This is a genomic window from Methanohalophilus portucalensis (genome assembly GCF_002761295.1).
In the GTDB taxonomy this organism is placed as follows: Archaea; Halobacteriota; Methanosarcinia; order Methanosarcinales; family Methanosarcinaceae; genus Methanohalophilus; species Methanohalophilus portucalensis.
Genome location: NZ_CP017881.1, coordinates 1,552,427 through 1,609,789 on the forward strand (window position 1 = coordinate 1,552,427; position 57,363 = coordinate 1,609,789).

Consider the following 57,363-nt stretch of genomic DNA (forward strand, 5'->3'; position numbering starts at 1 on the left):
TACATAATGCTGTAAACATATATTCCGTCTGGAATATATTTTTTATTTACCGGGAATATCCTGTTGTGGAATTGTAAATATAAACGTGCTACCTTTTCCTTCTTCACTTTCAACCCGCACGTTTCCTCCATGCATTTCCACGTAATTTCTTACAAGAGCCAAACCCAGGCCTGTACCTTCATATCTTCTGTTTTTTGCAGAATAAATTTGCTTGAATGGTTCAAAGATCATTTCTTTTTTATCTTCAGGTATGCCAATTCCATTATCTTTTACCGATATACTTGCCTTTTTTTCTTCGGATTTGGCTGTGACAGATATTTTTCCTTTTTCTGCAGTGAATTTGATTGCATTGTTGAGAAGATTGTACATGACTTGTTTGAACATAATTATGTCTGCGTAGAGTAAATTATTTGCATTTTCACAATCAACAATGACTTCTATGTTTTTCTTTGAGGCGAGGGGTTTTATTAGCATTTTCACGTCATTGAGTGCTTTTTGCATGTCAAAATATTCTGCTTCAACTTCTTTTTTACCTGCTTCAACTCTTGAAATATCCAATATGTCATTGATGAGGTGTAATAGATTTTCTCCACTTTTTAAGATGTTCGATGCATATTTGTTTTGGGCATTGGTAAGTTCACTACCGGGAACTTCAAGAAGCATTTGAGAAAAACCGATAATTGAATTCAGGGGAGTTCTTAGTTCATGGCTCATGGTAGTCATAAACTCGGATTTAGTGCGGTCTGATTCTTCTGCTTTCATTTTTGCCTGTACGAGGACATTTTCGTTTTCTTTCCTTTCAGTAATATCCCTGGCTGAGCCAAGTGCTGCACACTGGCTTTCATATTTGATACTGCTTATTGCAATTTCTACCTGTCTTTTTTCACCGTTTTTAGTAACTATACAGGTTTCAAGAGTTGCAGGTGCATCCTTGCAGTCAGCTCTTCTTTGCATGATTTCCCTGATTTTTTCCTTTTCCTCAGGGTGCACCAGGTCAAGCACTTTCATATTGTCGATTTCCTCTCTTGTATAACCTGTAATTTCGCAGATTCTATCATTTACAAACAGAAACCGTTCTCCGCAATAGATGTAGACCATCTCATGGGTATTGTTTACAATTGCACGATATTTTTCCTCACTTTCACGCAGTATTTCTTCTGTTTTTTTCAGTTCCGAAATATTGTGTAACAGAATAAGTTTACCGAAAGGGTTTCCCTGTTTGTCGTCAAGTGGAGTAATATTGATATTATAGGTGCTTTTCAATCCATTTCTCCATATCTCCTGCTCTCTGGATACATTCCCGAAAAGATCATTTCTCTTTATTGTGTTGTTCGGGTCGGGAAACAGTTGTCCTATATCTTTGCCGAGAAAATTTTCTGTTTTGTTGCTGAATATCTTTTTTGCTGCAGGATTTATGTCCACTATACGTTCTTTATTGTCAACAACTATGATTCCGTCATTCATCTTTTCCATTAACTGGTCACGAGCCATAGGAACCAGGTCGAGGAATTTGAATTGGTGAAGGTTGAATGAAAGAATAAGTCCTGTAAGGGTAAATCCTATTATTGTAAGGTCCTGTCCAGGGAAAGGGCCTATGTCTAATAGGTATAATATGTTTCCTGCCCACGGAAATACAAGTGCAATGATAATCAATTCTAACTGCTGACGATATATTTTTCTGGAAGATTTTCCTGAAAACAATAATATCAGTGTGGCAACGAGCAATATCAGGTAGTTGTATGCTATCATTATCCAGAATCCCGGTCCATGACCATAAATAATAGTATTGAATGCAGGTGCCGGTGCAGGTGTATAACTTGTCCATATCAGGTTATGCCACTCGTTAGTTAATGTAAGGATGAATATGAAAGCTGGTATCGTACAAAGCAAAGCAATATTTTTTCTGGTAAGCCATTTTTCCATTTTTGTATATTGAATTGCAAAAACAAAAAGTAATAATGGTGCTGTCAGTGATCCTATGTAACAAACCTTTGACCAGAAGATTTTTGCAGGTAAACTTGTAACAATTGATTCAAATGCTCCGCAAAGCTGCCATTCTATAATTGCAAGCATCAGAAGAAAAAGGGTGTTTCCTCCTGTGGAGGTACGTCTATACCATACTGTCAATGCTACAAAAGCGGATATAATCGTTGATACTAATAATATTAGAGCATAGGGAGTCATTTGTAAAGTGATAAGTACACCTCATTGAAAGGCAATATAAGCAGCCTGTAATGTATCAATTATTGAAAAAGAATCATTCATTATACTTATATATTTCTACTAATATATATAAAAATTATATAGTAGGCAAGAAAAGATATGAACCTCATTCTACAGGCACAATTACCCTGTAGCCATTGACTTCTCCAATAGTCACTTTGACCCCATACACCGCTTCTATATTTTCGGGTGTGATTACTTCTTCCTTTCCGTGTGCAAAAACTTCCCCATCTTTAATAAGGACATAACGATCGGAATATCTAATTGCCAGATTTATATCATGCATTGTTATTACTGCTGAAACGTGTTCTTTCCTGGCAACTTCTACAACAGTATTCAGGATACCCAGCTGGTTTTTCAGGTCCAGGCTGCTTGTGGGTTCATCCAGCAGGAGTATTCGGGGCTGTTGCACCAATGCACGGGCAAGGCTTACTTTTTGCAATTCACCACCGCTCATCTCATCAATGTAGCGCAATGCAAGCTCTTCCATCCCCATATCCGATATTACCTGACGGGTAATTTTCATGTCTTTTTCTTTCATACCCCATTCGATGTGAGGTTTCCTCCCCAGTAATATCGCATCAAATGCTGTCAGACGACTGGGTTCTGTATTCTGGGGAACATAGCCGAGCCTTTTTGCGATTTCTATTCGGGGAAGTTCCAGAACATTTTCCCCTTCTACAATTATATTTCCGGATTTTGGAGCAAGAATTGTGTTGATACAGCGAAGCAATGTGGTTTTCCCTACACCATTAGGTCCCAGAATTGTCAGTACTTCTCCGGGGTTGAGGTCAAATTCAATTTCCTTGAGTACTTCTCTTTTTTTATAGTCAAACTGAAGTTCTCTTATTTTTAGCATTAGTGGCTATACCCCCGAATAAGCAGATACAGGAACAACGGTGCTCCCATGAATGCAGTAATTATTCCTACAGGGAGTACATAGGGTGCAATTATCAGGCGTGCTGCAACGTCAGAAGCAAGCAGAAGAACTGCGCCTACAATACAGGCAGAAGGTATCAGGAAGCGCTGGTCATCTCCTACAAACCGGCGGGCGATATGCGGGCACACCAGTCCGACAAATCCTATTATTCCAAGAAAAGACACAGCTGCTGCAGTTGCCAGTGATGCCACAAGCATACCTGTCAGGCGCACTCTGTCAACATTCACTCCCAGTCCCCTGGCGACCTCATCTCCTGCATCAATCGCATTATAGTTCCAGCGATTATAGAGAAAATAGGCTGAAGATATCAGTGTGATAAATCCCATTATGTAGATACTTTCCCAGTAAGCCCTTCCAAGGTCCCCGAAGGTCCAGAAAACGATTTCCGGTAGTTCCGAGTCATCTGCAAAAAACTGTAACAACATAGTGGCAGCCGTAAGTAATGAACTCAATGCCACTCCAACAAGTATAAGCACTTCCGGTGTTGCATTTTTGTATTTTGCAATTGCCAGGATTGTTAAAGTTGATATCAGGGAAAAGGCAAAAGCTGAAATTGTTGTCATATAAGGAAGGTCAACTATAGGCAGCCAGTTGCGTGTACCTGCCAGGATTGAAAGGGTGGCTCCAAAAGCTGCTGCATGGGAAATTCCCAGTGTGTAGGGTGATCCAAGAGGGTTGCGCAGAATGGATTGTAAGACGACCCCTGATATCGAAAGGGCGACACCTGCAATTATTGCAGCAATAGCACGGGGTATTCTCAGATTCCAGATAATTGATTTGGAATGTGTTAATTCAGTTGGCATTCCAAGTATCGTTCGGGTTATTTCAAAGATTGTAAGGTCGGCATTCCCTACTGAAAGGGAATACAGGAATATTCCTCCGGTCAACAATATTGAAATGAGAATAAAGGAGACCTTCCTGCCAATGTAACTTCTGTACTTTTCAGGAAGTGTCCCCACTTCATCCTCATATTTTTTGCAGTAATATTCCATGTAATCCCCTGATTGTATTATTCAAATGAAATCTGTCCAAACTCATGGCCGAAATTGTCGGTCATAGTTTCGTAGATATCCTCATTTACAGACGATTCGGCATAGAGGAATGAATATATCTCATTTGCTTTTTCCTGTGGATTTACGTCCTGGAATTCTGAAGGATAGACAACTTTTCCTACATACCATGCATCTGCAAGTACATTTCCATGGTTTGTTGTGTACCAGTTGTAAGGCATGACTCCATAAATTTCATCATTTTTCGCCGCCTCCAGTTCAGCATAAACCCCGCCGGTTGCAAAAGAATCAATACCGTACTTTTCGTTTGTATGGGTGTTCCCATTCTCCGAAAATTCATGGGTAGCCAGATCAATGAAAATATAATCGATACCTGGATTTGAATCCCAGTTAAAAAGGGCATCATCTCCTACCTGATAGCCTTCCCAATCCCCGGTTTTTGAAACGCCGGAAGCTACATTGTTGACATTAACATATTCAAAAGGTGGATAGTCCGGCTGTGTGGAAAGAATGCCGTGTGAGCCCCGGTAACTAATTCCTGCTATGTATGCAGTGGGAGTTTCTTTTTCCTTAGTTCTTTCATTGAGTTCTGTAATTTCTTCTTCAAAGAAAGTTATTACTTCGTTGGCTCTTTGTTCCCTGTCCATTACCTTGCCCATAATCTGGAGGGATTGCTTCATGTTTTCATCTCCGGTATTGCCATAATTCAGACCAACTACCGGTATTCCGACATCAGAAGATAATTTATCCGCATCCTCAGCATTGGAATATGTATAGAATATAACATCAGGAGCCGGGTTAAGAGTCAGAATGGATTCTGCATCATATTTACCCCTGAATGCGCCAATATAGGGATATTTTTCAGAATCTCCGAATTGGGGGTTTGCGATCCTGTATGGTCTTTGAGGCGATTCGATGGATTCTTTCCATTGTTCTATATCTTCAACTCCGACAACTGTGTCCTGTTCCTCAAGATAACAGAGGTATCGTAATGCTCCAGGTCCCACACAAATAGTATGGTCGATTTTGTCGGGAATTACTACTTCTCTTCCATAAGAATCTGTTATGGTTAACGCTCTATTATTTTCCTCATTTCCTTTATTTTGTGTTTCTGAGGAATCCATGCATCCACAGGATGCTAGAAAAATTCCTAATATTGCCATTGTGAGTAATATTCTTATTTTATTCATATAATCATCTTCAAATTTATGGTATACAATAAATGTTCATAATGTCATATTAAGTGCTATTATTATTCAATTTCGTAGCAGTTAATTCTATAAATATTTGTTGCGTATTATTAATGAGTATTTTTTGTATCTTCTTAATACTACAGAACAAGAAACGAAACATAGGTTTTGTATGGTATGCCCACAACCATTATATACCATGTTCACTTTATATAGTATTTAGTTCATAATTATCAATGGAGGGTATTTATGTCACAACAAGTCTTTGAGTTTTCAGAACAGCAGAAAAAGGAACTTTCCAATCTTTTCGGGGAACGGGTCAACTTAAGTCGCAGGGAACGTCATTTCTATAATCATGATGTAGGAGCTTTGCCTTCCATGGCAAAGAAACTCCTTGGAAAAGCGGAACCTGCTGCTATTGTTAAACTCAGGGATGAGGATGATGTTGTTAATTTAATGGATTTTGCTTCTCGCTATTCAGTACCTGTAGTACCTAGGGCTGGAGCTACATCCGGATATGGGGGTGTGATTCCTACAAAGGGAGGAATCATTGCTGATGTCGGACGGTTAAACCATATATATGATATAGACAGGGAAAAACTGACAGCAACAGTCGGGGCCGGAATAGTCTGGGAAAAACTGGAATCCAAACTGAATCATGTTGATCTTTCTGTCTGTGCCCTGCCTTCAAGTGCACCGGCAGCAACAGTTGGAGGTTGGCTTGGGCAGAACGGTCTGGGTTACGGAAGTTATGAGTACGGCTGGTCCCAGGATACAATGGTTTCCGCACGACTGGTAACTCCTGAAGGTGAGGTGCGTGAGTTCGAAGGAAATGATCTGCAAAAGATTGCAGGCAATCTGGGTGCGCTTGGTATTATTACACAGGTCACGCTCAAGATCCGACCGCACAGGCAAACAAAAGCAGTTTCTGCAAGCTTTGATAATGCTGCTGCTCTACAAAAGGCTCTGCAGTTGATTGATAAACGCAATATTGCGCTCTGGTCCATATCATTTATTAATCCGGGTTTTGCTGACATGAAAAATCGTGCTCCTCAAAAAATGCACCACGGTGAACCCATAGTACTGGAAAATACCGATTTACCTGAAGCCTATATATGCAACTTTTTCTATCCGGATAACAGGGATGTGACCGGTCTTGAAGATGCCATCAAAGAAGCAGGTGGTTCCATCCTTCCTGAGCAAATTTCAAAACATGAAACCGGTGAATGGTTCAGGACGATGAAAGTCAAAAGGCTTGGGCCTTCTTTTATTCCAGCAGAGGTAGTAGTGCCCCAGGACAAGGTCAGTACGGTAATCAATGAGATTAACGAAAAAATTTCGCTGCCTGTATTGATCGAAGGGATGGTTTCGCGGGATGGCGAAGTAGTACTCCTCTGTTTTATTCCTCATTCGGAGAGGTCTTTTAAGTTCAATATGGCATTCTCCCTGGGTCTTAGTATTATCAAGATTGCTGAAGATAGCGGAGGCAGGATGTATGCTTCTGGTCTCTACTTTGCTAATCAGGCCGAGAAAGTTTACGGTGAAAGGCTCAAGCAATTGATGGATGTCAAAAAAGAGATTGACCCCTCAGATATCATGAATCCTGAGACATTTACCGGCAGAGGATTATTCACTTCTGCGCTTTCCATGGCAGGTAAAATGGAACCTATGATGCGTCTTGTGGGTAACATGTCAGGGGTGGATAAGACTGAATTCAAAGATCAGAAAAACATTCCAGGTGACATAATTTCCCATGCTTATACCTGTGCACAGTGTGGCTATTGTGTAAATGAATGCGATCAGTATTACGGGCGTGGATGGGAATCCCAATCCCCCCGGGGTAAATGGTTCTTTATCAAGGAATACCTCGCCGGAAGGGATGAGATTAATCAGGAACAAACGGATACTTTCCTTGCATGTACTACCTGTGAATTGTGTGATGTACGTTGCCAGCTGGATCTTCCCATTGAGAATTCATGGTTGCGCCTGAGGGAAAATCTTGTGCAGCAGCGTGGTAAGATGACTTTCCCGCCATTTGAGATAATGGCTCAGAGTCTGAATAAGGAACGCAATATCTGGGCGGAATACCGTCAGGGCAGGGACGAATGGGTTCCTGATGACCTCAAACCCAAAATCAAGGAAAAGGCCGATTATGCCTATTTTGCTGGCTGTACGGCTTCTTTTGTGGAAAAAGATATCGCAGAAGCGTCTGCTCGCATGCTTTCAGATGCCGGAATTGATTTTACCATTCTGGGCAAGGAAGAATCCTGCTGTGGTATTCCTATGCTTGCAGCCGGGAAGTGGGATGTTTTCGAAAACATCATGAAAATGAATGTAGGCAACATGAAGAAAAAAGGTGTCAAGACCGTCATTACTTCCTGTCCTGCATGCTGGTTTGTGTGGCATACCTATTACCGACAGTGGGCTGAAAAACTGGGAATTGATTATGATTTTGAAGTCAAGCACTATTCCGAAGTACTTGCTGAAAGGATGGATGTACTTGAACCCAAACTGAAGGTTCCACTTGAAAAGACCGTTACTATCCATGATGCCTGTCACATGGGGCGTGCCGGAGGTATCTATGAGCCACCCAGAAAGCTTGCAAAAGCCATTCCCGGTGTTGACTTCCGTGAGATGGAGCACAACAGGGAAAACGGACACTGCTGTGGTTCAGTATTGACCCTGGTGGACGAGCCTGAAGTTGCCAATGTAATCGGTGGTGTGCGGCTGAAAGAAGCCGAAGCCGTGGGTGCGGATATTATGCTTGCTGCCTGTCCATGTTGTCAGGTGCAGTTGCGTGTGTCTGCACAGAAGAGCAATATTCCAGTGGATGTGCAGGATCTGGGTGCAACCGTGGCCCGTAGTATGGGATATGATATTGCGGATACTACAAATGATGCTCTGGCGGGATGGGCTGTCTTTGAGCAGATGATCTATCTTATGAAACCTGAGAACATGACCAATCTGATGATGGAACTGATGCCACAGATGTTGGCCGCCATGCCTTCGTATATGAGGGGAATGATGAAAACGGTTAAGTATGTACCGGGTATGGATAAACTAATGGCACCGATGATGCCCAAAATGATGCCGATGCTTCTGCCTTCCCTGATGCCGAAGGTCATGCCGGATATGCTTGAAGCAGTTACCCGTCATGTCCAGATGCCCGATTACATGGAAGAACAGCTCCCGGACCTGATGCCAAAAGCGATGGAGAATCTGATGCCCAACATGCTCCCACAGATTGCACCGCTTTTGACACCCCGGATGATAGAATACATCAAGCAGAACTAAGATTTGACACACCCCTATAAAGGGGTGTCATTTTTCTATTTTCATACCTGCAGTTTCCAGTGCATAAAAAGCTGCCTTGCAATTTTTTTGTTTTACAAAGATGTAATCCGTATCATAGGTTGACATTACAAAAATACTGATTTCATTCTCATAAAGTGTATTGCTGATCTTTGAAAGGATGCCTATCTGGTCAAAATCCAGCGGCCCCTTTACTTTGAAGCAGTTCCAGTTTATTTCACATTCAATATTTTCCGGAATAACATTAACCGGGCAGATGACGGAAAGTTCTTCTCTGGTTCTGGTTATGGAAAAGATGCTGGAAGATATTACCCATTCAGGTAACTTTTCATTTGCTTTCAGTCTGCATATCCCAAATTTCTCGTCTATCAATACGAGACCTATTGAATTTTGTGTTATTTTTTCCATTTTCCTGCTTCCATTGTGATGCTACCTGTGTTTCCTTATATTATTTATAAAATGAACACTTCTCTTTTATGGGGGCTGGAAGTTGTTATCGGAAATTCCTGCAATACTTGAAGAACTAGATTCAGAAGATATAGATAAAGAGGTGTTAAGGGCAGCTATAATCGCAGAATTCGATGCGGTCAATATCTATGAACAGATGGCTGGCCTGACAAATGATGATAATCTACGTACAGTGCTTCTGGATATTGCCAAGGAAGAAAAACTTCATATTGCAATGTTCCAATCTGTACTTCTTGAATATGATCAGGAATATCTGGAAATAATGGCAGATTATTCCCTTGCCCGCAAATGATACTTTGCCAGATAAATTTATATATTTGCGGTAGTTTATTTTGATTTGAGAGGTGGGTAGGGGACCTTGTGATCAATTATGAATCTAAAAAATAATCGTATTCTGATAGTTTCAATTGTCGTTTTTGTAATATTTGCGCTATTTCTGGCATTTGTGGATGCAGGCGCTTCTACTTCAAATACAGGAGTCGATCAAAAGATAAGTGGTTATTCATTTTCCCGTCCCAATTCATCCGATCCAGCTCCAACAGGTGTTGTTTACCTTGATTTAAAAGGTGAGGATGGATTTTCTGTAATTCTTGAAGATGAGATTGCAGACCTTATTGAAGAAAAAGGATTTAAAGTGGAAACAGTTTCAATGCAACCGGTTATTTATGACAGTACTGCACTTGCTGTTGTTGTAAATAAACCAGATATTTTCTACAATCCTTTTTACTCAACTGCAACTATGGATGTGGAATTTGTTTATTCCCGCACAGGCAACATGGAATACCTGGATATGCTGATTGATGATTTTGATAAACCGGTTGTCTTTTCTTCTATGGATGGTTATCAGCTATTGCGACATGGGCAACTCAACTTAAGCGATACTACAAAGGGTCTTGTAACCTATCCATACTATAAACGCCATCTTGCTGAAAATATAGCAGCAGGAGTAGTTGATAAAGCATTCAGCGATGATTTGTGAGTTGATAATGGAGGAAACTGTATGCAATTGTCTACCAGCAAACGTGTTGAAATTGTGGATATTACCGATAAGGTGTCCGGTGTGGTGAGAAGCAGTAATATTGATGAAGGGATGTGTACGATTAGTACTTCCCACACAACGTGTGCGATCATCGTCAATGAACACGAGTCGGGCCTGGTTTCTGATATTATGGAATTGCTGGAAAGACTGGTTCCTTCAAATGCAGACTACTATCATGATCGGATAGATAACAATGCAGATGCCCACTTAAGAGCAGTTCTCCTGGGAAACAGCGAAACAATGCCTGTGAGAAAAGGGGACCTTGAGCTTGGTACATGGCAGAGTATATTTTTTGTGGAACTGGATGGGCCGCGCAAAAGGGATGTAGGTATAGTGGTATCATCTTATGGCTTTAGGGGATGAGTTTTCAAGCCTCTACTATCTTTAATCAGTGCTAATTATGTATAGGTGGTCTATTATGGTGGAAAAAGAGAATAAGCAAGAAAAAGAAACTGAAGGCAAAGATAAGAAAAAGAAAGTGGCACATGTGGAGCCGGTGCATCCTGGAGATGAGCGTGTAGGAAAAAGCCGACATCTGCTGGATACAGGTGAATAATACTTTTTCTTTTTTACGAAAAATCATCCATAAAGGATTAATGTACAGTATCAAGTTTGAATACTGTACTTTTTGAAAGATTGATACTTATTCACTACCAGTATTGTAGTGCATCTCGTTACCCTCTGCATCAATAATGGTTGTATCCCCATTGATGCTGGTCATTTCGTACACAGTTTTGCCGCTGCTGTCATACATTTTCATAATAAAGGCATTATCATCCTCTGACCACAAGTATTCCCCTGAAGCTATTTCTGTATCCGGGACGTTGGTTTCATAGACGGCTTTGCACATTTCGATGCCGTCAATTGTTTCGGTCCCCACAACCTCGAATTTCATGGATTCTCCTGTTTGTGGATTATTTAAAGTCATGACTGTGCCTATAGGGCAATCTTCATTCCCTGCACCTGTGGTGTGAACTTCGACTTCCCCTTCTTCATCACTGTACTGGTATGTTTGGTCATTCTCACTGTCATCCCCCGAACAACCCGCCAGCAAAACCAGAGAGGCGATGGCCAAAACCACGAATAATTTTCTCATATTCAATTTATCACCCTGTCTATTTTGTACTTTTTAAGTTAATTAATAATCTGATATTTATTCTATATAGTATTATTTGGTGCGCTTGCTATCAGGGATTCGAAAATAAACTACGTAACATTATTTCGTAATCTATATGCCTCATTGTGACCCTGGTTACAAATAGGGCTATTATTTTCCCTTAATTAATGGGGTGGTAAAATATGATATTCATGGATATAATAAAGTGGGATCCGAAGGACAATGAAAAAGTAATCAAAAACTATGTCGAATGGGAGTGGCCTGAAGGTGTGAAAGTCATCAATGAATGGACAGACCTCTCAGCATGTCGGTATGTAGCTGTAGTGGATGTAGAGGATTCTAAAAGTTTTGCCGCTGCTGCAGTACCATGGAAAGGGCTTTGCCAGATTGAGACTTTCCCGGTAATGGAAACAGGTAAGTTTATGCAAATGATGTCTGAATATATGTGAATAGATGGTATTTTTGAATTGATGCAATTTTGTTTTTGTATCAATTTCATTTTAATCTGAAGTTTCAAATAAATACAGGTTTCTGGAGAAACAGCCCGTTTTGACTCTTTTTTCCATCCTTATTTTTTCCATATCTTTGCCCGGGTAGCCTTTGAGTTCAGCGATTCTGTAAATCACTTCAAGAATATCTGCCAATTTTTCTATATCCCTGTCTGCCATGTATTCATTGATCTCTTCGTACAGTTTCTTTTCCAACTCTGCCAGAAAATCCATGTCATCCAATTGCTTTATGGTGCAGGTTTTGCCGGATTTTTTAATGATATCCGGAATATTGTCCCGGACTGCTTTATTGTGTGTCCTGACCAAAATTTCACCCTGTTTATGTGTAATCTTTCTTTTTGCTATAACATTTCTCAAATCTGGCACGTGAGAATGGTTTCCCGTGTCCGGGATAGAAGATATTACATCCTGTAGAGAGTAGTTTTTTCCAGCTTTTAATTAATGCTTTCTCATCATTTGCAAAAGGAGGGTAAACCGATTCTGGCATGAAACTGAAAAGAGTATCTCCTACAATTGCACTTTCATTGTCGATTATCACGCATATGGAGCCTGAGGTATGGCCGGTTACAGGAAGGATTTGAATTGTGGTATCTGACAGTAGTATTTCACACTCACCATCAATGATTATATCAGGGTCTACGGGGGTATACTTGCCCATATTCGGAAGGAATTTATTGGCAAAACCGGAAATCAGTCGGGAAAATAACATGGTGCCTTCAGGAAATGGAGTATAACCCCTTTTTAGATATTCAACTTCTTCCCTGTGGGCAATAACCTTTGCTTTGCTTCTCTTCTTGATTTCTTCCAGACATCCCACATGATCGTGATGTGAATGTGTAAGGATGATATAATCGATATCCGCAAAATTCAATCCTTTGTTCTTCAATACTGTCTCAAATTTGTGGGTGTTGCCCCGATTTCCGGAATCAACCAGTATCGTTACACTATTTTCGGTAACCAGGTAAGCATTTGATGCACCTGCCTGTATAGGAGTAATGTTATAAGAGTGAGGTTGTGACATATTTATCCTGAATCTGGCAGTATTAATTATTTCAGCAACTGGTATGTTACTTATACATTTTAATTTTGCCTGTTCAGTTATGTAAGTAAGATATTATCTTTGAGAGTAGAGTTAACCTAACTATTTTAAATAACACAGCAAAAAAGATTGTGGTGCGAGGGAAGGGATTCGAACCCTCGAACTCCTACGAGAATAGGCCCTGAACCTATCGCCTTTGGCCTGGCTGGGCAACCCTCGCACACGATTTCTGGCTATAGATGGGGCTTTTGATTCATAAGGGTTTTGGTCTTGGATAAACAGTAGGTCAGGGATATTTCACCCTGACATCTAAATATAGGAGTCTGTTTTTGGAGGTTGTAAGCCGGAAGTTTTTAACCTCCGGCAAGGGTTAGAATTTGCATTTCTCCCCTATCAACAGAATGCATGGGCGGTATATAGCCTCTTTTGCCTGTTTTTTCCAAAGAGGGGTGACTATGAGTATGGCATTAAAAAATATAAAGGGCCATTAAATGAAAAAAAGAACAAACGGATGAGCTACTTCTCATCCGATAAGTTTCAAAATCAGGGCTTTCTGTGCATGCAACCGGTTTTCTGCCTGATCGAAAACCACTGAATGGGTTCCGTCCATAACTTCGGCTGATATCTCCTCTCCCCTGTGGGCCGGCAGACAATGCATAATAATTACATCATTCTTTGCTACATCAAGCAAATTACTGTTAATCTGGTAATCCGCCAGGTCACTCAGTCTTTTATCCCTTTCCTCTTCGTCTCCCATGGAGATCCAGACATCGGTATAGAGAACGTCAGCATCAGTAGAGGCCTCAATCGGGTCCCTGAGGATCTCAACCTTACCTCCCATTTCACGTGCCATACTTACGATATAATCGTCCGGATCATATCCATCAGGACAGGCCACAGCAATCTCCATTCCTACCATGACACAACCAAGTATCATTGAATTGCACACATTGTTGCCATCGCCTACCCAGGTTAGTTTCCGCCCTTCTAATGTGCTTTTGTACTCCTTGATCGTCAGCAGGTCTGCCAGGATCTGGCAGGGGTGTTCCTTATCTGAGAGGGCATTGATCACAGGCACGGTAGCATGTTCTGCGAGTTCTTCCACGGTCGAATGTTTATTCACCCTGGCAGTAATAGCCGCCACATACCTGGAAAGGACCTTTGCGGTGTCTGCAACCGTTTCACCCCTGCCTATCTGCATGTCTCTCTGGTTAAGATAGAGGGAATGGCCGCCCATATCACTCATGGCCACCTCAAAGGAAACCCGGGTTCTGGTAGATGATTTTTCAAAGATCATTGCAAGGCTTTTGTTTTTCAGCAGATCAGTGACCTTGCCCTTAATTCTTTTTTCTTTCAGATCCTCTCCCGTCTCCAATATATCCAGTATATCTTCTTTGGAAAGGTCCGTCATTGACAGGACATGTTTCATTATATCAGCTCTGTTTTTGCTCTCTTATTTTATTCATATGTGTGACTTTCTTTCGTACAAGAGCCCGGGTACCGATATCCCGGCGTGAATGCAAATCGCCGATGATATTCTCAAGTGCATCCTGTGCTATTCTTTCAGCCTTGCTTATGGAATCAGCGATACCGACAACAGCTGCGGCGCGAGATGTGCTGGTATAGATTTTCCCATCCTTTTCATATACGCTGGAATAGAACAAAATTGCATCGCCCATGTCCCCGAAAACGATTTCTTTGTCTGAATCAGGGTTATCCGGATATCCTGCAGGAACCACGTACTTACACACAGTAGCCCTCTTGCTAAACACCACATCAAGGTCTTCCAGCCGCTCCTCCACGATAGCTTCCATGACGTCAAGCATATCGGTCTCAAGCAGAGGCATTATGTTCATAGCTTCGGGGTCTCCGAAACGCGCATTGAACTCTATGACCTTTGGTCCTTTCCTGGTAAGAATGAACTGGCCGTAAAGGATGCCTCGATACGGTATTCCTGTAACCTCACAGAGTTTTTCTACGGTTTTTTGCATTATGGCTTTGGCCTTTTCCAGGTCATCTACCATCATGAAAGGCAGGATTACATCGGTGTTGGAGTAGGCTCCCATTCCGCCGGTATTTGGTCCCAAATCATTTTCAAATGCTCTCTTGTGGTCCTGTACGCAAGGGGTAAAGGCAAGAGTACTTCCATCCACAAATGCCTGCAGGGTGAATTCCTCTCCTTTCAGTTTCTCCTCAACAACCACACTATCGTTTTCGAGAATGCTAAGTGCATATTCATAGGCATCTGTGGTATCCGGCAGTTGGTCGCCCATAACCCTGACGCCTTTACCCCCGGTAAGCCCGGCGGGTTTTATGGCGACATCCCCCAGTTCTTCAATATACTCTTTCAATCCTTTTTTATCACTGAAGACTTTAAATGCAGGACATCCCTCGATATTTTCTTCCTTCATGAAAGTCCTTGCCCACGATTTATCGAATTCAATCTGGGCAACATTCTTTTTAGGACCCACTGAAGGAATTTTGACTTTTTCAAGAGCATCTACAAGACCGACTGCTAGAGGTGCTTCCGGACCTATGAATACAATGTCTATTTTTTGTGAAGTGGCATATTCAACCACTTTTTCCACATCTGTTTCTTTTTCAAGTAAGAAATCCCTGCAAAGCTTTGCTATACCGGGATTTTTTTTGCTCATTACTGCATAAAGTTGTGGCTCTCTCTTACTTCTGGAGATGGCTTCAGCAATGGCATGCTCCCTGCCGCCTCCACCGATAAGCAAAACATTCATGTGTAGACCTCTCTGATTAAAAATCCTATAAAAACACGTTGCTAAATATTCATTTATATTACGCAAATTTGTGTTGTAACTGTTATTATTAGAATAGAGCATTCCGGATAATTAAATAAATACTTTCCGCTTTGGCCGTTTATTCTTCTTTGAGCAGATCGGATGCTTTCACAAGCGGATTCAATGTCACATTTTCATTCCACAAATTTGCTTCTGCTCCTTCTTCCCTATCAACAACGGTAATCACTTCATCGACATTGGCACCGAATTCCCTGAGAAGATTGATCGCTTCAAGAACAGATCCACCACTTGTGGTAACGTCTTCTATCAGTATAACTTTATCTCCTTCTTCCAGATCACCTACAAACCTTCCTCCGGTTCCATAGGCCTTTGCATCCTTGCGTACGAGTAAAAGGGGAATCTCTGTTTTCAGGGAGACAGCCGTTGCAAGAGGAACTCCTCCAAGGGCCACTCCGCCAATACGACTTGTTGCAGTAATATCAATTCTGGCTGAAGCAATGTCTGATATTTTTTTGAGGGTTACAGGATCTGAAATTGCCTTTTTTATGTCGACGTAATATTTGCTGGTTTTTCCCGAGGCAAGGGTAAACTGGCCGAATTTGACGGCTTCACACTTCTTGAGAGCTTCTATGAGTTCATCTTTCTCATTGTTTTCCTGCATGGCATTTGTCTCCTGAGGTTACCAGGGTTCTTTCTTGATTCCAAGTACGTAACCTATTATATTGGTCCCTATGTGTAAAAGGGGTGTTAGTATAAGTAACACTATAATGATATTCAGTGTGAAATTTGCAACAAACCATTGTGTAGCTACAAGGTAGGTCAATAGCCACGCACCTGCTACAAAATCAAGCTGATCTGCAACTGGCAAAGGAGCTCCTCTTTTCAGATTGATCCTCCTTTTAACAAAACTCATTGCCATATCACCAAGAAGCGAGCCAATCGAAAGAGCAGCAATCGTAATTATTACATCCGGGATTGTAAACCCAAAAGGAGGTAATCTAATCCCCATAAACTCTCTTTGGGTAAAGGCAATCCACGTTTGTAGAATCCCGGCAAGGATTCCAATTAAACTTCCGGCGACAAATCCCCTTATCGTTTTTCCGTCACCAAGTATCCTTCTTCCGTCACCCATGGTCCTTTTGCCATCAATGGGTCTTCCTCCTCCCAAAAGAGCTGCAAAAGGACTTGGAATGTAGGCAGGTACCATTAACCATATAGCGAGAATAATTGTATCAAGCGTCTTGATCAGCCCCTTTTGACCTCAGTTATTTTCGTTTTTATATAAGGGTTTGCTGTTTTATTCCTGTATGGAGGGGTGAAATTTGAACAAATCCCTGAACTTTATTCATTTGAGTAGAATCACTATCAGTTTAAATAATTAACAGCGTGAACTAAACTAGGCAAATCCCTTTATACCCGAAAAACTTTCCCTTTGCTAATATAATTCTTACAGGACAGGCTTGTTTAAATGGATCCCAAAAACCTCATTTCCAGAAAAAACCTTATTTTCGTGACAGTGACAGCATTCGGGATACTTGCAGCTTTGATAACTATTGGAATGTTGACACCCCTTGTGGTTCAGTTCTTAAGTGGTATGCAAATAGGTATGGATGCAACATATTTCAATAACAGGGCAGCACCGATTGCCGGTTTACTTGTAATCCTGCTCTGTGCCTGTCTGCTTGTCACCCATATATCCAGCCGGTATATCGGTCTCCTGCTTGGAGGTATAGTTCTATTGTCTGCGTTTATGGCAATGTTTTCTCCGACCGGGAAACTGCTTGTGGATATTTCTATAATCCCCATGCTTGCTGTTTTTGCGGCATCGCTGTACCGGTTGGTTCATGTTATCAGAAAACGCAGTGGCAAATCCCGTTTCAAGGGAATAGGTGCCCACATTATCCATATTGGGATTTTGCTGGTAATATTCGGTACTATTTTCAGTTCAGCAATGAAAGTAGAAGATTCAGCTGTAGTTAGCATTGGTGAAGAAACGACATTTGAAGGGATTCCTTATTCTGTAAGTGTGATGGGTATGGATTCAAATTTTGAAGGAACTCCCTATGACAATTATCCCGGTTCATCCTATGCAACGGATGTTGGCCTTATAATTTCCAAAAACGGGAATGAGTTTGACAGGGGTATAGTTCGGTATATAACCGATATAAAATGGAGGCAGACCTATACTTCTACATATATTAACCGCGGAATCATGGAAGAGGTTTTTATTGCCCCCAAAGCCCTCGATGAAAAATCCGGAGAAGTTGACCTGTATCTGCGTGTAGTACCATTTATCAGCTTTCTCTGGGCTGGTATTTACATAATGCTTGGGGGTATGTTCATACTACTCCTTGGAAGTATAGTGCTACCAGACAATGAAAATGAGGTTACCACATGAATTTCGGAATGATTATTATCTGGGTGGCATTTCTGTTTGGTTTGCTTGCCATTGTCTATTCATACCTGGGTTTTCGCAGGGAAGATGAGAAGTACCGGATACTTTCATCAAGACTTGAAATTGCCTGTGCTGTTTTGGTCACAGTTGCCTCTGTCATGCTGATGTACTATCTTTATGATGTTGCTGCATTCTTTGAGTATGTTTATAATCATTCCAGTCTTGATCTTTCCACGTACTATCGCCTTTCAGCTTTCTGGGCAGGTCAGGAAGGTTCACTTTTGTTGTGGGCCTGGGCCATTTCGGTTATGCTTCTGGTTCTCAGGTATTCTTTCCGTTTTACCGAAGGCAATGTATTCATGATCACAAGGACACTGTCCCTAGGTATTCTTTCGGTATTCCTCATGCTGCTTGTACTTGATAATCCGTTTGCAGTATACTACTCAAAAGCCGGCTCCATTCTGGTAAGCAACTGGAATCCGTTTGTCCATCCCTATCATCTAACAGATGGGCAGGGCATGAATCCGCTGCTTCGCAATCCCTGGATGGCCGTCCATCCTCCCATCCTCTTTTTGGGCTATGCAGCTTTTACTATTCCTTTTGCATCTGCTATTGCGGGTTTGCTCCTTAATGACAGCAACTGGCACAAAATAGCCAATAACTGGATGCGGGTTTCCTGGTTATTCCTGACTGCAGGGATCGGTCTGGGTGGTTTCTGGGCTTATGAGGTACTTGGCTGGGGTGCATGGTACTGGAGCTGGGATCCGGTTGAGACCTCGTCGTTGATTCCCTGGATAACCGCGACAGCTTATCTGCATACAATATACGGCAGACAGGGACAGTTCAGGTTCCTGGCGCCAGCAATGGCTATTTTCTCATTTATACTTGTAATTTTTGCAACTTTTGTTACGAGAAGTGGTATGTGGGCTTCAGTCCATTCCTGGCAGGATTTCAATGCAGAAAGCCTCTTAATAGGTATATTCCTGGCCACAATTACGATTGTGGGTACATCGCTGCTTGCAAAAAGGTATTTTGAAGAACAGGATTGAAACTGTTCTTTGCTTTTTATTTTAATGGGCAAAAGCCAGGTTTTCAGTAGTGGTATGATCCGGTCGGGTGTGAATCGGGAGTTGAATTGTGAACTCACTACCCTTTCCTTCTACGCTTTCCACCAGGATTTGACCGTTGTGACCTTCAATGATTTTCTTGCAGATGTAGAGGCCAATGCCAGTCCCTCCATATTTTCTTCTGGTGGAGCCATCTACCTGATAAAAGCTTTTAAAAATGTTTTCTAATTTGTCTTTGGCTATCCCAATTCCGGAATCCCTTATTTTCATCTCGACGTATTTGCCTGTTCTACTGGTGGAAACTTTTATTTTACCATTTGCAGGAGTAAACTTGATTGCATTATCGAGTATATGGAATATAGCATTTTTCAGATATATTTCATCAACATTTATATGTGGAATATTTTCCAGGCTTCTTTCAAGTGTCAGGTTGTATTTTGTAAAATTAATTGGCAGGTCATTCAGGACCTTGTCGAGAAGGGAATTTATATCTGTATCTTCAAAATTGTATGTCACATTATGGCTACAGTCCTCACTGGCATAGAGAAGAGCATTGACATGTTGCTGTAGCCTGTCACAATTCCTGATTATTGTAACAAGGGCGTCATTTTGCTTGTTATTAATTACGCCTAACTCGCCTTTAATGAGCAAATCGCTGAAACCTTTGATGGATGCAAGAGGTATTTGCAACTCCCTGCTTATATTGGCAAGAAATTCATTTCTCATGCCGTCCAGTTCCTGAAGTTCTTTATTTGCCTCTACAAGGGCCATTTCTGCCTGTTTTTTTTCAGTGATATCTTCACCGGAACTGATGGTACCCATGATGCCTCCCTGATCGTCTTTGAGTACAACATCATGCCAGAAAACCAATCGTTCTTCACCTGTACGTGTAAGAATAGGTTTTTCCGAGAATTCGGGAGGTTCAATTTCCCCCTCCAGGACCATTTTATAGCCGGCTTTTATCATATCCCTGATTCTTTCCGGCAAAAAGACATCGAACCATTTCTGTCCTATAATTTCTTCCTGGGAATACCCCAGAATTTCAGAAGCTTTCTTATTGGCAAGTACTACTTTCAGGTCTCTGTCAACTACGCCTATTATTGTTTGGGCAACGTCGATGTAAGTCTGTGCCTGGTCTCTTTCTTTTGCAAGTTTATCATAGAGGTTCTTTATTTGTAACAGGGAATTGATTCTTGTTAGAATTTCCAGATCATCTGACTGGTCGGTTATGAAATCATCTGCCCCCTCTTTCAGAGCTGCCCTTATCTCTTTTTTGTCTGTTTTGGTGACCATAATTATGGGAAGATACTGATTACCTGTATTTTCTTTAAGTTCCCTGCAAATGCGGTAGTTAACCTCTTCAGGCATAGTATTGTCAATTATAACTATAGTCGGTGTACTTTTTTTGATAAAAGAAATAGTATCTTTTTTGGGTTCTGCTTGTAGCACACTGTATGCTGACAGATACCCCAGCAATTCATCATTATTTTTGCTGCTTATAAGGGCAATTGAGGCTATTTTATCATCGAGCATGTCACCGCATCCAGATACTATTAATATATTGTATATTCATACTTATATATTAATTCATTCTTTAAAAAGCCCTATGTTATCCTTGTTTAAAACATTGTCATAATTCTTATATCCCAGGATATTTGTTATCATATTGGTATGTTTTCCCTTTATTTTCTGCAATTCATCTGAGGTATAATCCGTAATTCCTTTCCCGAATACCTGCCCGTTGCACTCGAGTTTTACTATATCTCCGCGATCAAACTCGCCCTCTAAACCAATTACGCCCGATGGCAGGAGACTCATGCGGTTTCTTACCGCATCTCTGGCTCCTTCATCTACCATGATTGTGCCTGAGGAATGAGCCAGTAAAATCCATCGAATGCGGTTCTTATGGACTTCTCCCTCAGCTAAAAAGAGGGTGCCGATTTCTTCACCCTCCATTATTTTGAGGATTGCGTTTTGGATAGAGCTGTTTGCAATAACCATATGGCAGCCTGCTATATTGCATATCTTTGCAGCATCTATCTTTGTTCTCATGCCACCGGTTCCTTTTGTACTTGATGGGCTCCCTCCATAACTTTCTATAGTTGGTGTAATTTCAGGCACAGTTTTCAGTAATACAGCATCCGTGTGCCTTTTAGGATTTTTATCATATAAACCATCAATATCCGATAGGAGTATCAGCAGGTCGGCTTCCATTTTGCTGGCAACCATTGCGGAAAGCCTGTCATTATCTCCAAGGGTAGCTTCTATCTCGTGCACGCAGGTACTGTCATTCTCATTGATAATCGGGATTACCCCATATTCCAGTAATGTGGATATGCTGTTTCTCAGGTTGAGATATGTTAACCTGCTGGTGAAGGATTCGTAGGTCAAAAGAATCTGGGCAACATTGAGATCATAAGTACTAAAAGCCTCCATCCATTTTTGCATCAATATATTTTGACCAACAGCTGCTGCTGCCTGTCTAACCGGAATTTCCCGCGGCTTACAGCCAAGTTGCATCAGGTCAATTCCCACTCCTATGGAGCCAGAGCTGACAAGGATGACTTCTTTTTCCAGGCTGTGAAGGTATGCGACCTGGGAGGCCACATGTTTCATGAATTCCTCATTCAATCCTCCACAATCATTACTTATCGAAGTTGTTCCTATTTTGATAATAACTTTTTTTGCGTTGTCAAGAATAACTTTTCTCTTGCTCAAAATCACAATCCCCGGATATTATTTCAAATGATGTCGCTTATCTGTTTATCCAGTTTCCTGTGGGTAAATTGTTTTGCATTATCTCCTGCATAATCGGATACCCTGTCACCATTACCCAGAAGAATATACTTGTATATCAAAAGACCTTCCATTCCTACAGGTCCCCGTGCGTGTATTTTGTTTGTGCTGATGCCAACCTCTGCACCTTTACCATACCTGAAACCGTCGGCAAATCTTGTAGAGGCATTTACCATGACGCTTGAGGAATCCACAAGCTCGGTAAATGTGCGGCGCTTGTCCTTGTCCTTGGTGACAATGCAATCCGTATGGTGGGAACCGTACCTGTTAATATGACCAATTGCTGCATCTATTGAATCAACCATTTTCACAGACAGTATTAAATCATTATATTCAGTGCTCCAGTCTTCATCGGATGCTTTTTTCACACCCTGGATTCCGGTGTTTTCTGCAACAGTGTATGATTTTTCATCCAGGCGGATCTCGACACCTGCTTTGAAGAATTTTTCGATCATGCCGGGCAGGAACTTGCCTGCAATATCACTGTTTACAAGCAATGTTTCCATTGCGTTGCACACTGCCGGATACTGTACTTTTGAATCATAGCAGACATCAATAGCTTTTTCCATATCTGCTTCATTGTCTACATAGACATGGCATATTCCGTCTGCATGACCCAGTACGGGTATCCTGGTATTATCCTGTATGAACTTTACAAAAGCGTTCGACCCACGGGGTATGAGCAGGTCTATATAGGAATCAAGTGCCAGGATGTCCATTACTTCTTCCCGGGTTTCCATCAGTTGAAAGGCTGTTGCAGGAATATCCCCGATTTCTTTCAGGGCGCTTTTAAGTATGTTGAAAATAGTACGATTTGAATTAAAGGCCTCACTTCCGCCCTTAAAGATCGTTGCATTACCGCTTTTCAGGCACAGGGACATGATCTGCGGAACAACATCAGGACGTGACTCGAATATAACTCCTATAAGGCCGATTGGACAACTTACCTGATACAATTCCAGTCCTTCGTCAAGCTCTAAGCAGCTGAGAGTTTTGCCTGTCGGGTCTTCAAGTTTCATGACATCTCTTATACCTGCGATCATTCCATCGATCTTGCTATCATTTACTTTCAACCTGTCCACAAGAGCCTGTGAGATTTTCCCTTGATCTTTTAACTGGTCAGCAGCTTCGAGGTCCTTGCGATTTGCCTCCAGTATTGAGTTTCTATTTTGATCAAGGGCATTTGCCATTGCTTCAAGACCTTTATTTTTTAGGAGTGTATTTATGCTGGCAAGTCTGATGGAGGCATCTTTTGCTGGTATGACTTTTTTCTCTGTATTATCGGTCATGGGAACACCTGATTATATGGTTGTAACTATGGCAAGAGCAAATAAGATCATCATATAAAAAAAGCTTTTAGCTATTTAATTGGGGTTTTAAAAATAGTAGGTGAAGTAGGCAGGGAGCCTACTTCATATTGTGCTTATTTGGCCGGGATGATGAGGGATCTCTCACCAGCAGGCTCGAACTCACGAAGCGCACCGCGTCCGAACTCCTTCCTTGGCTGGGAGAAGTCGAATGGGAGCATTTCGTCGGCGAAACAGACCTTGATCAGTGGGTTGAGTGCATATGCATCTCCACGACCGGCGTGTGCTCCGGCTGCGATTGCAGCGTAGCCACCTTGGTGACCAACGTTCATTGCGTAGTTCGGATAGTTTGGACCACGGAGTTCGTGGGGCAGACCTTCATCGGACTGGTAGGAGAAGGTATTGGTTGCACCACACTGGTCCTGCAGGTCGAATCCGAAGAAACCGAGACGTCCGTGACCTTCCTTGTGCAGGTACATACAGAGATACCATGCGGAGAGACCGGCGTTTGCGTTACCGGTTGCAAGGGATCCTGCACTACCGGCGGCTGCGGACAGGACGGTTGCTCTCTGGGATCCACCGAAGTGGTCTTCAAGTGCAACTGGGTATTTCTCGTAGTTCTCGAGACCGTAGAGTGTGGACTCTGTTGCGATATCCTTGATAACATCCATACTTGGAGCGACCTTGTTGTCGATACCCTTGTCGGCTGCACCGTCATACTTGTCGTTGATGTATTCAACGTCATAGTACAGGTTGTCATCCAGAATGTTGTTGGTGTATGCAGCAGTGGAGTACTGGGTAAAACCGACACCACCAGACATGTAGGATCCGAGCCAGATCTGGTCGTAGAGCATACAACCTGCACCGACTACCTCAAGGGTTACGTTTGCAGGATCATCTGGATTTACACGGCTGGTCTGGACGATATCTGAGAGGTTACCAAAGGTGACACCACCAGGTTCGTTTGGTGCACGTGCACGTCTTGCAGGGAGCATGTCTCCCATGTTGACAACACCTGCGTGCTTTGCTGCATAGGAAAGATCTGCTACAGCTGCTTCACCGGCACACATTCCGTATGCTGCGATGTAAGACATACCGATCTGCATTGCAGTCCACCTTGTGGTCTGACCACCGTCTGTTGTTCTGGATACGATGGTTGGGATGTGGGCTGCCTGCCAGGTAGTATTGCCGATAGCGGATTTGAGCTGTTCTGCCTGTTCTGCAGGGAACTGTTTGTCGATGTCGATGAGGAATTGGTCATCGATCTCGTCTGCAAGTTCATCGTCACCTGTGAATATTTTCACGTAACAGTCATCGACGAGTGCAGGGTGGCTCTCTACCATGTGTTCCTGAACAACTGCACCGCCAGGGAGTGCGTGGTTGAGCACTTCGAGGTAGTGGTTGATTGTTTCAGGGGTTACCTCGATACTCAGTCTTTTCTCGAGGGTTTCGTGGGCCATATCCATACCGACAATACAGGTTCTGCGTATGTCGTCCCACATCTGCTGCATTGCAGCATTGTTGACATAGTGAAGGTCATCATTTTCGACCATCATGTCATCATGGCCGGAGATGAAGGATGGTGTAAGAGCTCTCTGACCGAGAGGGATACCACCGCAGTGCATCATGGGGTTGTATCCTGCAAGACCTCTTTTTTCTGCAATATCCTTACCGACTTTCTTCATTTCCAGTTTCCTGGGGTTCTGGTCGACACCGAGGCGGTAATATGGAATTCTCATATCTGTAATGTCGCCGCCTTCCATCTTGTTGGTGCCGTGCTCCTTTGTGAATTTAGTTTCTAAATCTTTCTGGAACATTCTTTTTCTGTCGTCTGCCATTTTACTCACTCCTGTACAGCTGGCTTGTATCCATACATGGTTCTCTGTTCAAAGACCCTGTGTACCCATTCGAGGACTTCCTTGTCCTCCCTGTATGGGACATTGTCTACACGGTAGATTGTGGTCCTTTTTGCAGCTTCTTCGTCGGACATTGGTTTTCCGAGATCGACCTTCTTGTCGATTGGTCTTCCTACCTGGTCCTTCTGGACGATGATGGTTCCGTTTTCCAGACGTACTCTTTCGAGCATGTCAAACATTACACCATCTTCCTGAAGACGGAGGGAGTGACCGTGTACACTGGCACCACGAAGGTTTGCAAGTGCAGGGCAGGTCATTTCGGTTTCAAGCTGGAACTTTGCAAGTTCTTCCATGTCCCTTTCACGGGCTTCAACGACCTGACGGCCGGAAAGTGTACCCGGGTCTACGCCTCTGAAGTTAATTGCAGCGTTGTAGGACCTGAAGTATGGGGTGGAAGGTGCATTGTACATTGAATCTACAAACTGTACGTATCTGATCCTGTCACCTGCTTTTGCACCATCTGTAGGTTCGACCATTTCACGGATGGAACATTCTGGTTCGCCCATTTCCGCCAGTGGTGGGTGGGTGCTTGGGTAATCTGTACCGGGAACACGGTGTCCAAGAATAATGGTTAAGTCATCATCAGAGATTTCCCTGAGTTTTTCGACTTTACCGGACATGTGTTTCCTTCTATTTTCCGCAACACTTGTTGCTCCGGGATAAAACTGTGCTTCATATGCCATATGATTACACTCCTTTGTTATCAATTGATTTCATTGTGGATTTCACTGCTTTGACGAGTTCGTTTAACTTGTCTCTTGGACAAGTTTCTCCTCGCGTCACTCCAGTCACAATCTCCATCACTTTTCCCTTTGTCTGGATGTTTTTATCTTGAGGTTTTACCAATCTAGTATGGATACCGGCCTTTGCAAAATCTTCAAAGTCCACGATTGTCTGACAGACAACCACTGCCGGCACTTCTGCATAAACCAATATTTCCCTTACTTTCCTGACAACGTGATCACGAATGTTTCCTGTATGAATGACTGCCATCTTGTGCCTGTTTATCTGTTTGATCTCCTCCGGGTTGATACCGAAGGAACCAGATTTCATTTGTTCATCGGGAACTCCTGATCCCGAATTGAGCACAAGCACACTTACCTGTATATCTTCTTTGCGCATTCCGTAAGTCAATTCACAAATAGGCTTGGTGATATGGCGTCTTCCGGGACTCATAGCAACTGCGACTACGTCGGTCCTGCCGGCTTCGGAGAGTGTGCCTCTCTGGGCAAGTCCGCCTCCTTTACCAAGGCCCATTCCGTGTCTGCAATCTACAACCTGGGTTTCCCGGTCAAACATCTGGAATCATTCCTTTTCATTTGTTCTCAGGAGGTTCACCTGTGATTCGATCTTGCTTTTCGGGTCATAAAGACCATATAAGGCAGGATCGGCTTTAGGGCCTCTTTTTGCATAATCTGAAACCGTTTGCCTTGTCTGGATGAAACGCCCTTCCCGAATGTCAAAACCGCAGGGAAGTGTGTCTTCACAAATTGTATTTATATCTTCCATGACTTCTTTTCCGGCAAGTTCCAGTGTAATTCTCCCTACAAGTACTTCCAGGCCCATCTCGGTCTTACCAAAATGTACATTTGTCCTTAATGGATGATGTACGGGTGTTCCGACAGCAGGTCCAAATGGTACTTTTGTAGGTAGGCGCGGCCCCTGTATGAATGCCCTTAGTATACCTTCCAGACTGCAAATTCTATTAAGCAGCCCCTCTACGGTATCGGGTTTAATCATACGCTTTGGGAATATCTCGATCTGTATGGGTTTTTTTGTGTCTGAAGCAGAAGTTTCCATTATTGGTACCTTCAATCTTTGTGACTCATTTAGAGTGATTCAGCGACTGCTTTTATTGGTTCTCTGAATTCTTTGATTGAACCGAATACGTCACCTATGAGGCCGGATGTCTTCTCGATGGAGAACATCTGGGTACCTGCATCAAGTGATACACCAGCGGATACACATGGAATTGCGAATCCTCTTGAGTGTCTGGTTACAATGTGGTTACCGTTGAATACACCGGGACCACCGCCACCATAGATAGAGTGGCTGAAGAAAGAGAATCCTACTGCAGTACCCTGTGCCCTACCCATGTCACAGCCAGGCAGGCCAGTTTCTTTCTCAATGATATCGTTGTAATACAGAATTGTGGATGACACATTCTGGGCAGCCCTGCCTGCAGCACAGTTGACCATTGTAGCGGCAAGTTGGCCGGCTGCGGCGTAAGCGTTCCACATGGATACATCGTTTGCCTTGTAGAAGTTGTAACCTGAAGGAGCAGTTCTGTCGACTTCGATTACATTGTCTTCAATTGCCCTTTCAACAACAGACTGTACTACGGTACCGACTGTTCCGTCTTTACCATTGTCTTTTACAAGATCGTATACTACGTTGTTGGCGTTAAGGCCCTGGCATGCAAATCCAAGAAGCTGATGTCTCTCGAATTCTCCGACTGCATTACCCATTTCGAACATACCTGCCTGTTCAAAGATGGAAGACAGTGCGGCTGCATTCATTGCTTTTTTCTCTGTAATTGCAGCAATGTGGTTGGTCATGATGTTCCTCAGGGAGTAACCCAGACCTTCGTTCTTCTGTGGGATGTTCAGGATTGAAGCGATGTTTCCACCGGCCATATCCATTGTCTGTGGGTAGTTACCCCACACTGCTCCTTTGACCACAGGTGCGTTGAACATGTCAATGTTGAACATGTCAACAATGGTCTGGACGGTTGCTGCTGCACTTACGGTAAGTGCGGAAGAGTAGTCAGCACCGGCGGTGAGCCTTGCGGTTGGAAGCTGAACAAGAAGTTGCTTGCCGCCACCGAGAGTCTCGATGTTTGTGTCGTCATCACCGTCTATCTGTACAAGTTCCTTTACGGAATCTGCAATTGCGCCAGCATTTTCGACAATATCGAGTTCCATTTCACGTCCCGGCATGTGGCGAGCCTTTCCGCCCATCTTACCGGTTGCGAGAGATTTTTGAATACCTCCCAGGTTGACTGCTACAGTCCTCTTTGTGTCTCCGATGATACGCTGAATTGCTGCGTTCCTTGTAGGAGCGAGCTCTTCAATTGCAACGCCGCTTTCTAAGAGTTTTCCTCTGTCGTCGTAGATGTCTATTTTGTCAGACACGTATTTTCCTCCTTTAAGTTTTTTTTAATGGAAAGAAAATCCCCATTTGGAAAGCAACCACGCTTGAGCGAGGATATGCTGTAAGCACTTTCAGGGTGAGAATGCCTTCCAGTCGGTTTTCTTTAATTTATTCATGTCAGCAATGGAGTTTTTGCCTTTAAAACTTTTGCATTCGTTTTTTGGCCAGGCAGGATACACAATGATTATTCATGATGTATAAAAATTGCATTTGATTTTTTTACTTAATTTAACCACAAAGATTTAGTAATATCTTTTTCTACCACTTGGTCACATGGAGATCGTTGCTGATATCGGAGGCAGTCCTGGAATTGACTGCCGCGGGTTTTGTTCATATTGTTACTTTAAGAAGGTACAGGAAGTACCACCATTTGGTTGCAAGCACTGTTTTCCTTTTGCAAAGGGTTGTGATTACTGTACACGTAGTATAAGGGAATCCTATCCCGGCTTTAAACCTCTACAGATTGTAATGAGGGATGTATCCCAGAATTTACGTTTTTCATCTTCTGAACCGGATAAATTTACCATCAGTGGGGGTGGAGATATCAGCTGCTACCCCGAGCTCAAGGAACTTGTCAGTTCACTTTCTCGTTTTGGAAAGCCCATTCATCTGGGATACACAAGCGGAAAAGGCTTTGATGATCCCGATGACGCTTCCTTTTACATTGAAAACGGTGTCAGTGAGGTTTCTTTTACGGTTTTTGCCACTGACCCTCAACTCAGGGCCAAATACATGAATGATCCTGAGCCACAAGCATCTATTGAAATTCTTCGCCGCTTCTGTGGAGAATGTGATGTATATGCCGCTATCGTCCTGATTCCCGGTGTAAATGATGGTGATGTCCTGGAAAAAACCCTTTCAGATCTTCAGGAAATGGGTGCAAAGGGAGCAATACTGATGCGTTTTGCCAACAGTCACGAAGAAGGTTTGATTCTGCGCAATTCCCCTGTTCTGGAAAATATTACTACACATTCGATAGAGGAATTTGTGACCATAGTAAGAAATGCGGCAGAAAAATTTGATCTGCGTATCACCGGCACACCTCTTGAAGATCCTATTATAGGCTGTCCTTTTGCCATAAGAAAGGATAAAGTTGCAATGTCTAAACTTCCGGAAGTTACAAAGACCGCGACCATTGTTACCAGTAAAGCTGCCCATCCGAGATTACAGGAAGTTTTTGAGTCGCTGGATGCACCTGTCAATGTTGTGGCAGTAGGCAAGGACATTGGATGTCTGATTACAATTGAGGATTTCCAGGCACTTGATCTGTCGCAGATAAAGGAAACTGTAATGATCCCAGGGCGCACGCTTGCTCATGATCCTGAGATAAAATCGATCCTTTCAAATGACGGTGTAGAGAGACTTATCAGACGAGGCCCGGACCAGCTCACCTATGACGGCGAAATGTCCATTGGTCTGGATAGGGATCAAGTTCTTTCTTTTGAAATCGAGAATCTCACCGAGCTTATCCAGCACATAAACGTAGTTGGACTTCCTGTGGAATAATTACATATAATCCGCAAGTCCCATCTGTTTTGATTTATCGTTCTTAAACAACGACTCGATATCGTATCCGATAAGTTCGATGCGCTGCTGCGTATAACTTGATACATTATACTTTTTTGCAACCTTCAGTGACACTTCAAGATATTTCTTGACCGCTCCTTCATGAACAGTCAGTATGACTCTTCCGCCACAATGTGGGCATGTACCAGTAAGCGGTGCCCTTCTGAATTTCCCGCCACATTTGACACACCGTGTCCCCTGCCTGGAAAATGCCCTGAGGTTGCCAAAAAGATCGGGGAGGAAGTGGGATATAAGAACTCTTTCAGCCACATCTGCCACATCAACTGCACGTATTTTTTCCGCGAGGGAGAGTTGGGCATCCATTTTTTCCACCATAGAACCCAGCGTCTTGTATGCACTTTTGACCGGCCCTGCGGCAATATCCGAAGTATCGTGTGTAAACATGAATCCGTCAAACTGTGTCGGAGTCCCTAACCTGCTGCTGACCAGGTCCATGGTTTCTTCCAGTTCCTTGGGATTTGTATAATTCAAGGAAGTTTCATAAAATTCCAGAGGATAAGAGGAACAAACATCAATATTATGCGCTTCCTTATCGACTTCACTGGGGTCAATCCTGGTTGTAAGCACAAGGGGTGCATCCATCTTTCCTCCCCTTTTATCAGGAAGGTATTCATGCGAAAAGTTAATCAGGCCATCCATAAGCAACATCACACAATCCTCATCACCATCGCAATTACGCCGTTTTGCTGCATGGAAGAAAGGATGTGCATATCCTACGGATGATTTTGTGAATCCTACCAATCTGCCCAGAACTCCCGCTGATGTATGTGGAGCCAGACCGATTAGCATCACCCCTATAATGTCCTCTATAGTTTCTGCTTTGTAATAGGGTTCAAGTCCATAATACTTCACCAGCAGGTCATCAATGTATTTTGTAGTTTGAAGTATGTACTCTGCCGCACCCCGGGACACCACCAAATCCTGTACATTAAGGGTTACAACCTGGTCATCCCTTTCCAGTTTATTGCCGCGAATATCTTTCTCATATCCCATTTCAAGAAGTTTTTCAGCTGTGGTTCCCAGTTCATCGGCCCGGATATGTGTCAGGGGAAGGTCCGACATATCGTATCTGACAGTTCCATCCTTGAATGTAAAAAGGTCATGTTTTGCTCGAAGGATTCCTTTTTCGAGAGGCTCAGGGGTCATGTGCTTTGACATCATCCTTTTTACACCTTTGAAGGATTCCAGTTTATTTCGTTCCCCCAGCCTCTCAAATGCCCTGTCATATACCGTTTTGAAATTTATGTTGTGTGCGGTTACACAGGATGTGGCGGCTTTACATTTTGGACAGATGTCCTTATTGACAGCCCTGCCACAACGGGGGCAGAAAAGTTTTGGGATTGTATGGGTGCCACATTCACATCTGAATTCATGGGTTTCCATTCCACAGGATGGACAAATACGGTTTCCTATCTCTATTTTTATTTCGCCCACTTTGCTGTTGTTGTTGGCTTTATAGGATGCGGCACTTGAGAGCATGCGGGTGTTTCCGCCGCTTTCACCTATCGGAAACAATACATGCGGGGCAGGGGACATTTTACGCCGATTAGCTTTTTCGGGTCTTCCCATCCTTGCCCCAATGCGCATTGGTGCTTTCTCTCTGACAGTCCATCCAGAGAGTTTAATGATACATTCAAGGATATCTTCACAAGGTAATTCTTCCCACTGTTTTTTCAGATCCTCTCCAAGTCCGAGACAATTTATAAAAGGCAAAGGATTCTCGATTGCAATTTTGTTATCATAAATCCGGTGTAATACGAGAAGTTTTTCCAGTATCGTTTTTATTCCATGCTCCTTTGCTTTTCCTTCAGGTAGAAACAGTCGATTTCCCTGGTCTTCTTTTATGCCATTTTTAGCAATGAATTCTGCAAGTTTTAGGAATTCGTCTCTTTCAATGTCATGCCAGATATAGGTATAATCAGGGTGTAGGGGAAGATTATAACGGTTACAAATATCCATTACTTCATGCTGGTTTGGATTTTCAGGAGCATTCTGGCCAGTTTTTTTTAAGAATTCCTGTGCCCACCATTCCACACAGTAAGATGCAGGTATAAGTGGATGATTATTTTCCAGGAAATCCCCATAATTGATAAGTATTTCACCAATGTCGATAATGGTTTCCACCTGTGAATGTAACTCGATTGCAGTTTTTTCATCATCTATCCGTAGTACATCTCCATTGTAGAGACGCACGGTTGGTCCTTCGATAGAGTCTACAGGTGCCATTCCGGCAGCTTTTCCGGGTCTTTCTATTTTCAGCTGGGTGCCGGCAACGATGAAATTATCCATTATTACCATGCCTGCGGGATTTATGCCGGATGCCGCAAATGATGTGTTGCGTGACCTGCCATAGCGCAGCCTGAATCCACCAGGTCTGGATGGGTGGGAAAACACAGGTCTGCCTGCAATGAGGTCCCGCATATATTTATCCTTGGGCTTGACCTTGTTTTTCTCATCTTTATCTTCCTCGTCTGAACTCCCTCCAGAAATGAACGTATCCAGCCATTCCCATCCGTCTATTTTGAGTTTGTTCACATGTTTTTGTACTTTTGGAGCTTTTAGGGCCAACCCCTCGGCAAGTACGAGTGCCATCCCACCGCGAACCCTGTTTGTTTCGATCCTGTCAAGGTTTCTGTAACCTTCAACTTCTTCCTGTTCAGTGGGCTCTCCATCTATGCAAATAGGACAATTATCAACGATCAGACGTATCTCATCTTCCGAGGGCATGTACTGGAGGGTGGCAATTCTTCTGTACAGCAAAATTTCTTCGACATATCTTTCAACTTCTTCCTTACGGGGTTTGTACCTGTCAACACCGATTCCTCTCCTGACATAATCTCCCACAAGTACAGAAAGGGCCTGTGCCGTACCACCGGCACTGCGTATAGGTCCTGCGTAGTATATCTTGATATATTCCGTGCCATCATCATTTTTGCCCAGGTCTACCCTGTCGATCCCCTCGATTGGTGCGGCAACTACGCCTTCGGTAAGCATTGCAATCGCCACTCTGATGGCGCTCTCTATTGCTTCACGTTTTGTATCAAAATTTCCCACATTGCCAGCAGCGATATCTTTTCCAAGGGCCAGGGCTGCTTCTTCCCGCGAAAGATCAGTTTCCAGTTCCCGTATACGCCCGGCTACACCTTCAACCCCGATGAGATTTTCTACCCGGTCTGCCAGATCTTTAGCCAGGGGTATTTCTGTTTCGGGTTTTGGATCCTTTCCCTGGGAACGTGCCCTGTTTGCTATTTCAATTTCATTGTGCAGCACTCCTTCCATCAGGTCGAAGTATTTCTGCATGGTTTCGCTTACTACAATGTCTCCCATTATGATCTGCCTTTCACAATCAATATGTGGTATAGTAAAAAAAGTCTGCCATAGGAAAATTCAGGCATACATACCTGCCGCCTCAGGAGACATGACAAGTGTATTGATCTCTTTTTTGTATTTTTCAATGCTTTTGAGGACATCATCGGTTGTCAGGGTTTCGGTTTCTATATTTTCCAAGTCCGAGCGGGTTATGACATCAGGCATCTGTTTGCGCAATTTGACGATTTTATTAAATACACAGGCATTAACTATCCCTTTAACGTCAGCACCCGTTAGTCCTTTGCTCGCCTTTGCCAGTTTTTCATAATCCATTCCCTCCTCAAGGTTGCGTCCACTTAGGTGTATATGATAGATATCCTGTAGGGCCTTTTCATCGGGGAGGGGGACCTCCATTTTCAAATCAAATCTTCCCGGGCGCAGGAATGCCGGATCTATATGGTTGGGGCGGTTTGTAGCACCCATTATGATAACTCCCTTTGTACTTTCGATCCCATCCATTTCCTGCAAAAGAAGGGATACTATCCTTACTGTAACCTCATGGGAAGTGTCTCTCTGGGGCATTAATGCATCAATTTCATCAATAAAAATTACCGAAGGGCTGCTAGATTTTGCTTTTTCGAAAAGGTTATTCAAGTTTTTCTCTGATTCTCCGTACCATTTGGAAAGTATGTCTGAACCATTTATGGAATAGAAATTTGCATCGAGTTCTTTTGCAGCAGCCTTTGAAAGCATGGTCTTACCCGTGCCTGGCGGCCCATATAACAGAATTCCACGAGGTAGTTCTGCCTTGTAAACCTCATATATTTTAGGAAAACGTATTCCCAGGTCGATTAGCATTAGTTGCTCTTTTGCTTCCTTGCATCCCCCAACATCTTCAAAATCAATATCCAAAAATTCGCGAGGTATGACTTCGAATTTTCCTTCTTCTCCTGTTTTTTCTCCTTCCTTTTCTTCAAATGAATGGGGTTTATATTCGGGTTCTCTTTGGGGCATTGGCACAAGGGATAGATCACTTTCTCCCTCGCCGGCTTCATATCCACAGTTTACAAGTGTCTCGAGTATTTCCAAGAAAACGGGAATATTTTCTTTTAATTCGGCAGGATCAAGGATTGAGGTTGAGGATATTTTGAATGTATTATTGGTATAACTGAGTATGTAGAGATTATTGTTTTCCTTGTTGAATATGCGTAAACTTTTTTTTGTGCCTTCGGTTGAGTATTTATCTACTGGAAGTTCTCTTTTTAATAATTCGATGGTTTTTTCAGCACTTGCTTGCTCCCCGAGCACAACTCTTCCGTATATATCATAAAGCTCATCATTGAAAGAATTTGGAGATACAAGGACAGCTGAAATTTCATAAATCTCATCCCTTGTATGCAGGGGAGAAAGTAATGAAACTACACTTTCTTCGTTGATTGAGAAGAATATATTATTATAGTCCTTCATATTCAGGACATCACTGTTTATCTTAAAAGGCATATTTCAAAGTTTGATTTCCGTATTTTAAAAAGGTTGCGCCATTTAGGTAGTGGTTTTTCTGATGGTGTTTTATGAATTGAGAGGCCTTTGCCTCATTTAGCAGGAATAAATATAACTAATATTAAACTCAAATTTATATTAATGATTATTGAGAGGTGACTACTATGAAGAAATTTATAACTATTCTAATGGCCCTATTTATCTTTTCCATGTCTGCAGGTGCCACGATTGTTGATGACATGAAAAGTGAGGTGGATGAATACAATGCCAATTCGGATAAAGTCCCCTCCTCCCTGAAAGACATGTTGGGGAATGAGCGTATTCATGTCATAGTAGATATGAACAATGGTTCCACCCTGAATCTCAAAGTAGTAACAAGCGATGCCAGTATAGTTGAGTTTGGGGAACTGGAAGATGGTGAAGAATTTGGACCGACTCTTATTGTTAACACGAATGAAAACACTGCAAGGTCTATAATGGATTCTCCTTCCCCTGCACAGGTTTTTCTGGATGCTTATGACAGAGGGGATATTGAGATAACTTCTCCAAGCTTTACAAAAAATGTATCCATCACAGTAGGAAAATTTATATTGAAAGTGTCCCAGTGGCTGGGCTTCTTCTGATTTAATTTTCTGTTTATATCTCTTTTTTATGAGCTAAAATGAGTATAAGGTAAGAAATGAAAATTAGATTACCTTAATGACATTTTATACACGAGACAAGTGATTTATAACAATATTATTGAATTTCTCATATTGTTCTATAGAACATACATGACCACAATCTGTGATAATTTCAACATATGAGTTGGAGAACTTCTTACTATATTTTAATATATCATTTAAAAATAAGTAATCTTTACTACCTGAAATAAACAGTATACTGATATCATTTTGTAAACTCTTTAGCCATTCAAGACCATTCATAGTTTGAGGAATGATATTCAACCATTTGCAAAATTCATCATGGCCAAGTTTTCTTGCTTCATTTACAAAAATATCTCTTGATCGACGGTGATTTTTTTTTGGCATTATAATATATGCGAAAAATCTGTAAAGAAGCATATAATTCACTTTTTTTTTGAGATTCATAGCTAAGAAAATCAGTAATTTTGTCTTGAGACTATATCTTATAACGCCCCCGCCCATAATGAGTGAATTAACAACATTCGGGTATAAAACCGCAAACCTTAATGATATCAATGAGCTGAAAGAAAAACTGATGAAGTGAGCTTTTTTCACTCCATAAAATAACATTGTGTTATGTATATGTTCACATATCATGTCAAGGTTGAGTAGTTCTTGTGAGGTGTTCTTGTGCATTTCCAATACAAGAAGATTATAGTGCCTTGAAAATGTGCCAATTTGCTTATTCCACGTCTTAGCACTACCACCAAACCCATGAATGAGTATCAACCAATCTTCATGCTTGTTATCCTTATATATCTCGGCACTAAATGTCTTCTCTTCTGCCATCGGTTATTCCTTTCTTGAAAGAGAAATATCTTAAAAATCGGGGAAAATTCCTCTGTACATGTTCAGGCATCTTCTTAAATAATAACTCAGCCACAGGTTCCCATTCATCTGCCCTTGCGAAATTTTTCATTGCAAGTTCTTCGACCGTCTCAGGGTTAGCTAAATGTGTAGACTTTGCATTGGAACTTTTGACTACATTTATAAGTGACTGTGGATTATCTATTATAGGACATGCTCGTAATGGGTTCTCAGAGAAAGGTTGAGAATTCCTGAACTCGGTGAAGAACTTGGACCTAAGTGCCTCAACAAGCGAAACATCATATATATTCGAGTCAGAATAATGGCAAAATGCACAAGGTTCAACATCTCCTTTAGCATTTATATGGGCAAATCCAACACCTGCTCCAATACATCCAAAAGAAAGGTGTCCGTTGTTCCAAAAATCTATGATCACATAATCGTTTTTGGTACTATAATCCCGAATCTTCTCTTGTACATAGGCCCTTTGTTCAGCTGTACAGACCAAACTAGTATCAGCATTACTTCCAACCGGGATATACTGGAAAAGCCATCCAAACCATGCACCCTTCTCTCTCATATGATCTAGGAACTCATCACTGGCAATGGTCTTATAGTTGCCATAGTGATAACATGCTGAAAATGCAAATGCAATGCCTTTATCACTCAAAACATCCATGGCTTTAATTACCTTGTTATAAACACCTTCCCCTCTTCTAAAATCAGTCTCTTCTCGTGTACCCTCTATACTCAAAAATACGTTCAAGTTACCCAGCTTTGCCATCTCATCTGCAAAGTTTTCATCTATCAATGTTCCGTTTGTGAAAATTCCAAAAGTCATTTTATTATGTTTTCTACATATTTTTAAAATATCATCTTTACGGAGCAATGGTTCTCCACCGGTCATCAAACAGTCCTTTATCCCAAGTTGCTCAGCCTGGTCTAATATATCATTTAGCTTCTCATAGGATATATTATGGCCACTTTCATAATCATGCGACCAACAACCTTTACATTTCAGATTACAATTACTGGTCGGATCAATAAGGAGTACTCTGGGTATTGAACATTTGTTGTTAAAGCCTTTATACAACTCTTTTAATGTAATAAAATTACCCATAGTCAAATGGGTGGTTAACCCTTTTGCAAAAAAGAACTGTTTACTTCTGTAAATATAAGCCTTGTGATGTGGAAATGGTGGAATTTCTTCCTTTTTACCATTTATCAGCATATACTTCAATTACAAACCTCATCACTCTTTTTTTGTTACGGTTACTTTTTGTGGAACTACACCATCAAATACAAACTCACCTTTCTCGTTCGCATCCAGACTTGTTATCTCAAGACCCGGGACCACTTGATATATACGGGGAATATACTCTTCCATAGTTTGCACACTATCTTCTTCCATATATTTTTCAGGAAGGGGAACTGGTCCGAGATACAAGGATTCTGGATCACCGGTTAATTGATTATTTGTAATCTTTATATTGCCTTTACTGTATATGTTCAAGTTGTCAGGTAAGGGGACGGGGACATCGTCTGCTATATCTGTATAAAGATCATTTTCAAGTCGCTTTATATCAGCTTTACTTGATCCTTCCATACTACCATCCGGATTAACTTTTACCTGTATATCATCAAACCACCAAAATCCAGGTGCAATTTCATTTAATAGTGCTGTCGCCTCTGAGTTGGTCAATACGAATTGCTTTTGTTGATAATCCGAGAATTCAAATTCATAGTCATGGAACGATTTCTTTTCAGCATTCTTTTTGTACTCTTCTAATTCCTCACCAGTCATCCCTTCAAATTCTATTTGGATTCCCGTTTTTTCTAATGAATTCTGATAATCTTCATAACTATATGTCACTCCCAGGTCTTTGGGCCCCATGATAGAAAAACTTGCAAATACCACAACTAAACCAATCACAACCAATATGCCTGCTGCTGAAAGTATATAAGTCAACTTTCCTTTAAATTCCATAATCGAACCTCCTCCTAAATTTATATCATTTTATTATGCTATGAATAAACCTATATTTAAGCAATAGTATTAAAGTAACAAATTGTATTACTAAAACAAATAATTCAACATTCAAGCAAAATAATATCTGTAAAAATAACTTTAATATTAAGGAACAACTGGCAGAAATATATACTCATTATTTCTAAAATAAAGAAATAATTCGATTTTGTTTATTAAAAATATGCCATTCAGTATATCTAATAAAATTGTCTAAGTCGGATTATAACTATTCTAATAGCTCTATTTGTCTTCCATGTCTGCAGGTTCTACCATTGTTGATGATATGAAAAGGGAGGTGGATGAATACAATGCCAATTCAGATGCCATTCCATCTTCCCTGAAATACATGATGTGCAACGAACGCATCCATATTATTATAGATATGAATAACGGCTTTGCCTTAAATCTCATTGTCGTGACAGTCGATGGTAAGATTGTTGAGTTTGCTGAAATGGAAGAAGGTGAAGAATTTGAACTCACTCTTATTATAAGCACTGGAGGTACTGAAAGTCCATAATGAATTCTACTTGTCCAACTCAGGTTTTCTGGATGCTTATGACAGAGAGGATATTGAGATTACTTATCCAAGTTTTACAAAAAATATATCTTTCACAGCAGTGAAAATTATACTGAAAGTGTCCCATTGGCTGGGCTTCTACTGATATGATTTCCTGTATATTTTTTCTTTTTTATTTTTACTGTATGGCTTTTCTACCAGAAACTACATAAAAGTTCATGCATAATTAGTTACAATTCTACTTATTGCATGTATGCTATTACTGGCATATTTTTGCCCGGTGTGGCCAATCTGAATTATCAATAAGAGGACATGAAGAGGTATTCTATGAAAGTTAAAATAACGGAAACAATTCTGAGGGATGCGCACCAGTCGCTTCTTGCGACAAGGATGCGCACGAGGAGTATGTTGCCTATTATTGAAGAACTGGACGAGGTTGGATATTATTCTCTCGAGATGTGGGGAGGAGCAACTTTTGATTCCTGCATCAGGTACCTCAATGAAGACCCCTGGGAAAGGCTGCGTGAACTTAAAAACCATATGGATAACACATATGCCCAGATGCTTCTGAGAGGACAGAATCTTGTCGGATACAGGCATTATTCCGATGATGTGGTCGAAAAGTTCGTGACCAAGGCCTATGAAAATGGAATTGATATTTTCCGTATATTCGATGCTGTTAATGATATACGTAACATGGAAACGTCAATTACCGTTGCAAAAGGACTGGGAGCCCATGTACAGGGTACAATCAGTTATACCACAAGCCCGGTTCACACAGTTGAAAAATATGTGGATTTTGCTAATGAGCTGGCTGCTATGGATTGTGATTCGATTTGTATCAAAGATATGGCAGGCCTTTTGACACCGCATGAAGCCAAAGAACTGGTTAGTTCTCTAAAAAAGGAAGTTGGACTGCCTGTAGATCTCCACTGTCATTGCACTTCTGGTATGGCTCCTATGACTTACATGGCGGCATGTGATGCAGGTGTAGATATACTGGATACTGCTCTGTCTCCCTTTGCCTGGGGTACTTCCCAGCCTCCCACCGAATCCGTGGTAGCTGCACTGCAAGGAACACCTTATGATACAGGTCTGGACCTTGGACAACTTGCCGAAGTAAGCCGTTATTTCAAGGATATCAAGTCCAAATACAGCGGGGTAATCAATCCGATATCCGAACAGATTGATACCAATGTACTATTGTATCAGATTCCGGGGGGTATGCTTTCCAACCTTGTATCCCAGTTGAAGGAGCAGAACGCTCTTGACAGGTATGATGATGTACTGGAAGAGATGCCCAAAGTCAGGGCTGAACTTGGATATCCACCTCTTGTAACACCTACAAGTCAGATCGTGGGGTCACAGGCTGTCCTTAACGTTCTCATGGGGGAGCGGTACAAAGTTATTCCCAAGGAAGTCAAGGATTACGTGCGAGGTCTATATGGCCGTTCACCATCACCTATCAGTGATGATATCATTACAATGATAATTGGTGAAGAAGATCCAATCGATGTAAGGCCTGCCGACCTGCTTGAACCTGAGTATGATAAAAGGAAAAAAGAAGCCGAAGAAATGGGTCTTGTCAAAAAGGAAGAAGACATATTGACATATATCCTGTATCCTTCCATCGCTCCGAAATTCTTGCTTGGAGAGGCCAAGGAAGAAAAACTTGCACCTGCCAAACAAACTGCATCACCACCTCTGCCTCAGGTATCCATACCTACCAGATTTAAGGTGGAAGTAGATAATGAAGTATTTGATGTACAGGTAGAACCAATGGATGGTAGTGTTGTTGCAGTCGAGGAAAGCAGCCCAAAGACTCCTTCTGCTTCAGCATCTTCTCCTGGTGCTGTAACCTGTCATATGCAGGGTATGGTTCTCTCAGTTGACGTCAACGTTGGAGATAATGTTGAAGAAGGAGAGAAAATTGGTGTCATTGAAGCAATGAAAATGGAAAATTCCATCAATTCACCGCATGGCGGTGTGGTGAAGGAAATCCTTGTTGCTGAAGGTGATTCCGTGGCAACGGATGATGTGATAATGATCATTGAGTGATTTAGCCGGAGGTTTTCGATGTTTAAGAAAATACTGATTGCAAACCGAGGTGAGATCGCGATCAGGGTAATGAGGGCCTGCAAAGAGCTTGATGTGTCCACGGTTGCGGTGTATTCCGAAGCAGACAGCAATGCCCTTTTTGCCAAATATGCGGACGAGGCGTACTGTATAGGTCCACCTCCTTCTTCTAAGAGTTATCTGAATATAGATGCAATTATCGATGTGGCTATAAAGGCAGGAGCAGAAGCAATTCATCCGGGGTATGGTTTCCTTTCAGAGAATTCGAAATTTGCCAGTGCCTGTGAAAAAGCAGGCATCAAGTTTATCGGTCCATCGAGTGAAGTTATAGAAAAGATGGGTAGTAAGATCACTGCCCGTTCAGCAATGATCGAGGCCGGTGTACCGGTGGTTCCCGGTGATGGAAGGGCTGTTGAGGATGATGCCACGGCAATTGAAATAGGTGAATCCATCGGATATCCTTTGATGGTGAAAGCTTCGGCCGGTGGTGGTGGTATAGGCATGAAAGTTGTTTATACTCCAGAAGAGCTGACCCGGGCACTTTCATCCATACGTAATGTTGCAGCTTCTACATTTGGTGATTCAACCGTCTTCATTGAAAAATATCTTGAAGAACCACGCCACATAGAAATACAGATATTGGCTGACTCTCATGGCAATTGTCTATATCTCGGTGACCGTGAATGTTCCATTCAGAGAAGACACCAGAAATTGATTGAAGAAGCTCCCTCCCCCATAATGACTCCTGAACTTCGTAAGGATATGGGCGAGGCTGCTGTAAAAGCTGCCAAAACAATAGGGTATGTAAATGCCGGTACTGTTGAATTCCTGTATTCAAAGGGTGATTATTATTTCCTTGAAGTAAATACAAGATTGCAGGTAGAACATGGAGTTACGGAGCTTGTTACCGGCATTGATATCGTCAAGCAGCAGTTGCGTGTTGCCTGTGATGAAAAATTACCCTTTACACAGGATGATATTGAGATCCGCGGCTCGGCTATTGAATGTCGTATCAATGCTGAAGATCCTTTGAATGACTTTGCCCCATCACCCGGTAAGATACGCAGGTATCGTTCGGCAGGTGGCCCAGGTGTGAGAGTGGACAGTGGTGTACATATGGGTTATGTTATTCCTCCCTTTTATGATTCAATGATCTCCAAACTCTGTGTATGGGGAAGTGATCGTGAGGAAGCCATTGCGCGTATGAAAAGAGCTCTCTATGAATATGTGGTAGTAGGGGTTAAAACCAACATTCCTTTCCACAGAACGGTTTTGTCCATAGATGCATTTGTAAAAGGGGATCTAACAACACACTTTATTGATGACCACAATGTGCTTTCAGCTTTAGAGAAGGTTGCTGTATCTGATAGTGAAAGATGTGCAACCCTTTCTTCTGCTCTTGAGGACCGCAACAAGAAGATTGCTGCCATCAGTACTGCAGTTGGTTCGTACATTAATGCTGCAAAAAGGCATGATATGAAAGGGTCAGATGAGTGACGACAGATAACTTTTTTTATCTGTCGTTCTTTCTTTATTACGGGGAGTTTTGTGGAGAATAAAAAGATTGAATTGATACGTCTTCTTTCTCAGACCGAGAGCAAGCCTATTTCCGGGGAACAGATTGGCAGAAAACTGGAAATTTCCAGGACAATGGTCTGGAAATACATTCAGTCGCTTCAAAGCCAGGGGTATTCAATCATCTCATCTCCTGGTAAAGGCTATATTTTAAACTCGGTTCCTGATTCTCTTTTGCCAGAACTTGTGCAAGCAGGTCTTGAAACAGATATTTTGGGTAAGGACATCCGGCATTTTATGGAACTTGAGTCTACCAACGATTATGCAAAAACAATTGCAAGAGATGCAAATGAAGGCACTGTTATACTTGCAGAATCCCAGAAAAAGGGACGTGGTAGAAAGGGGTTTGATTGGGTATCTCCTCAAGGGGGGATATGGATGTCTATAGTCCTTAAACCATCGATAGTTCCTGCGGATGCTTCAAAATTAACTCTTTTGGGCGGACTTGCTGTGGTTGATTCTCTGAAATCAATTGGCCTTAATCCGTCTTTGAAATGGCCAAACGATGTGCTTGTTAACGGCAAAAAGATTTGTGGAATTCTTACAGAAATGGAAGCTGAAATAGATCGGGTTGAATATATTGTCTTGGGTCTGGGAATTAACTTAAACTTTGATACCGATATGTTGCCGGAGGAAATCCGGGATGGTTCCACAACCATAAGTGATGAGCTTGGTAACTATGTGGATAGGCTTGAATTTTTCCGCTCTTTACTTTATAATCTGGAACAGTATTATATCCATTTCAAGACACAATCCTTTGAGGAATTAATGGAAAGATGGATAGATTCTTCGGATACTATTGGTAGAAACGTACGTATAGTCACTCCTTCTAAAATGGTGGATGGCAGAGCAATTGGGATAAGCCTCTCCGGGGGTTTGCTTTTGCAGAAAAATGATGGTTCAACCGAAGAAATTATGTCTGGCCGCTGTATCTACATCTGACGGGGATTGTGATGAAGAACATTCCATATTTTAAAATTTTTTATTGTTTTATACTATGTAGTATTCTTTTATGTGGTGTGGTAACTGCCGGGGATTCGGAAGTAATTCTCAATGGGACTTCCGTGTATGTCAAAGCTGGAGAAAGTTTTGATTTTGAGCAGGATTACTCTCTGCATGTCAAGTATGTCAATCCTGAAAGTGAGAGGGTATGGGTATCCCTTTCATTGAATGGTGAAAGTGTGGCTGATTCCATTCTGGGTAAGGATGAGGTATTTACCTACTCCAGTAATTCATCAACGGTATTCAATATTACAATGGATAGGATATATTATGGTTCCAGTGGTGAGCTGGTAACTTTTGAACCGGTTTATCAATATGTGGATCACAGATATCCTTATAATCCGGATGATGAAAAGGTGCAGAATAAAGTGCCAAATACATCTGAAAATGAATCTAAAAAGCAGGGAGTGCCTTTTTTAAACCCGGCACTCCTGGTTCTGTTTGCACTTCTGTTACCCTATGTTTATGAACACAGGTAATTTTAGAGTTTGATATCTCCTTTATCCATAAGGACTCTCAGTTCTTCAAGACTGAGTTTGCCGGTCTTTTCAAACTTTTCTTTTGCGGCAACGTGCTGATTACTCTTTTTTTGTTCGTCCTTATGAGTTTGTATATCATTCAATTTATCAAGATAGATGCTAAGTTCATCCCTCAAACTAGATATTTTTGTTTTGAGAGGATCTATCTTTTCACGAGTAGGAGCAATTACCTGGTAGGTTTCTTTAATCTGCGAATGGAATTTATCCGCTTCTTTACGGATCTCATCGACCTGCTTATATAGCTCTATCATATTCAAATGATGTTGCTGGGATTTTTCTGCAAGTTGCTTTATTTCCTTTGAAACATCTCTTTCCTCGTCACCAATGTCCCTGGTATTTTCATAAATATTGATGACCTGCTTGTGGAAATCATTGGCAGCTTTTGCTGCTTCAAGACGCTTTTCCAGTTCGTTGAGTTTTTCAAAAAGATCCTGCTCGTGCTTCAGGGGAATGTCAGCGTTGAGGAATTTATCAAGGTCTTCTGCATAGGCTTTAGAAAGGGTTTCCAAACTCCCTTTTGATTGTTCGTTATATTGATCACGCTTTTTCTTGAGATCATTTATGTCTTTTACGACCTTGTTTCTTTCACCAGCAACTTCATTCCTTCTGGATTTTAAATCAGCTATCTTCTTGTTGATCTCATCACGTTGAGTTTTTTCTTCCCGTGCCTCTTTTGCAAGTTCCCTGACTTTTGCATTGAGCTCATTCCTTTTCTCTTTGAGTTCATCAATATTAGTTTTATGAAGTTTGAGCTCTTCGAAAACCCCTTTTAAGCTCTTTTCATGCTGGGATATCTCTTTCCTGTAATTATTTACAGTATCTTTGAGTTCACGTTCTGTCATTGAAGATACATCTTTCATGCAACATTCCCCGCAATCACTTCTTTTTGGTTTTTCCAGTACTCAAGTGCTTCTTTGTGGCTTTTGATCCTTCTCTCCAGCCAGTTATGTCTGGGTTTTTTTTCACCAAGTTCTTTATGAATCTGATCCAGGTTTTCTTCCTTTTCCATAGATTTTATCAGGGATGATATTTCGGAGGAAGCTTTTGAAGCTTCTTGTATGCGGGCTTTTATCTGGCTGGTGTATTCGCGTGTATTCTCGTTTTCAAGTTCAGCTATTTTTCCCAGGACATCTTGAATAGTTTTTTCTTCATTTTCCAGCTGCCTTGTCCTTTTCAACTCCTCTATGTCATCATTTGTGGAGTGCATAATTCGATTATCAAGTTCTTCGGGACAGGCTGTGAACATTTCTCCCAGCAGATTATTCGCCTGGTGATACAATTGCTGCTTTTTTTCCTTGAGTACTTCTAAGCGGTTTTTCTCTTCTTCTCTTTTCTTTTTAGAGTTGCTTATTGTATCCTCGAGTTTTTTAACTTCATACTCAAGTTTACTGTATTCCGCATTGTACTCATTCAGAAACTTCTGGTGTTTTTCAATCACACCATTCACCAATCCTTCTTTGCCAGGGAAGGGTGAATTTTCTTCAACTGCACTCTCATTCATCTTAAAAACCTTTCGTAGTCTTATATCCTGTATAATTGCGCATGTGGCACGCCATTAATAGTAATTATTGATTCGGGATTGATCATCCCGCATTCCAGGGCACATTCAATTGTTTTCTTGCCAAACAGATTCGCACTGGTTGCCCTTCCAAGAGCAGATTGCACTTGTTTTTCAGATACGATGTCCCCTTTATAGAAACTTTCCGTTATTTCGACAACAACATTTCCGTGTTCTAATTTCTGTCCGATTAACTCCTGGTCACAAGCAGCAACAATCAGTCTGTCTCCGGCTCGGTGTTCTTTGAGGTACATATATTTCCTCATACCAGTCTTATATGTTTTTTATCAGGTGCCAGCAAATCACCCGTTCGTTTCATTTTCTGAATAAGCTCCTCTGCGTGTTCCCTATCTATATTTTCAGCTGAGGCTTCTTCATAGACTTCATCCAAAGGTGCTTTACCTCCGGCATGTTTCTGACTTACGTGCTTTATAATATCCTGAAGTATGTGTATTTTGTCACGCTGGCTTTTACTCGTACCTGATGCTATGACATCCACATCAAGAGCTCCGGTGTCAGGATCAACACCAACTTGTTTCATACATGCGAGGGAAATTTTAGTGGTACGTTTTGCATCTTCAAGGGTCACAATGTTGCTAAGCCTTATTCGAGCACTGGATTCAGCAAGCCTGACCAGTGCTTCCAGTTGTCGTGCAGTGACAGGTACGGGTGAATCTTTGTTTTCTCCCATCTTACGTAGATCTAGATAGAAATCGACCAGATGTTGCCTGGCTTCTTCTTCCATAATGGGGTAGACCATCCTGCGTGCATAGGCGACGTATTTGCGTAATAATTCCGTCTCGATTTCAGGTAGGATTACTTTCTGGTGAGAGGCAACTTTTTCCTGTGTTATTGTGGAGGTGGATAATTTGTCCCATTGTTCATAGAGTTCTCCGGCATAATGGGATTTCAGGATATGGTTTGCGATATTAGCATCCATTTTTGAATCCGGTACATCAAGAAGGATGAAAATCAGATCAAACCTGGATATTAGGGCTGGAGGCATATTGATCTGCTCTGCAAGTCCTTCGTATCTGTCAAAACGCCCGTATTTAGGGTTTGCCGCTCCCAGCAGGGCACAACGGGATTTCAGTGTTGCCAGGATTCCAGCTTTTGCCACAGAGATTGTCTGTTGTTCCATTGCTTCATGGAGTGCACTTTTGTCTTCTCTGCTCATCTTATCCATTTCGTCCACTGCCGCAACTCCCATATCTGCCATAACCAGGGCACCGGCTTCCAGTGTCCAGCGACCGTCTCCCAGATCATCCTTAACCGCTGCTGCGGTCAGCCCACTTGATGAGGCACTCTTACCTGAAGCAAACACACCTCTTGGGGATAATTTCACCATGTATCTGAGTAATTGACTTTTTGCAATACCGGGGTCTCCTACAAGCAACAGGTGGATATCTCCTCTGACACGTCCTCCGTCAGGCAGGGATTTTGGGACTCCTGAGAATAACTGTAAAGTTAGTGCTTCTTTGATATTCTCATAACCATAAATAGAAGGAGCTATGGATTTTATAATTTTATTATATATCTGTGGATCATTGCTAAGTTCTATTATTTCGTCTTCTTCTTCCGGAGATATATCCAGCTCATCAAATTCCTGATCCAGGTATTCTATGGAATTGCAGTGTAAGACAAGATCGTAGAATGTGGATTTACCTTCGCGTGTGGTTCGCTGGTGGGACCTGAGGATGCCATTTACTACTACACGGTCACCTGGTTTCACAATGCCGGCCAGCTCATCTTCGGCATCGACATCAATACTCTGGGGCTGACTTCCTCCCTTGAGACTTTCGGGAGATTCCTGTACCTGGAGCTTCTGGGCATCGATGAAATTGGATTTATCAATGAGAAGTTTGAATGGCCCTCTTTTGCCGCAATTCTCTTCTTCACATTCGCCGGGTTCCACGAATTTTGGCCCGCTCTGGGGTACATAATTTACTGTCTCACAACGCATACAGTAAAATGCCGCATTGGTAATCTTTGGACGTACTTCGGTTGCCTTGCGGATCATTCCTTCAACTGCAATGAACTTGAGAAGATGATTGCTCCTGAGGTCACGTATCGTGACCTTGTTTGGAATACTGGTAAACTGGATGTGTGCATCATGCAGTTGTTTCTCAACAGGGAGCTCAATTTGTTTAAGAGCTTCTTCAGCCGAGGGGATAACCTCATCCGGCGTTTGTAATAATTCTTCGGAAAGCTCCCTGTCGAATTGTTCCAGATCTGTAAAATTTACTTCTATACTTCGTAATTCCGGGTATTCGTTGGCAAGTTTAAGTATATCATGCCAGCAATATCGTTTAAGAAAATCCCGGAACTTATTTTCCCATTTTTCTTCCGTCATTAATATCAGTGCATACCAGATTTGACTTCGGATTATAAAAACTTACAAGCTTTATCTATCTTTCGTGTGTATCATTTCTTTTGTCGTTGTATATCCCTGAGTACACCTCTTAATGTCTGTACTTCCCGGGGGGTAAGTTCTGCACGTCCGAATATCCTTTTTAGCATAATTGAAGTTTTTTCCATCTTATGTTTGGGGTGTTTTATATCTGCAAGCACCTTTTCAAAATGGTCATATAACAATTGAAGATCAAAACCATCAGCAATTGGTCTCTCGCCGATTTCCAGATTGCTCATCTCATACATTGTAACTGTTGCTGCATGGGAGATGTTCATTATGGGATATTTTTCTGATGTTGGAATTGTCATTATCATATCGCACCTTTTGAGTTCTTCCCGGGTAAATCCATTATCCTCTCTTCCGAAAAGGAAGGCAATCTTTCCATTAGTTTCCCTGAATTTATCCCGGATCTTGGAGGGAGTGTATGCAGGCATGCGTATGTGCTGGTCGGTTTTTATACCTGCAATCCCCGATGTACCAATTACTATATCTGTATCTTCAATAGCCTCTTCTAATGTGTCGACTTTAGGGCACCTTTCCAGTAAATCACGTGCATGGCATGACATTGCTCTTGCCTGCCCTTCCAGTTTACAGGGATTTACAAGAACCAGGTCATCAAATCCGAAATTTTCCATTGAGCGTGTGACCGAACCTACGTTTCCCTGGTATAGAGGTTCTACAAGTACGATTCTAATTTGTGGTGACATGTCTTGCTTTTTGAATACGCTCTTTACTATAATATCTTGCGAATGGTTGTCTGTTTGTAGTTGGTTTGATGCACTATTTCGTGCCAAAAAATGTTATATAATATACGAACAATCTACTTTATACTGCTCTAACAGCATTATTATGGAGTGATTTTATGAGTATTGAGAAAATATTGAAAGATACTTTCAAAGGGGAAACGACAGAAGTTGGATGGTACTTTGCCATGTCAAAACTGGCAGAGAGGGAAGGCTACCCTGAAGTTGCAGTTTACTTGCGCCAGATTGCAATGGATGAAGCCTGGCATGCCGCAGAGACTGCAGAAATTCTTGGCCTGATCAAAGATACCACAATTGAGAACATCAAGATGATGCTTGAAGGTGAAACCATGGCAGAAGGCGAAAAGGGTGATGCTGCTAAAATTGCCAGGGATGAAGGTAATGTACAGGCAGCTCTTTTCTTCGAGAAAGCTTCCTTTGATGAGGCAAGGCATAAAGAAGGCCTTAAAGGTCTGCTGAAAAGATTGGAAAAAGAGTGCTAATGAGGGATTATTGATGTCAAAAGATATTCTTGAAAAGGGTGCCATTCTCCAGAGGGACCGTGAAACATTCGCTATTGCTCCCCAAACACCGGGAGGCATTGTATCACCTGATATGTTGCGTAAGATTGCTGACACTGCAGATAAATATGATGCGGCTGCCATTAAACTGACATCCGCTCAGCGTGTCTGTATTGTAGGTCTTAAGGAAGACGATATTGACAATGCCTGGGATGACCTGGGTATGAAACCAGCTGCTGCAATCGGTCTATGTGTGAGAAGTATCAAGATTTGTCCGGGTACTACTTTCTGTAAACGAGGTCAGCAGGATGCTGTAACTCTCGGTCTTGAACTGGATGAGAAATACCATGGAATGCAACTTCCCTCCAAATTCAAAATAGCGGTTTCAGGCTGCATGAATTCATGTTCCGAACCTGCTGTCAGAGATATAGGTATCATGGGTACTCCAAAAGGTTATACCTTGATGGTCGGTGGTAATGCAGGTATTCGCCCAAGACTTGGTGATGTGATAGCTGATGGACTGAATGATGATGAGGTCAAAGAACTAGTTGATAAGATTGTCAGTTTTTACAAGACCCACACAAAAAAGCACAGGATCGGACGCATGATCGATGATATGGGTCTTGAAAATTTCAAAAGGGAAATAGGCCTGTAATTAAGGGATTCTTTCCTTTCTTTTCCTTTCTTTTTTTCTAATTCTCCTCTCCTGTTTTGTTTTTTGCATAATGAAAATATTTAAATGCAATTGTTACCACCAATAAACCATCTTATATTACTACTGCTAATAATTTTTGTAAAATAACTTTTAAAATGGTATCAGGAGATAGAATTTATGGCTATGGAATATTATTCTGGCATATCCGATGCTATGAGGATCACATTCGTGCAGGTCATGATATTGGCCACGATCGCGATTGGGATATTCCTCTATGGAATGTATATAAATCTGAAAAAATGGGGATTAGGTGCTGAAGGTTACGGACAAAAACCTTCCAAAGGCAGCATCTTTACTTTCCCGAAAACACTGGCCTATCAGATGAGTGAGGATGGGCATGGTCATAAGCAGAATATCATTGTGACTCTTGTGCTTGATATTCTATTGCAGCGTCGTATAATGCGCCGCAGTCCCCTTCGATGGTTCATGCATATTACCATTTTTGTAGGCTGGATGACCCTGTTCCTATTATCCCTTCTCATGTTCCTTGTGGAATTACTTCACATGGCACATCTGGGAATCGGGCCCGAACCTGCAGTCTTCAGGGAATTCCTTGGTCCAATTAATGACCTGTTCAGCTACATTCTGCTTACAGGTATAATAATTGCAATCGCAAGAAGGCTCTTTATTCCAAGAATGCGTGAAGCTACCATTGCATATGACTCTATACTGCTTGGTGGACTGACCCTCATTACTGTTACAGGGTTTATTGCTGATGGTATCAGGAATGGCACTTTCTGGGGCTTTGGTATTGAGTACCCCTATGCTCCACCAGCTGCACTGTTCCACGTGATAATTTCCCTGTTATTCTGTATTGCTTACATCCCGTACAGCAAATACATACACATGATTGCAACACCTCTTACTATTTTGGCCAACAAGGGAGGCGAATAAAATGGTACGTGATAATCCGTCTATTACAACGGAAAACCTTACAGCTGTCCAGCTTATGGAAATCGATTCCTGCACACGTTGTGGTGAATGTGTACAGTGGTGCCCGACCTATGACGCATCAGGCAAAAAACCCGGTCTTGCACCCAGGGACAAGATTCTGCGCTGGCAGGAATATATGAAGAAATCCTATGGTCTGCGTGCCCGGCTCTTTGGGCCTAAACAGGTTCCAGAGGAAGAAATTGAACAATTCAAGGAAGATGTTTACGGATGTACCACCTGTGCAATGTGTGCTACAGTTTGTGAATCCGGTATCAATACTGTTGAACTCTGGGAAGCAATGCGTGCCAATCTCGTAAAACGTGGCAATGGTCCTGTTGGTAAACAGCCCATGTTTGTCAAGCTCATAGGAGAATATGGCAACCCATACATGGCAGATCCCAAGGAACGTCTCAGTTGGGTTCCCGATGATGTTAAAATAGAAGATAAAGCAGATATTCTCTATTTCGGTGGCTGTACCGCAGAACTGAGACAGAAAAAACTTGCTTTTGCAACCGCACGTGTACTGAACCATCTGGATATTCCATTCACCATGCTCGGTGAGGATGAACAATGCTGTAATTCTGCTCTTGTAAGAACTGGCCAGTACGAAATCGAAGACATTTCCAGAAAGTCTGCCCGTAAAAATGTAGACGGTATCAAGGCAAGGGGTGCTACCAAGGTACTCTTCGCTTGTGCAGGTTGCTACAGGACCGCACTTGTGGATTGGCCAAGGTTGCTTGGTGAAGAACTTCCATTCGAGGTTATCCATATAACTGAGTACCTTGACAAACTCATCGATGAAGGCAAGATCAACTGGAAACAGCCCTTTGATAACAAAACTGTTACTTACCACGACCCATGTCACCTGGGGCGTCACGTTGGGGTCTTCGAACCACCACGTAAGGTATTGCGCAGCATCCCCGGTCTGAACTTTATTGAAATGGACCGTATAAAGGATAATCAACGCTGCTGCGGAGCAGGTGGTGGTGTCAAAGCAGGCATTCCTGACCTTGCACTTGGTGTTGCCGAGACGAGGGTTGAAGATGCTCTTGCCAAGAGCCCGGATATTCTTTCCAGTGCCTGTCCATTCTGTAAGAGAAATCTTTGTGATGGCAGGGACTCTGTCAAGGCAGAATCACTGGAAGTCGAAGATGTCATTGTTTTGACCGCTGAGGCTCTTGGTATCGATCTTTCTGATTGTGAAGATCAGGCAAGATAATTAACTCAAGGGGTTATACCCCTTTTATTTTCTTTTTTTAGAAACCTACATAAATTATCAGTTACGTCTTGTTGCTGCTATGCAAATTCCCTATGAGTTTTTAGGCAGGATATTCATATACCTGATAATTCTGACTTTGGCAGGGATATTGTTGGCACTTATAGTGGGTGCTTACAGTTTCAGGAAAAGGCACATAATTTTCCCAAGTTTTGTCCTTTTCATTCTCTATATGTTCTATACTCCGGCCAAATGGATATGCAGGGTATTCCATATCAGGGATACCCTGGTTGATGAAATTCTGATCGAAGTGCGCAATGCTGTAATGCTGGATGAATTTAGGAACAGTTCCGGTTTACGTGTTGTATTCCTGCCACAATGTCTAAGGCATGCCCGATGTCCTGCGCGTTGTGATCCGATCCATGGTTATGAATGCCGTCGATGCGGCCTTTGTTCAATTGGTTATATCAGTGAGGAAGCTGAAAAACGTGGCTTCCGCGCTTTTGTGATTCCCGGAGGAAGTTTCATAAAGAAAATCATAAAAAACTATCATCCTACTTCATGTATCGGAGTGGCCTGTTATACTGAACTTGCAGAGGCTATGGAAGAAGTTTCATTTATGCCAGTGCAGGGAATCTGCCTCTTAAAAGATGGTTGTTTTGAAACAGAAGTGGACGTAGAGGCTATAATTGAGAAAATGGAGGCATGTAATGTACGATCTGATAGGTAAATTGCTGATCGGATTCGTGGCAATTTCTGTCTTATTGAGTAGTCTTGCTCTTTTTGTCAGCCGTATCAGCCTTAATCGGCATGTACGTCTTGCAGGTATTTTTGCATGGATACTTGATTTATTCTACCTGCCGATCAAATATTTCTTTTGTAAGTTGTCCGATCCTCGTATTCTGGACAGCTGGATGGTTTCCCTGAAGAACATCGCTCATTACCATGCTTTCAGAAGAACTCGTAAAAGGATAATGCTTTTACCACATTGTATGCGTTTTCTGGATTGCCCTGCTCATGCTTCAAGATATGGTATACAATGCAAGGAATGTGGCAGGTGTATAGTTGGACAGCTAAAAAGAGATGCGCAGAAGTATGGTTATCGTTTTTACATTATAACCGGTTCATCATTTGTGAAGCATGTATTGAAAGAAAAGCCTGCAGATGGAATTCTGGTTGTTGGTTGTAATTATGAGATTAACAAGGGTATGCGTTTTCTACGAGATAAAGGTGTTATTGCTTATGGTGTCCCTCTTGAAAGTGATGGTTGTTATAATACCTCTATAAGTTACGAAAAAATTGCAGGTATTCTTGAAGAATTCGGCCCGGTTGATAATAGTTTGTGAGTGAGGGGAGTAAGCTCCCTTCTGTTGATGCAAAGATGCATTGGCAGTATTCGGCTAAGCGTCACACCAAAACGGGGGTTGTCCGAACAACAACTTTGATCCCATTTCGACTTGCACCCGCGAGGATTCGCCGTTCCATCCGTAGCCTGCGCGACCTCAATTTTTCATATCATTGCTTTAACGCAGGTCGGTATCGTTTCTGTGCCATCATGCGGTAAAACCGCAAGAGCCGGTTTCCCGGCTGCCCGGGCTCTCGCCCGATACCCTTTACAGGTATTCGCGCGTCCGGAAGGTGGGGAGACTTTCCTCAGGCCAGAAGGCCCGGAAACTGCCCTCCCTCTCTCACAAAGCCCTTAATTCATCGGATATATTGAAATACTTATCGCAATGGCTTTTTTATTTTCTTATTCAGGATTGAAATTCAGGGAAATCGAGTCTATGCAAAAGTGCTCTCCGGTAGGTGGCGGTCCATCATCAAAAACATGTCCCAGATGACCTCCACAACGGCTGCATATTACTTCAATGCGTTTCATTCCCAGGGAATAGTCCGGTATCCTTTCAATGTTGTCTTCAGATATTGCTTCCCAGAAGCTTGGCCAGCCGGTTCCTGCATCGTACTTTGTTGAGGAAGAGAATAGATCCTGGCCACATCCGGCACAGGAGTAGATACCATTTTCATAAAAATCATTGTATTTGCCACTGAAAGGTGCTTCTGTACCTTTCTTCCTGAGGATACGAAACTGTTCTGCAGATAATCGTTTTTTCCACTCCTCTTCTGAAATTTGGTTCCAGTTTTTAGACATATTAACCCTCAATAAAGATATTGCAAACGGCCGGATGGAGAATGTTTGTTAGGATGGATGCAGCCGTTCGCAACTATACTAACATTGTTTTTGGGCTATATAATCATTTGCCTGATGCACTAAATGCCTCAGGGTACGACCAAGACCTGTGTTTTTGAATGTCTTACCACATTTTCTGCCACACTGCCAAGCAAAAGATGACTGATACCGGTCCTACCAAGTGTTCCCATCACGATGAGATCTATCCCGTTTTCAGTGGCAAATCTGACAATACCATCTGCAGGATTGCCCTCAATTATTATGGGTTCTACCTCGACATCTGCCTTCTTCCCGGTATCAACAACGTATTCAGTTGCACTTTTTCCTTCATCCTTAAGGTGATTGCGCAATGAATCGGCCCACCTTTCTCCGCGGGTTGCGATAGATACACTTACAGGTGGTAATACATATACTGCCTTGACCTTTGCACCGGTTGCTTTTGCAAGTTCAATACCCCAACTAACTGCATTCTTTACATTCTCAGACCCGTCGGTGGCGATCATTATCTTTTCAATTTCCGTACTCATCAATATACCCCCTCTAAGATATTGTGATTATAATGCTATATTCCTTTTGGTTGTATTTGCCAATATATCACAATCTTAATTTATGACTACTATCATTTATTCCACGATGGGCGAAACGGTTCTTATTGCAGAGGATATTTGCCGGGATTACGGTTGCCTAAATGCTTTGAATGGAATTAACCTGCGTGTGGAAGAAGGTGAATTTATTGCAATTATCGGTCCCAATGGGGCAGGCAAATCGACCCTTTTGAAAATTTTTGCCTCTCTGATCTCTCCTACCGAAGGTACATTGCAAATCTTTGGAACAAAAGGTAACGACAGAGAAGATGCACAGGATAGAATAGGAATGCTTTCCCACGAAACTTTCCTGTATGACAATCTGACAGCTCGTGAAAACCTTTTATTTTTTGGGAAACTGTATGGTATGGAACCTGCTGATCTTGCTGAAAGATGTGATTATCTTATCAGAAAAATTGGTCTGTGGAAAAGGGCCGAAGATCCTGTCAAGAACTTCTCAAGGGGAATGAAACAACGTCTGTCCTTTGCAAGGGCCATTATCCATGACCCTTCCTTGTTATTACTTGATGAACCTTATACTGGTCTTGACATGAATGCAGCTTCACTTATGGAAAACCTCCTTATGGAAAAATCGGATATGGTGAAGATAATGGTAACTCATGATCTGGACAAGGCATTTCGTCTGTGCAGTCGCCTGTTAATTATGGAGGGTGGGAATATTGTTCATGATGTGGTGGCCAACGACCCAAATGCCCGTAAATTTGCCGAAGCCGTCTGTTTTTCTTCTGGAGGGCAATTTAAATGCTAAAGGGTCTGAATATAGCCTTTAAGGATCTGAAGATTGAAAGCAGGGCCAGGGAAATATTTATTTCGATGGTTGTTTTTTCGTTATTGGTCCTTATTATCTTCAGTATTGCTTTTTCGAACCTATTGTCTTCTGCCAGCAAAACTGCCACTGTGGCTTCAGGTGTGCTCTGGATATGCTTCATATTCGCAGGTACGCTGGGTCTAAACCGCACCTTTGCTACAGAGGTCCAAAACGGTTGTATGGATGCCCTGAAAATGTGTCCCATACCCCGTAATTCAATTTACCTTTCCAAGGTCATCTTTGTGTTCTTGCTGATGTTGCTGGTAGAGATAATTACGATCCCAATGTTTTCTGTCCTCTTTAATTACCAGTTTACTGCAATTATCTGGGTTGGTATTGTCATATTACTGGGATCCTTTGGCTTTGTTGTGGTGGGATGCCTGATATCTGCTCTTGTAATACGGGCCCGTGCCGGGGAAATGCTGCTTCCTGTCCTGCTTTTGCCTCTGTCCCTGCCGGTGATCATCCCGGCGGTGTCTGCCACTTCGGGCCTGTTGAGGGGTGAGGATATATTTTCTTTAATGTCATATATCCGACTGCTGGTAGTCTATGACTTTGTCTTCTTTGCAGTTTCAATGCTGGTTTTTGAGTATGTCGTAGAGGATTAATATACAGTGAGTTCCATAGTCATGCAGACATCTGAAATAACCCTTACAAACCGGTGATGTTAGTTGCAGTGGGAAAAATATTCCAAACCATTTTACCTTTTCACAGCCATGATGCTTGTTGTAGCACTTGGGGCCATTTTTTTCTATCTGCCGGTCATGAAAGATTCGGCTGGTAATGTACTGGATCCCAGTTTTAATATATTCTATTTCCATATGCCGATTGCAATTGTTGCCTATCTGGCCTTTTTTGTTGTTTTTGTTTCGAGTATCCTTTATCTGCGTGAGAATGATTCGAAATGGGATATGGTATCTCTTTCTGCTGCAGAAGTCGGTGTTATATTTGCATTCCTTGTGCTTGCAACCGGCTCTATCTGGGCAAAAGATATATGGGGCTGGTACTGGGTATGGGAGCCCCGGTTAACGACCTCTCTTGTGCTTTTTCTTGTGTATGTAGGCTATCTCATGCTCAGGACAGCCCTGGATGACCCTCTTAAAAGGGCCCGGTTATCTGCTGTTTTCGGGATTGTGGCCTTTGTATCGGTGCCTTTGAGTTTTCTTTCCATTCGTATCTGGAGGAGTGCCCATCCACTAATGTTTGGAGGTTCTCTTTATGGTCAGGACGGAGGCGGGCTTGAAGGTTCTTCCCTGCTTCTTGTGCTGCTTCTCAATATGCTGGCCTTTGTGATGCTGTTTATAAGCCTTACTTCTTTTAAGTTCCAAAATGAAAAGCTTGGAAGAGAACTGGAAATGGCTAAAGGTCGTTGAGTAAAGCATATATGCCCCTGCGGGCATGAATATTGAAATATGCTATTCGATCCAATCAATATTGAAGGTTTATCCATCCCGAACAGATTTGTACGCTCAGCAACCCATGAATGGCTGGCAGAGGAAGACGGCACACCCACAGCAGCTATAGGGGATATCTATGAAGAGCTGGCCAAAAATGAGGTTGGACTTATTGTAACGGGCTATTCTTATGTAAATCCTGCCGGAAAAAGCGATGGACTGCAGCAGGGTATCTATGATGACCGCTTTATAGGCCCTTACAGGAAGATTGTTGAAAGGGTCCATTCCTATGAGAGTAAAATCGTTCTCCAGATTGTGCATGGAGGACGACAATCAATGGCACAGCACGGTTATCCTCTACTTGCTCCTTCAGCGGTTGAAGACAGTTCCACA

Annotated in this window: 58 protein-coding genes, 1 tRNA gene and 1 other RNA gene (2 of these 60 only partly in view); 26 read left to right on the forward strand and 34 right to left on the reverse strand. The window is 42.1% G+C overall.

Features of this window, described 5'->3' with window-relative positions; genetic code table 11:
• On the forward strand, nt 1-7 hold the end of the coding sequence (locus BKM01_RS08005; protein WP_072359386.1) for an FTR1 family iron permease. 809 nt of this gene lie to the left of the window's left edge; only the last 7 of its 816 coding nucleotides appear in the window; its start codon lies beyond the left edge, outside the window; its stop codon occupies nt 5-7.
• Nucleotides 8-42: 35 nt separating this feature from the next.
• Here the strand turns inward: BKM01_RS08005 and BKM01_RS08010 are convergent, their stop codons facing one another.
• The 4 genes from BKM01_RS08010 to BKM01_RS08025 all read right to left on the reverse strand — a co-directional run bounded on the left by BKM01_RS08010 (nt 43) and on the right by BKM01_RS08025 (nt 5,297).
• Nucleotides 43-2,184 carry a sensor histidine kinase gene (locus BKM01_RS08010; RefSeq protein WP_084006274.1) on the reverse strand — a complete coding sequence of 714 codons (2,142 nt, stop codon included), beginning with the start codon at nt 2,182-2,184 and terminating at the stop codon, nt 43-45.
• Nucleotides 2,185-2,329: 145 nt separating this feature from the next.
• On the reverse strand, nt 2,330-3,082 hold the full coding sequence (locus BKM01_RS08015) for an ABC transporter ATP-binding protein (RefSeq protein WP_072359388.1): 753 nt from the start codon (nt 3,080-3,082) through the stop codon (nt 2,330-2,332).
• Nucleotides 3,082-4,155, reverse strand: a complete 1,074-nt coding sequence (locus BKM01_RS08020) for a FecCD family ABC transporter permease (RefSeq protein ID WP_072359390.1) — start codon at nt 4,153-4,155, stop codon at nt 3,082-3,084. Before BKM01_RS08020 ends, BKM01_RS08015 begins: the two co-directional genes overlap by 1 nt.
• Before the next feature lie 17 nt (nt 4,156-4,172).
• The gene (locus BKM01_RS08025) at nt 4,173-5,297 is read right to left on the reverse strand and encodes an ABC transporter substrate-binding protein (protein WP_157769631.1); all 1,125 of its coding nucleotides are present in this window, start codon (nt 5,295-5,297) and stop codon (nt 4,173-4,175) included.
• 315 nt (nt 5,298-5,612) lie between these two features.
• Here BKM01_RS08025 and BKM01_RS08030 point away from each other — a divergent pair, with 315 nt between their 5' ends.
• Nucleotides 5,613-8,657, forward strand: a complete 3,045-nt coding sequence (locus BKM01_RS08030; protein WP_072359394.1) for an FAD-binding and (Fe-S)-binding domain-containing protein — start codon at nt 5,613-5,615, stop codon at nt 8,655-8,657.
• A gap of 27 nt (nt 8,658-8,684) precedes the next feature.
• On the opposite strand, the gene BKM01_RS08035 is transcribed toward BKM01_RS08030, so the two are convergent.
• Complete coding sequence (locus tag BKM01_RS08035) at nt 8,685-9,083, reverse strand: ACT domain-containing protein (protein ID WP_099816313.1); 399 nt, start codon at nt 9,081-9,083, stop codon at nt 8,685-8,687.
• Nucleotides 9,084-9,165: 82 nt separating this feature from the next.
• Here BKM01_RS08035 and BKM01_RS08040 point away from each other — a divergent pair, with 82 nt between their 5' ends.
• The 4 genes from BKM01_RS08040 to BKM01_RS10815 all read left to right on the forward strand — a co-directional run bounded on the left by BKM01_RS08040 (nt 9,166) and on the right by BKM01_RS10815 (nt 10,738).
• Complete coding sequence (locus BKM01_RS08040) at nt 9,166-9,435, forward strand: ferritin family protein (protein WP_072359396.1); 270 nt, start codon at nt 9,166-9,168, stop codon at nt 9,433-9,435.
• Between the two features lie 78 nt (nt 9,436-9,513).
• On the forward strand, nt 9,514-10,122 hold the full coding sequence (locus BKM01_RS08045; protein ID WP_072359398.1) for a hypothetical protein: 609 nt from the start codon (nt 9,514-9,516) through the stop codon (nt 10,120-10,122).
• Nucleotides 10,123-10,143: 21 nt separating this feature from the next.
• Nucleotides 10,144-10,545: a secondary thiamine-phosphate synthase enzyme YjbQ gene (locus tag BKM01_RS08050; protein ID WP_072359399.1), complete on the forward strand. Its 402-nt coding sequence runs from the start codon at nt 10,144-10,146 to the stop codon at nt 10,543-10,545.
• 55 nt (nt 10,546-10,600) lie between these two features.
• On the forward strand, nt 10,601-10,738 hold the full coding sequence (locus BKM01_RS10815; protein WP_157769632.1) for a hypothetical protein: 138 nt from the start codon (nt 10,601-10,603) through the stop codon (nt 10,736-10,738).
• 87 nt (nt 10,739-10,825) lie between these two features.
• On the opposite strand, the gene BKM01_RS08055 is transcribed toward BKM01_RS10815, so the two are convergent.
• Nucleotides 10,826-11,278 (reverse strand): hypothetical protein, encoded by a 453-nt coding sequence (locus tag BKM01_RS08055; RefSeq protein WP_072359401.1) that lies wholly within the window; start codon nt 11,276-11,278, stop codon nt 10,826-10,828.
• 203 nt (nt 11,279-11,481) lie between these two features.
• Between BKM01_RS08055 and BKM01_RS08060 the strand changes: the two genes are divergently transcribed.
• Nucleotides 11,482-11,748 carry a DUF3303 domain-containing protein gene (locus BKM01_RS08060; RefSeq protein WP_072359403.1) on the forward strand — a complete coding sequence of 89 codons (267 nt, stop codon included), beginning with the start codon at nt 11,482-11,484 and terminating at the stop codon, nt 11,746-11,748.
• Between the two features lie 51 nt (nt 11,749-11,799).
• Here the strand turns inward: BKM01_RS08060 and BKM01_RS08065 are convergent, their stop codons facing one another.
• The 7 genes from BKM01_RS08065 to BKM01_RS08095 all read right to left on the reverse strand — a co-directional run bounded on the left by BKM01_RS08065 (nt 11,800) and on the right by BKM01_RS08095 (nt 16,843).
• The gene (locus BKM01_RS08065; RefSeq protein WP_072359405.1) at nt 11,800-12,114 is read right to left on the reverse strand and encodes a nucleoside triphosphate pyrophosphohydrolase; all 315 of its coding nucleotides are present in this window, start codon (nt 12,112-12,114) and stop codon (nt 11,800-11,802) included.
• Nucleotides 12,115-12,127: 13 nt separating this feature from the next.
• Entirely contained in the window at nt 12,128-12,829 is a 702-nt protein-coding gene (locus tag BKM01_RS08070; RefSeq protein ID WP_084006275.1) for an MBL fold metallo-hydrolase, read from the reverse strand.
• 150 nt (nt 12,830-12,979) lie between these two features.
• Nucleotides 12,980-13,067: transfer RNA gene (locus BKM01_RS08075), tRNA-Leu, on the reverse strand.
• Between the two features lie 303 nt (nt 13,068-13,370).
• Nucleotides 13,371-14,279 (reverse strand): ornithine carbamoyltransferase, encoded by a 909-nt coding sequence (argF, locus tag BKM01_RS08080; RefSeq protein WP_072359407.1) that lies wholly within the window; start codon nt 14,277-14,279, stop codon nt 13,371-13,373.
• Nucleotide 14,280: 1 nt separating this feature from the next.
• Nucleotides 14,281-15,594, reverse strand: coding sequence for a phosphoribosylamine--glycine ligase (gene purD / locus BKM01_RS08085; protein WP_072359409.1), 1,314 nt, complete (start codon nt 15,592-15,594; stop codon nt 14,281-14,283).
• Between the two features lie 139 nt (nt 15,595-15,733).
• Nucleotides 15,734-16,276 carry an orotate phosphoribosyltransferase gene (gene pyrE / locus BKM01_RS08090; protein WP_072359411.1) on the reverse strand — a complete coding sequence of 181 codons (543 nt, stop codon included), beginning with the start codon at nt 16,274-16,276 and terminating at the stop codon, nt 15,734-15,736.
• Nucleotides 16,277-16,294: 18 nt separating this feature from the next.
• On the reverse strand, nt 16,295-16,843 hold the full coding sequence (locus BKM01_RS08095; RefSeq protein WP_257790297.1) for a CDP-2,3-bis-(O-geranylgeranyl)-sn-glycerol synthase: 549 nt from the start codon (nt 16,841-16,843) through the stop codon (nt 16,295-16,297).
• 240 nt (nt 16,844-17,083) lie between these two features.
• On the opposite strand from BKM01_RS08095, the gene BKM01_RS08100 reads away from it, so the two are divergent.
• Both BKM01_RS08100 and ccsA read left to right on the forward strand, forming a co-directional pair.
• Nucleotides 17,084-18,013, forward strand: coding sequence for a cytochrome c-type biogenesis CcmF C-terminal domain-containing protein (locus BKM01_RS08100; RefSeq protein WP_072359415.1), 930 nt, complete (start codon nt 17,084-17,086; stop codon nt 18,011-18,013).
• On the forward strand, nt 18,010-19,059 hold the full coding sequence (gene ccsA / locus BKM01_RS08105; RefSeq protein WP_072359417.1) for a cytochrome c biogenesis protein CcsA: 1,050 nt from the start codon (nt 18,010-18,012) through the stop codon (nt 19,057-19,059). Before BKM01_RS08100 ends, ccsA begins: the two co-directional genes overlap by 4 nt.
• A gap of 21 nt (nt 19,060-19,080) precedes the next feature.
• Here ccsA and BKM01_RS08110 read toward each other — a convergent pair whose 3' ends face one another.
• The 8 genes from BKM01_RS08110 to mcrB all read right to left on the reverse strand — a co-directional run bounded on the left by BKM01_RS08110 (nt 19,081) and on the right by mcrB (nt 28,230).
• Entirely contained in the window at nt 19,081-20,610 is a 1,530-nt protein-coding gene (locus BKM01_RS08110; protein WP_072359419.1) for an ATP-binding protein, read from the reverse strand.
• Between the two features lie 54 nt (nt 20,611-20,664).
• Complete coding sequence (proB, locus tag BKM01_RS08115) at nt 20,665-21,795, reverse strand: glutamate 5-kinase (RefSeq protein ID WP_072359421.1); 1,131 nt, start codon at nt 21,793-21,795, stop codon at nt 20,665-20,667.
• Nucleotides 21,796-21,818: 23 nt separating this feature from the next.
• On the reverse strand, nt 21,819-23,162 hold the full coding sequence (locus BKM01_RS08120; protein ID WP_072359423.1) for a glutamate-5-semialdehyde dehydrogenase: 1,344 nt from the start codon (nt 23,160-23,162) through the stop codon (nt 21,819-21,821).
• A 134-nt stretch (nt 23,163-23,296) separates the two neighbouring features.
• Nucleotides 23,297-25,018 (reverse strand): coenzyme-B sulfoethylthiotransferase subunit alpha, encoded by a 1,722-nt coding sequence (gene mcrA, locus BKM01_RS08125; protein WP_072359425.1) that lies wholly within the window; start codon nt 25,016-25,018, stop codon nt 23,297-23,299.
• 5 nt (nt 25,019-25,023) lie between these two features.
• Entirely contained in the window at nt 25,024-25,779 is a 756-nt protein-coding gene (gene mcrG / locus BKM01_RS08130; protein WP_072359427.1) for a coenzyme-B sulfoethylthiotransferase subunit gamma, read from the reverse strand.
• Nucleotides 25,780-25,783: 4 nt separating this feature from the next.
• Nucleotides 25,784-26,395 (reverse strand): methyl-coenzyme M reductase I operon protein C, encoded by a 612-nt coding sequence (mcrC, locus tag BKM01_RS08135; RefSeq protein WP_072359429.1) that lies wholly within the window; start codon nt 26,393-26,395, stop codon nt 25,784-25,786.
• Between the two features lie 6 nt (nt 26,396-26,401).
• Nucleotides 26,402-26,896: a methyl-coenzyme M reductase operon protein D gene (mcrD, locus tag BKM01_RS08140; protein WP_072359681.1), complete on the reverse strand. Its 495-nt coding sequence runs from the start codon at nt 26,894-26,896 to the stop codon at nt 26,402-26,404.
• Between the two features lie 29 nt (nt 26,897-26,925).
• Complete coding sequence (gene mcrB, locus BKM01_RS08145; protein WP_072359431.1) at nt 26,926-28,230, reverse strand: coenzyme-B sulfoethylthiotransferase subunit beta; 1,305 nt, start codon at nt 28,228-28,230, stop codon at nt 26,926-26,928.
• A gap of 292 nt (nt 28,231-28,522) precedes the next feature.
• Here mcrB and mmp10 point away from each other — a divergent pair, with 292 nt between their 5' ends.
• Nucleotides 28,523-29,755, forward strand: a complete 1,233-nt coding sequence (gene mmp10, locus BKM01_RS08150; protein ID WP_072359433.1) for a methyl coenzyme M reductase-arginine methyltransferase Mmp10 — start codon at nt 28,523-28,525, stop codon at nt 29,753-29,755.
• On the opposite strand, the gene BKM01_RS08155 is transcribed toward mmp10, so the two are convergent.
• Both BKM01_RS08155 and BKM01_RS08160 read right to left on the reverse strand, forming a co-directional pair.
• Entirely contained in the window at nt 29,756-33,163 is a 3,408-nt protein-coding gene (locus tag BKM01_RS08155) for a DNA polymerase II large subunit (protein WP_072359435.1), read from the reverse strand. It lies immediately after the preceding gene.
• Nucleotides 33,164-33,223: 60 nt separating this feature from the next.
• The gene (locus BKM01_RS08160; protein ID WP_072359437.1) at nt 33,224-34,645 is read right to left on the reverse strand and encodes an ATP-binding protein; all 1,422 of its coding nucleotides are present in this window, start codon (nt 34,643-34,645) and stop codon (nt 33,224-33,226) included.
• A gap of 164 nt (nt 34,646-34,809) precedes the next feature.
• Here BKM01_RS08160 and BKM01_RS08165 point away from each other — a divergent pair, with 164 nt between their 5' ends.
• Entirely contained in the window at nt 34,810-35,268 is a 459-nt protein-coding gene (locus tag BKM01_RS08165; protein WP_072359439.1) for a hypothetical protein, read from the forward strand.
• Between the two features lie 84 nt (nt 35,269-35,352).
• On the opposite strand, the gene BKM01_RS08170 is transcribed toward BKM01_RS08165, so the two are convergent.
• Genes BKM01_RS08170 through BKM01_RS08180 form a run of 3 tightly spaced genes read right to left on the reverse strand, consistent with a single transcriptional unit; the run spans nt 35,353 to nt 38,125 of the window.
• Nucleotides 35,353-36,120 carry an alpha/beta fold hydrolase gene (locus BKM01_RS08170; RefSeq protein ID WP_072359441.1) on the reverse strand — a complete coding sequence of 256 codons (768 nt, stop codon included), beginning with the start codon at nt 36,118-36,120 and terminating at the stop codon, nt 35,353-35,355.
• Nucleotides 36,098-37,369, reverse strand: coding sequence for a radical SAM protein (locus tag BKM01_RS08175; protein ID WP_233125642.1), 1,272 nt, complete (start codon nt 37,367-37,369; stop codon nt 36,098-36,100). Before BKM01_RS08175 ends, BKM01_RS08170 begins: the two co-directional genes overlap by 23 nt.
• A 21-nt stretch (nt 37,370-37,390) precedes the next feature.
• A complete protein-coding gene (locus tag BKM01_RS08180; protein WP_072359443.1) occupies nt 37,391-38,125 on the reverse strand; it encodes a hypothetical protein in 735 nt (244 codons plus the stop codon).
• Nucleotides 38,126-38,420: 295 nt separating this feature from the next.
• On the opposite strand from BKM01_RS08180, the gene BKM01_RS08185 reads away from it, so the two are divergent.
• The 5 genes from BKM01_RS08185 (at nt 38,421) to BKM01_RS08205 (ending at nt 43,816) form a co-directional block, all read left to right on the forward strand.
• Nucleotides 38,421-38,684, forward strand: coding sequence for a hypothetical protein (locus tag BKM01_RS08185; RefSeq protein ID WP_072359445.1), 264 nt, complete (start codon nt 38,421-38,423; stop codon nt 38,682-38,684).
• Between the two features lie 327 nt (nt 38,685-39,011).
• Nucleotides 39,012-40,742, forward strand: a complete 1,731-nt coding sequence (oadA, locus tag BKM01_RS08190; protein WP_072359447.1) for a sodium-extruding oxaloacetate decarboxylase subunit alpha — start codon at nt 39,012-39,014, stop codon at nt 40,740-40,742.
• 18 nt (nt 40,743-40,760) lie between these two features.
• The gene (locus BKM01_RS08195) at nt 40,761-42,257 is read left to right on the forward strand and encodes an acetyl-CoA carboxylase biotin carboxylase subunit (protein ID WP_072359449.1); all 1,497 of its coding nucleotides are present in this window, start codon (nt 40,761-40,763) and stop codon (nt 42,255-42,257) included.
• Between the two features lie 51 nt (nt 42,258-42,308).
• Nucleotides 42,309-43,277, forward strand: coding sequence for a biotin--[acetyl-CoA-carboxylase] ligase (locus tag BKM01_RS08200; RefSeq protein WP_072359451.1), 969 nt, complete (start codon nt 42,309-42,311; stop codon nt 43,275-43,277).
• Between the two features lie 77 nt (nt 43,278-43,354).
• Entirely contained in the window at nt 43,355-43,816 is a 462-nt protein-coding gene (locus tag BKM01_RS08205; RefSeq protein ID WP_072359453.1) for an S-layer protein domain-containing protein, read from the forward strand.
• Between the two features lie 2 nt (nt 43,817-43,818).
• On the opposite strand, the gene BKM01_RS08210 is transcribed toward BKM01_RS08205, so the two are convergent.
• The 5 genes from BKM01_RS08210 to BKM01_RS08230 all read right to left on the reverse strand — a co-directional run bounded on the left by BKM01_RS08210 (nt 43,819) and on the right by BKM01_RS08230 (nt 48,554).
• Nucleotides 43,819-44,736: a coiled-coil protein gene (locus BKM01_RS08210; protein ID WP_072359455.1), complete on the reverse strand. Its 918-nt coding sequence runs from the start codon at nt 44,734-44,736 to the stop codon at nt 43,819-43,821.
• Nucleotides 44,733-45,377: a hypothetical protein gene (locus BKM01_RS08215; RefSeq protein ID WP_072359457.1), complete on the reverse strand. Its 645-nt coding sequence runs from the start codon at nt 45,375-45,377 to the stop codon at nt 44,733-44,735. Before BKM01_RS08215 ends, BKM01_RS08210 begins: the two co-directional genes overlap by 4 nt.
• Nucleotides 45,378-45,397: 20 nt before the next feature.
• Complete coding sequence (locus BKM01_RS08220; RefSeq protein ID WP_072359460.1) at nt 45,398-45,688, reverse strand: DUF424 domain-containing protein; 291 nt, start codon at nt 45,686-45,688, stop codon at nt 45,398-45,400.
• An 8-nt stretch (nt 45,689-45,696) separates the two neighbouring features.
• Complete coding sequence (locus tag BKM01_RS08225; RefSeq protein WP_072359462.1) at nt 45,697-47,787, reverse strand: minichromosome maintenance protein MCM; 2,091 nt, start codon at nt 47,785-47,787, stop codon at nt 45,697-45,699.
• Nucleotides 47,788-47,858: 71 nt separating this feature from the next.
• Nucleotides 47,859-48,554 (reverse strand): RNA methyltransferase, encoded by a 696-nt coding sequence (locus BKM01_RS08230; protein ID WP_072359464.1) that lies wholly within the window; start codon nt 48,552-48,554, stop codon nt 47,859-47,861.
• A gap of 155 nt (nt 48,555-48,709) precedes the next feature.
• Between BKM01_RS08230 and BKM01_RS08235 the strand changes: the two genes are divergently transcribed.
• From BKM01_RS08235 to BKM01_RS08260, 6 genes are all read left to right on the forward strand, one after another.
• Complete coding sequence (locus BKM01_RS08235; RefSeq protein WP_072359466.1) at nt 48,710-49,093, forward strand: ferritin-like domain-containing protein; 384 nt, start codon at nt 48,710-48,712, stop codon at nt 49,091-49,093.
• 13 nt (nt 49,094-49,106) lie between these two features.
• A complete protein-coding gene (locus BKM01_RS08240; RefSeq protein WP_072359468.1) occupies nt 49,107-49,766 on the forward strand; it encodes a nitrite/sulfite reductase domain-containing protein in 660 nt (219 codons plus the stop codon).
• Between the two features lie 177 nt (nt 49,767-49,943).
• Nucleotides 49,944-50,720 (forward strand): disulfide reductase, encoded by a 777-nt coding sequence (locus BKM01_RS08245; protein ID WP_084006277.1) that lies wholly within the window; start codon nt 49,944-49,946, stop codon nt 50,718-50,720.
• A 1-nt stretch (nt 50,721) separates the two neighbouring features.
• Nucleotides 50,722-51,978, forward strand: a complete 1,257-nt coding sequence (locus BKM01_RS08250) for a (Fe-S)-binding protein (protein WP_072359470.1) — start codon at nt 50,722-50,724, stop codon at nt 51,976-51,978.
• A gap of 79 nt (nt 51,979-52,057) precedes the next feature.
• On the forward strand, nt 52,058-52,705 hold the full coding sequence (locus tag BKM01_RS08255; RefSeq protein ID WP_072359472.1) for a DUF116 domain-containing protein: 648 nt from the start codon (nt 52,058-52,060) through the stop codon (nt 52,703-52,705).
• A complete protein-coding gene (locus BKM01_RS08260; RefSeq protein WP_072359474.1) occupies nt 52,686-53,321 on the forward strand; it encodes a DUF116 domain-containing protein in 636 nt (211 codons plus the stop codon). Before BKM01_RS08255 ends, BKM01_RS08260 begins: the two co-directional genes overlap by 20 nt.
• Here BKM01_RS08260 and rnpB read toward each other — a convergent pair.
• From rnpB to BKM01_RS08275, 3 genes are all read right to left on the reverse strand, one after another.
• Nucleotides 53,320-53,665: RNase P RNA component (rnpB, locus tag BKM01_RS08265), an RNA gene on the reverse strand. The two genes, BKM01_RS08260 and rnpB, sit on opposite strands and share 2 nt — an antisense overlap.
• Nucleotides 53,666-53,725: 60 nt before the next feature.
• Nucleotides 53,726-54,124, reverse strand: coding sequence for a peptide-methionine (R)-S-oxide reductase MsrB (gene msrB / locus BKM01_RS08270; protein WP_072359476.1), 399 nt, complete (start codon nt 54,122-54,124; stop codon nt 53,726-53,728).
• Nucleotides 54,125-54,252: 128 nt separating this feature from the next.
• Nucleotides 54,253-54,690 (reverse strand): universal stress protein, encoded by a 438-nt coding sequence (locus BKM01_RS08275; protein WP_072359478.1) that lies wholly within the window; start codon nt 54,688-54,690, stop codon nt 54,253-54,255.
• A 106-nt stretch (nt 54,691-54,796) separates the two neighbouring features.
• Between BKM01_RS08275 and BKM01_RS08280 the strand changes: the two genes are divergently transcribed.
• From BKM01_RS08280 to BKM01_RS08295, 4 genes are all read left to right on the forward strand, one after another.
• Complete coding sequence (locus BKM01_RS08280; RefSeq protein WP_072359687.1) at nt 54,797-55,516, forward strand: ABC transporter ATP-binding protein; 720 nt, start codon at nt 54,797-54,799, stop codon at nt 55,514-55,516.
• Complete coding sequence (locus tag BKM01_RS08285; protein ID WP_072359480.1) at nt 55,510-56,184, forward strand: heme exporter protein CcmB; 675 nt, start codon at nt 55,510-55,512, stop codon at nt 56,182-56,184. Before BKM01_RS08280 ends, BKM01_RS08285 begins: the two co-directional genes overlap by 7 nt.
• A gap of 108 nt (nt 56,185-56,292) precedes the next feature.
• Nucleotides 56,293-56,949 carry a cytochrome c biogenesis protein gene (locus BKM01_RS08290; RefSeq protein WP_072359689.1) on the forward strand — a complete coding sequence of 219 codons (657 nt, stop codon included), beginning with the start codon at nt 56,293-56,295 and terminating at the stop codon, nt 56,947-56,949.
• Nucleotides 56,950-56,988: 39 nt separating this feature from the next.
• Nucleotides 56,989-57,363, forward strand: the 5' portion of a protein-coding gene (locus tag BKM01_RS08295) for an NADH:flavin oxidoreductase (protein WP_072359482.1). The gene runs 711 nt beyond the window's last position; the window shows 375 of its 1,086 coding nt (coding positions 1-375); it begins with the start codon at nt 56,989-56,991; its stop codon lies off the right edge, out of view.

Excerpts from the sequence above, each read along its gene's own strand:
- BKM01_RS08055 (WP_072359401.1), bottom strand. The coding sequence starts at position 11,278 with ATGAGAAAATTATTCGTGGTTTTGGCCATCGCCTCTCTGGTTTTGCTG.
- BKM01_RS08255 (WP_072359472.1), top strand. The coding sequence starts at position 52,058 with ATGCAAATTCCCTATGAGTTTTTAGGCAGGATATTCATATACCTGATA.
- BKM01_RS08015 (WP_072359388.1), bottom strand. The coding sequence starts at position 3,082 with ATGCTAAAAATAAGAGAACTTCAGTTTGACTATAAAAAAAGAGAAGTA.
- BKM01_RS08220 (WP_072359460.1), bottom strand. The coding sequence starts at position 45,688 with ATGTACCTCAAAGAACACCGAGCCGGAGACAGACTGATTGTTGCTGCT.
- BKM01_RS08045 (WP_072359398.1), top strand. The coding sequence starts at position 9,514 with ATGAATCTAAAAAATAATCGTATTCTGATAGTTTCAATTGTCGTTTTT.
- BKM01_RS08230 (WP_072359464.1), bottom strand. The coding sequence starts at position 48,554 with ATGTCACCACAAATTAGAATCGTACTTGTAGAACCTCTATACCAGGGA.
- BKM01_RS08060 (WP_072359403.1), top strand. The coding sequence starts at position 11,482 with ATGATATTCATGGATATAATAAAGTGGGATCCGAAGGACAATGAAAAA.
- BKM01_RS08165 (WP_072359439.1), top strand. The coding sequence starts at position 34,810 with ATGAAGAAATTTATAACTATTCTAATGGCCCTATTTATCTTTTCCATG.
- BKM01_RS08175 (WP_233125642.1), bottom strand. The coding sequence starts at position 37,369 with ATGCTGATAAATGGTAAAAAGGAAGAAATTCCACCATTTCCACATCAC.
- BKM01_RS08195 (WP_072359449.1), top strand. The coding sequence starts at position 40,761 with ATGTTTAAGAAAATACTGATTGCAAACCGAGGTGAGATCGCGATCAGG.
- ccsA (WP_072359417.1), top strand. The coding sequence starts at position 18,010 with ATGAATTTCGGAATGATTATTATCTGGGTGGCATTTCTGTTTGGTTTG.
- BKM01_RS08070 (WP_084006275.1), bottom strand. The coding sequence starts at position 12,829 with ATGTCACAACCTCACTCTTATAACATTACTCCTATACAGGCAGGTGCA.
- BKM01_RS08160 (WP_072359437.1), bottom strand. The coding sequence starts at position 34,645 with ATGCCTTTTAAGATAAACAGTGATGTCCTGAATATGAAGGACTATAAT.
- BKM01_RS08235 (WP_072359466.1), top strand. The coding sequence starts at position 48,710 with ATGAGTATTGAGAAAATATTGAAAGATACTTTCAAAGGGGAAACGACA.
- oadA (WP_072359447.1), top strand. The coding sequence starts at position 39,012 with ATGAAAGTTAAAATAACGGAAACAATTCTGAGGGATGCGCACCAGTCG.
- msrB (WP_072359476.1), bottom strand. The coding sequence starts at position 54,124 with ATGTCTAAAAACTGGAACCAAATTTCAGAAGAGGAGTGGAAAAAACGA.
- BKM01_RS08225 (WP_072359462.1), bottom strand. The coding sequence starts at position 47,787 with ATGACGGAAGAAAAATGGGAAAATAAGTTCCGGGATTTTCTTAAACGA.
- BKM01_RS08155 (WP_072359435.1), bottom strand. The coding sequence starts at position 33,163 with ATGGGAGACATTGTAGTAAGCGAAACCATGCAGAAATACTTCGACCTG.
- BKM01_RS08110 (WP_072359419.1), bottom strand. The coding sequence starts at position 20,610 with ATGCTCGATGATAAAATAGCCTCAATTGCCCTTATAAGCAGCAAAAAT.
- BKM01_RS08240 (WP_072359468.1), top strand. The coding sequence starts at position 49,107 with ATGTCAAAAGATATTCTTGAAAAGGGTGCCATTCTCCAGAGGGACCGT.
- mcrD (WP_072359681.1), bottom strand. The coding sequence starts at position 26,896 with ATGGAAACTTCTGCTTCAGACACAAAAAAACCCATACAGATCGAGATA.
- BKM01_RS08215 (WP_072359457.1), bottom strand. The coding sequence starts at position 45,377 with ATGAATGAGAGTGCAGTTGAAGAAAATTCACCCTTCCCTGGCAAAGAA.
- BKM01_RS10815 (WP_157769632.1), top strand. The coding sequence starts at position 10,601 with ATGGTGGAAAAAGAGAATAAGCAAGAAAAAGAAACTGAAGGCAAAGAT.
- BKM01_RS08275 (WP_072359478.1), bottom strand. The coding sequence starts at position 54,690 with ATGAGTACGGAAATTGAAAAGATAATGATCGCCACCGACGGGTCTGAG.
- BKM01_RS08290 (WP_072359689.1), top strand. The coding sequence starts at position 56,293 with ATGATGCTTGTTGTAGCACTTGGGGCCATTTTTTTCTATCTGCCGGTC.
- mcrC (WP_072359429.1), bottom strand. The coding sequence starts at position 26,395 with ATGTTTGACCGGGAAACCCAGGTTGTAGATTGCAGACACGGAATGGGC.
- BKM01_RS08285 (WP_072359480.1), top strand. The coding sequence starts at position 55,510 with ATGCTAAAGGGTCTGAATATAGCCTTTAAGGATCTGAAGATTGAAAGC.
- BKM01_RS08250 (WP_072359470.1), top strand. The coding sequence starts at position 50,722 with ATGGTACGTGATAATCCGTCTATTACAACGGAAAACCTTACAGCTGTC.
- BKM01_RS08010 (WP_084006274.1), bottom strand. The coding sequence starts at position 2,184 with ATGACTCCCTATGCTCTAATATTATTAGTATCAACGATTATATCCGCT.
- BKM01_RS08280 (WP_072359687.1), top strand. The coding sequence starts at position 54,797 with ATGGGCGAAACGGTTCTTATTGCAGAGGATATTTGCCGGGATTACGGT.
- purD (WP_072359409.1), bottom strand. The coding sequence starts at position 15,594 with ATGAATGTTTTGCTTATCGGTGGAGGCGGCAGGGAGCATGCCATTGCT.
- BKM01_RS08030 (WP_072359394.1), top strand. The coding sequence starts at position 5,613 with ATGTCACAACAAGTCTTTGAGTTTTCAGAACAGCAGAAAAAGGAACTT.
- BKM01_RS08170 (WP_072359441.1), bottom strand. The coding sequence starts at position 36,120 with ATGGCAGAAGAGAAGACATTTAGTGCCGAGATATATAAGGATAACAAG.
- mcrA (WP_072359425.1), bottom strand. The coding sequence starts at position 25,018 with ATGGCAGACGACAGAAAAAGAATGTTCCAGAAAGATTTAGAAACTAAA.
- BKM01_RS08260 (WP_072359474.1), top strand. The coding sequence starts at position 52,686 with ATGTACGATCTGATAGGTAAATTGCTGATCGGATTCGTGGCAATTTCT.
- mmp10 (WP_072359433.1), top strand. The coding sequence starts at position 28,523 with ATGGAGATCGTTGCTGATATCGGAGGCAGTCCTGGAATTGACTGCCGC.
- BKM01_RS08180 (WP_072359443.1), bottom strand. The coding sequence starts at position 38,125 with ATGGAATTTAAAGGAAAGTTGACTTATATACTTTCAGCAGCAGGCATA.
- BKM01_RS08100 (WP_072359415.1), top strand. The coding sequence starts at position 17,084 with ATGGATCCCAAAAACCTCATTTCCAGAAAAAACCTTATTTTCGTGACA.
- BKM01_RS08025 (WP_157769631.1), bottom strand. The coding sequence starts at position 5,297 with ATGGATTCCTCAGAAACACAAAATAAAGGAAATGAGGAAAATAATAGA.
- mcrG (WP_072359427.1), bottom strand. The coding sequence starts at position 25,779 with ATGGCATATGAAGCACAGTTTTATCCCGGAGCAACAAGTGTTGCGGAA.
- BKM01_RS08120 (WP_072359423.1), bottom strand. The coding sequence starts at position 23,162 with ATGACCGATAATACAGAGAAAAAAGTCATACCAGCAAAAGATGCCTCC.
- BKM01_RS08020 (WP_072359390.1), bottom strand. The coding sequence starts at position 4,155 with ATGGAATATTACTGCAAAAAATATGAGGATGAAGTGGGGACACTTCCT.
- BKM01_RS08245 (WP_084006277.1), top strand. The coding sequence starts at position 49,944 with ATGGCTATGGAATATTATTCTGGCATATCCGATGCTATGAGGATCACA.
- BKM01_RS08035 (WP_099816313.1), bottom strand. The coding sequence starts at position 9,083 with ATGGAAAAAATAACACAAAATTCAATAGGTCTCGTATTGATAGACGAG.
- BKM01_RS08210 (WP_072359455.1), bottom strand. The coding sequence starts at position 44,736 with ATGAAAGATGTATCTTCAATGACAGAACGTGAACTCAAAGATACTGTA.
- BKM01_RS08185 (WP_072359445.1), top strand. The coding sequence starts at position 38,421 with ATGTCTGCAGGTTCTACCATTGTTGATGATATGAAAAGGGAGGTGGAT.
- BKM01_RS08050 (WP_072359399.1), top strand. The coding sequence starts at position 10,144 with ATGCAATTGTCTACCAGCAAACGTGTTGAAATTGTGGATATTACCGAT.
- pyrE (WP_072359411.1), bottom strand. The coding sequence starts at position 16,276 with ATGCAGGAAAACAATGAGAAAGATGAACTCATAGAAGCTCTCAAGAAG.